This window comes from Mycobacteriales bacterium (genome assembly GCA_035504215.1).
GTDB lineage: Bacteria > Actinomycetota > Actinomycetes > JAFAQI01 > JAFAQI01 > DATAUK01.
In genome coordinates this window covers 1-57,671 of record DATJSI010000085.1, presented here as the reverse complement: position 1 = coordinate 57,671, position 57,671 = coordinate 1, and the positions used below count along the sequence as shown (strand labels likewise).

The following is a 57,671-nucleotide window of genomic DNA, read 5'->3' as shown; positions in this document are numbered from 1 at the left end:
CCGCTCAGCCACCTACCCACATCGGCTCGATCGATGCGGCGAGCAGCGCGGCGACGTCGCCCAGCCGGTGGGCGCCCCCTTCGACGACCGGACGGCCCGCGACGATGACTGTGTCGACGTCGGCGGCGGTGGCGGCGAGCAGTGCCTGCTCGGGAGCACAGCCTGCGGTGCGTACCGTGTCCAGCCGGACCGCGACGAGATCTGCCGCGGCGCCGACCTCGAGCCGGCCGGCCTCGGGCCAGCCGACGGCGGCGTGCCCGGTCATGGCGGTCAGAAGCTCGGCGGGGGTGAACCGTCCGCGCTCGCCGCTTGCCAGCCGCTCGTCCATCTCGAGCGCCCGGGCCTCTTCGAGCAGGTCGGTCATCGCATGCTGGTCGGTGCCGACCGTGATCGGGCAGCCGGCCGCACGCAGCCGAGTCGCCGGACCGATCCCGTCCGCCAGGTCGCGCTCGGTGGTCGGGCAGAAGCAGATCGTGGTTCGGGCGTGCCCGAGCAACTCGACGTCGCCGTCGGTGAGGTGGGTGGCGTGTACGGCCGTGGTCGTCGGGCCGAGCGCACCTTCGTCGTCGAGGAGCGTGGTGGCGGTCGCTCCGTAATAGGCCTGGCAGGCCGCGTTCTCGGCCGGTTGCTCCGACACATGTGCGTGTAACGGCCGGCCGGCGGCCACGAAGCTCACCGCACCCAGTGACGCTCTCGGCACCGCACGCACGGAGTGGATCGCGACCCCTACCCGCATCCCGTCCGACTCGGCCAGTTGCTCGACCCGCTCCGCCCAGCGCCCGACATCCCCGTCGCTGAATCGCAGTTGTGGCCCGGCGAGGGGCTTGTGCCCGCCGGCCTCGAGTCCGCCGGTGAGGTAACAGGTGTCGAGCAGGGTCATCCGGATGCCCGCGTCCGAGGCCGCCTGGCGCAGCGCCTCGGCCATCACGTTCTCTTCGGCGTACCGCTCGCCTCCGGGCGCGTGGTGCAGGTAGTGGAACTCCCCCACGCTGGTGATACCGGACAGCACCATCTCGGCGTACGTCGCGCGGGCGAGCGCCAGGTAGGAGTCGGGGTCCAACCGGCCGGCGACCGAGTACATCGCCTCGCGCCAGGTCCAGAAGGTGCCGCCGCCGGCTTGGGTTCGCCCGCGCAGCGCGCGGTGGAAGGCATGGCTGTGACCGTTGGCGAATCCAGGTACGACGATGCCCGGCAGCCGGCTCGCATCGCCGGGAGCACCCCCGGGCTCGATCGCCGTGAGGCGGCCCTGATCGGCTTCGATCAGCACGTCGCGGGCGACGCCGGTTGGCAGCCAGGCGCACTGCGCGAACCACTTCATCGGGCCAGATCCTCCACTACGGCCGCCAGTGCGTCGATGCCTGCCAGGCAGTCGGTGCGTTCGGCATGCTCGCTCGGTGAGTGCGAGACCCCGCTGGGGTTGCGCACGAACAGCATCGCGGACGGGATGCCGGCCGCAGCGAGGATGCCGGCGTCGTGTCCGGCCCCGGTAGCGAGGATGGGCGCATCCTGCAGATGCTGCGCGAGCCGCTCGGCAAGCGAGGGATCGAAGCGGGTCGCGGAGGTGAACGACTCCTCGGTGGCGCGCACACCTGCGGCCCGCCCGACGTGCTCGACCAGCGCGCGCACCTGGTCGACGTCCTCGCCCCTCGCATCCAGCCACGCCGTCACACGGGAGGGGATCGCATTGACACCGTTCGGGTCGACCACGACCTTGCCGACCGTCGCGAGACAACCGCGCTGCTCGGCCTCCCGCCGGGCAGTCGCGACGACTGCGGCGAGCGCGAGCATCGGGTCCTTGCGGTCTGCGAGCCGGGTCGTGCCGGCATGGTTTGCCTCGCCGACCAGGTCGAGCCGCCATCGCCCGTGGGGAAGGATCGCCGAGGCGACGCCGACGCTGCGGTCCCGGTCGACGAGATCCCGTCCTTGCTCGACGTGCAGCTCGACGAAGCAGCCGACCCGGGCCAGGGCTTCGTCGTCGCGCCCGACCGCGTCCGGCCGCTGGCCGGCTCGAGCCATCGCATCGGCCAGGCTGGTGCCGTCGTCATCCGCAAGCGCCCGGGCGCGGTCCGGCTCGAGCGCGCCGGTAACCAGCCGCGAACCGACACAGGCAACCCCGAATCGGGCGCCCTCCTCGTCGGAGAAGCACGCGACGCCGATCGGCCGCGTGGGCTCGAAGCGCTTGGCGCGCAAGGTGTCGATCGCCAGCAGACCGGAGACGACGCCCAGCGGTCCGTCGTAGGCACCGCCGTCCGGCACCGAGTCCAGGTGCGAGCCCGTGACGACTCCAGGCCGGCCGGCGCGGGCAGCCTGGTCGGGGTCGCCCCACCACGCCCATTGGTTGCCGGCCCGATCGACGGTCAGGTCGAGCCCTCTCGCGCCGCACTCGGCGGCGAACCATTCGCGAAGCTCCTGATCCTGGTCGGTCCACGCGTACCGCCGGTAGCCACCGGTTCGCGGATCCCTGCCGACCGGATCGAGCGCCGACCAGAGCTCGTCGAACCCCATCGGCTAGCGGCCCGAGCGTCCGATGTCGGGGGCGTCGCCGGTCACGCGGGATACCGTACGGCACCGCCGGGTTGGGCCCGGCGCGGGTCGACGGATTGTCCGGTCTGCCCTAGAACGGCCTGATCTGGCGCGCGGGCTCGGCACCGGCGAGGCGCCGGCGATGCTGCACCTCGTTGCGCGCCGTGCCGATGTTCTAGGGCATGAGCCGCGTCCTGTCCTCCGAGCGCGACCTGGTCGCCGTGCTGTCGGGGCTGGGCGCGCGGATCCACGCGGGCTCGCGCCTGGCGGACACCCTGGATGCGATCGCGAACGCAGTGGTGGAGTACCTCGGCTTCGGCGTCGCGGCGGTCAACCTGCGGCGCCCGGACGGCTCGTTCGAGGTCGTCGCGGTGGCCGGCTCGGAGGAGGCCGCGCGCGAGCTGCTGGGCACCTCGATGGGCAAGGAAGAGGTCTTCGCCGAGATGTCGCGGGCGGACGAATGGGGAACCCTGCGCTTCATCCCGCACCAGCGGGCGACCACGCCGCGCTCGAACGTCTGGATCCCAGACCTGCCGATCAGCGACGACCCCGACGCCTGGCACCCGCTCGACCTGCTGTTCGCACAGCTCACCGCTCCGGGCGGCGAGCTGGTCGGCCTGTTGAGCGTCGACGTGCCCGACAGCGGTCAGCTCCCGGACCTGATCCAGCGAGAGCTGCTCGAGGCCCTCGCGCTGCAGGCCGGAATCGCGATCTCCAGCGCGCGGCTCACCGAGCAGGTACACGCCGAGCGCGAGGACCTGCAACGCGAGCAGGCCCGGCTGGCGGCAAGCGAGGCGGCGTTCCGCTTCTCCTTCGACGGCTCGGCGACCGGCATGGCGCTGGTCAGCCTCAACCCGGCCGAGCTCGGCCGGTTCCAGCGCGCGAACGACGCCTTCGGCCGGGTGCTCGGCTACTCCAGCCCGGAGCTGATCCAGTGCCCGATCGACGCGCTGATCGCGGCCGAGGATGCCGGCGCCCTGCGCACCGCGCTCGAACAGGCAAGGGACGGAGCCCTCAGCGACTTCCGCCTCGAGTGCCGATTCCTTCGGGCCGACGACCAGCAGATCTGGGTGTGCCTCACGGCCACCGTGATCGACCCCGGCGATGCGCGCTCGCGCTTCCTGCTCATCCACAGTGAGGACATCAGCGACCGGCGCCAGCGCGAGGCCGACCTGCAACACCAAGCCAGCCACGATCCGCTGACCGGCCTGCCGAATCGCCGGTTGCTGCTCCAGCGCCTGGACGCCGCCGTCTCACGCGCCCAGCGTCATGGGCGTACGACGACAGTGCTGTTCTGCGACCTGGACGGGTTCAAGGCGGTCAATGACACCTTCGGGCATCTGGTGGGTGACTCGGTACTCCAGCAGGCAGCCGGCCGGCTGGTCGAGCAGGTGCGCTCGAGAGACACCGTCGCTCGCCTCGGCGGCGACGAGTTCGTGGTGCTCGCCGAGGACCTCACCCCTGAGAGCGCGAAGATGCTCAGCGCGCGAATCTCGGAGGCCTTCTCGCGTCCGTTCGACGTGATCGGCTACTCACTCGGTGTCAGCACCGGGCTCGAGGCGATCACGGCGTCCACCCCGAGCGGGCTCGCGGTGCTGCGAGCCGCGGACGAGGCGATGTACCGGGTGAAGTCCTCCGAGCGCAGCGCCGGCGACCAGGCGAACCCCTGCGCGTAGTCGCACCCGAGCTCGCACAGGATGTCCGCCTGCGCCGCACTCTCGACGCCCTCCGCGACGACGCTCATGCCGAGCTCGTGCGCGAGCTCGATCACCTTTGCAACGATCACGCGGTCATCCGCGCCGTCGACCAGGTCAGTGACGAGGGCACGGTCGATCTTGATGACGTCCGCCGCCATCCGCTTGAGGTAGAGCAGGCTGCTGTAGCCGCTGCCGAAGTCGTCGATCGCGATTCGTACGCCGAGTCGCTTCATCTCCGCGAGCACGCTGATGTTGTCGTTGTCGAGCAGATGGGTTTCGAGCACTTCCACACACAGCCGGCTGGGCTCGATCGAGTGCCGCATCAGGAGGTCCTCGACGGTGGGCAACAAGTTGGACGACGTCAGCTGCTGCGCCGAGAAGTTGATCGACACCGCCATCGCCCGCTCGGCGGGCCAATCGGCTGCGGCGGCCATCGCCGTACGCATCGTCCAGTCCCCGATCGGGACGACCAGACCGGTCGTCTCGGCAAGCGGAAGGAACCGCCCCGGATAGAGCAGTCCGCGGGTCGGGTGCCTCCAGCGCAGTAGCGCCTCTCCCCCGACGACATCCCGGTCGGCAAGGCGGACCACCGGCTGGTAGCAGAGCACGAGCTCGTCGCGGTCGAGGGCGACCCGCAACGCCTGCTCGGTCTCGAACCGCTCGAGGACGCTGGCACGCAACGACACGTCGAAGATCTCGAACCGGGACAGCCCCTCCTTCGCGCGGTACATCGCCATGTCGGCGTCCTGCAGGATCGACGCAGGGTCACCGCTCGGGTCGTCGACCAGCACCATGCCGACGCTCGCGCCGATGATCGCGTCCGCCGTACCGAAGCTGAAGGGCCGGGCCACCGCGGCCTGCAGCCGGTCCACGACCGCCACCGCACCGGCTTCGTCGACCTGCCTCATCAGTACGGCGAACTCGTCGCCGCCGAGCCGCGCCACGCGGTCTCCGGGGCGCAGCGCGTGCGCGATCCGTTCCGCGGTCGCCACGAGCAGCTCGTCACCGACGGCATGGCCGTGGGTGTCATTGACCTGCTTGAACCGGTCGAGGTCGATGAACAGTACGGCGAACTGTCCGCCGTGCGCCCTGATGTCCGCAAGGCCGTCGGCCAGCAGCTCGAGGAAGTAGGCGCGGTTCGGCAACCCGGTGAGGGAATCGTGCTTCGCCGCCGCCTTGAGCCGCTCGGTGGCGACGACCTCCTCGGTCACGTCCTCCACCGACGACACGAAGCCGGTGAGCACGCCGTCCTTCACCATCTGAGCGGTGGTGACCCGCACCCACCGGGAGCCGTCGTCGTCGCCGAGCCGTGCATCGACGCCGCCGGTGGGGCCCTCGACCGCTCCGGTGAGCTCAGCGAGCAACCGCTCCCGATCGCCAGGTGCGAACGCCGAGAGCCAGCCGAGGTCCGTCATGTCCTCTGCGCTGCGGCCGAGGATGCGCTCCAGGCGCCGGTTGGCGTAGCGGAACCGGCCATCGCCGTCGGTCTCGAGAATCCCCATGTACGACGCCGCCGCGAGCGAGCGGAACCGGCTCTCGGAGGTGCTCAGGTCAGCGGTCCGGGTCGCGACCAGGTCGAGGGCGCGCTGGCGGCCACGGACGAGCAGGCGGGCGAGAGCGAAAGCCATCAGCGTGAACAGGATGCCGATCACCAAGCCGAACAGCGCCTGCCGGTCCGCGGCGCGCAGGGCGGACGCGTCGGATCCCAACACCTGAATCGTCCAGAACCCGTCGGAGTCAAAGGTCACGTTGCGCGACACAACCGCGGTGCGGGGTTTCGTTCCTACCGATCCGACCGTCGCGCCTTTCGTGCGCCCGAGCGTCTTCGACAGTCCGGGCATTGCCGCGCCCGCGGTCGTCGGCACACCGACGTCGCGGCGGGACAAGGTCGCGCTCAACCCGGCATAACGCCCGACGGCGGATGCCAGCAGGGCGTGGACGTCGAACAGCCCGCCGACCACGCCGGAGAACTCGGCGCGCCGCAGCGGCACCGTCGGAGGGACGGTCCCGCTGCGATAGACCGGAGCGAAGATCGCCGCCACCGAGTCACCCGGGCCGACCTCGACCGGCGTGACCTGGAACTGCCCGGTGTCCCGCGGCTTCGTGAAGATCGAGCTGCCGCCGATCGCGCAGAGGTCCAGGCCGGGAGGGAGCTCGCTCAGCAGGCTCTTGCCGCTGCGCAGGCGGATGAAGCAGTAGCTGGCCCGGGTTCCCGGCGGCGTGATGACGAACCGCTTGACCGCTCCGGCGCCCGCCGGCGGGTCCGACTGCACGGTTCGCTCGTAGGCCGCCAGCCGGCCGGCCGGCACTACCTCCGCGTACGCCAGGCCGAGCGATCCCGGGTAGCGGTGCGTGACGCTCAGATCCCTCGACCACCGCGCCCACTCGCTGGTGGTCATCGTCGGGTCGGTCGAGATCGCGGCGCGCATGGTGGCGGTGAGGTCGTCGAGACGCGCGAGCGATGAGGACACCGAGGCGGCAACGTCCGCGGACCGTACGTCGAAGGCGTGCCGGGCGTCGTGATCCGCGTTGGAGCGCCAGGCCGATGCCGCGAGCGCCGAGCCGGCGACGCCGACGACGAGCAGCACCCAGGTCAGGGCGCGGAAGAGCCCCGCCAGCCGCGGGGCGAGCCCGAAATCGTGGCTGCGGCCGGCGGGCGATGACGGCGTTGCCCCGCGCCTCACCGGAACGGTGACCTCCATCCCGCTCGATCGACCGCCCAAGTCGGGCATTTCTTCCCTATCGGCACCAACCCGATAGGGCCGTAGGTCCGAACGCCCGCCGGGCGTCCTCCGCGCAGGTCAGACGCGGCCGTCTACGCTCGGGCGCATCGCCCGCAACCGGAGGCAGCCATGCGCCTGTCCGCTCGCAACCAGCTCACCGGCACGGTGTCGTCGATCGACGTCGGTGCCGTGATGACGATCGTCACGGTCGACCTCGATGGTGGCCAGCAGGTGACCGCCTCCGTGACCAAGCAGGCGGTTGAGGAGCTCGCGCTCGCGCCCGGCGGCCGGGTCACCGCAATCATCAAGTCGACCGAGGTTTTGCTCGGCGTCGACTGAGAAGGACCAGCACGGACGACCGCAGCCTTCGCCTGAGTGATCGCCGGATTCGCGGGTGGGTCACGGTCGCGGGTTTCACCGTCATGGCCGAGCCGTATCGAAGCGGGATGTGCTAGGCGAGTCCCCGGTTGCGCCATTGGCCCCGCCGAATGCGCCGGATGGGCGAGTGCGTTCGTAAGTAACCGTTGCGATTCTTGATAAACCAATCTCGCGCGGGGAGAGGGGGTGCTTTATCTGTGCGTAGCATGCTCACCCGGCTGGCCATCGCTGCTACCGCTGTCGTGACGGTTGTGACAGTGGGCGGTGCCGGCTGGAAGTTCTGACCGGCGGCTTCCTCATCACTCAGACCACGAGAAGGGGGTTAGCCGTGGACACGGTAACCACATCCAAGGGAACCGACAGCGTCGGTTCTCGTGGTTCGGCCATCCCGGCCGGCCACAAGTTCTAGACAGCACTGTCGGGTCGTCCGTCGCCCACGCGGACACCTGACTCCATCACTCTCACGGGCAGGAATGACGGTGACACCACCCCAGCGATCATGGCTTCGCGCCTACATGGCCGCGGTCTCTCTACTGGGCATCCCACTGCTGGCCGTGTCGTGCGCACGAGTCCCGTGGACCAATCTCGGCAGCCGGCTCCCCGCTCTGGTCGTTGCCTGTGCGTTCCTCGTGATCGGTGAGCTGCGCCCGATCCCCGTCTCCCGCGGCGCCGACGCCGGTGACGAGCTGTCGATTTCAAGCACCATCGCCGTAGCGCTGTTGTTCCTCACCGATCCAGGTGTCGCCTGCGCGGCCCAGGCCCTGGCGCTGTTCGTCGACGAGGCCCGCAAGCGCCGCGCATGGGACCGCTTGGTGTTCAACGTCGCGCAGTACACCCTCGCGCTGCTGGCGACCCGCACCGTCTTCACCGCGATGGTCGGCCAGTCGGCGTTCGGCCATCCGACGCCTTTCGCACCCACCCAGCTTCCGGCCGCCCTGCTGAGCTGTGCGGCCTTCTTCGTTCTGAACAACGGCCTGACCGGCATCGCGGTCGCGCTTGCGACCCGCATGCCGATCCGCCGGCTCGTCCTCGCCGACTTCCGGTCGCACATCCCGACCGACGGTGTCCTGCTTGCACTGGCACCGGTTGTCGCACAGTCACTCGCATGGTCGGTCGCCGCTCTGCCGTTGCTGATGGTGCCGCTGGTCGCCGTTCACCGCAGTGCGCGGTTGGCCTCCGAGCGCGAGCACGAGGCGCTGCACGACGCGCTGACCGAGCTGCCGAACCGCACCTCGTTGCTGATGCGGCTGAAGCAGGCCTGCGAGCACCTCGCCCAGGTGCCGGTTGCGGTCATGCTGGTCGACCTCGACCACTTCAAGGAGATCAACGACACGCTGGGCCACTACGCGGGTGACCGGCTGCTGGTCGAGGTCTCGAGCCGGCTGCGTGGCGCCCTGCGCGCGGGCGACTTCATCGCCCGGCTCGGCGGCGACGAGTTCGCCATCCTCGCCTACCACGTCGACAGCGAGGCGGCCGCGATCGACGTCGCGGCGCGGTTGCGGGACGCGTTCGACCAGACCTTCCCGCTCGCCGGCGCGGATCTCTCGGCGCAGTGCAGCGTCGGCATCGCGCTGGCTCCGCGCGACGGTGCGGACGAGGACCTGCTGCTCAAACGTGCCGACGTCGCGTTGTACGACGCGAAGTCCGCCCGCGGCAGCATCATGATCTACGACGGCTCACGGGACGATCACTCGGTCGAACGCCTGTCGCTCGTCGCGGACCTGCACCGCGGCATCGAGTCCGGCGAGGTCTTCCCGCTCTACCAGCCGATGTGTCACGCGATCACCGGGCAGGTCGTCGGCGTCGAGGCCCTCGCCCGTTGGCGGCATACGCACGCGGGCGTGCTGTCACCGGACGAGTTCATCGACATCGCCGAAGGCGCCGGCATGCTCGACACGCTCACCTACGCCCTGCTCGAGCAGTCTCTTGCCCATCTCTCCGCCTGGCATCGGGCCGGCCGCGAGATCGGCCTGTCGATGAACGTCTCGCCGCGCACGATGCACGACGTCCGTTTCGTCGAGCGGGTGCACAGCGCGCTGCAGCGCAGCGGCGTCGACCCGTCCTGGCTGACGCTCGAGCTCACCGAGTCCGACATGGTAAGCGAGCGCGAGCAGAACCTTCGACAGATGGCCAACCTGCGCCGGCTCGGATGCCGGATCGCGATCGACGACTTCGGAACCGGCTACTCGTCGATGGCCTACCTGAAGAGCCTGCCGGTCGACGAGATCAAGATCGACCGGTCCTTCGTGGCCGACCTCGGCGAGGACCCGAAGGACGAGATCCTGGTCCGCGCGATCGTCGACCTCGGTCACCGCTTCGGACTCGAGGTCACGGCCGAAGGCGTCGAGTCGGACGCCGCGTGGGCGTTGCTCGCATCGATCGACTGCGATTCGATCCAGGGATACCGGTTGGCCCGGCCATTGACGGCGGAGGCCTTCAACGCCTGGCTCAACCAGCGCGACGAGACCACCGTGGTCTCCACCCGGCCGAAGCTCCAGGTGTTGTGAGCGAGCGATGTTTCTCGGCTTCTGCGCGCTTCTGATCGTCGTCATGGTCCCGCTGACCGGCGGCAACCTGCGCCGGCTGGCCGAGATCCGGCTTCGATGGGTTCCGCTGGCGCTGGTCGCCCTCGCCGTCCAGGTCCTCATCATCACGATCTGGCCCGGGATGCCGCACGGCATCGCGGTGGGTGCGCACATCGCGTCGTACGGAATGCTCGCTGCCGTCGTCTGGGCGAACCGCCGGCTGCCGGGGATGCTGCTGATCGCACTGGGAGCCGGCGCCAACGCGCTCGCGATCACGGTCAACGACGGCACCCTGCCGGCGTCGGCAGGGGCACTGCACGCAGCGGGCATCCATCCGCGGGTCGGCTTCCAGAACTCCGGCGTCGTTGCCCATCCGCATCTGGCGTGGCTCGGCGACATCATGGTCACGCCGTCGTGGCTGCCGTTCCAGAACATGTTGAGCGTGGGCGATCTGGTGTTGCTCTCAGGGGCGCTGGTGCTCGTCATGCGAGTCACCCACCGACCCGCACCCGTTGCCGAGAAGACCGGCGAGTCAGCGATCGACGATGACGTTCGTGGCCTTGACGACAGCGGTTGCGAACACGCCGGGCTCGAGCTTGAGGTCGTCGGCCGCCTCCCGGCTCATCAGTGACACGATGCGGTAGTCGCCGCACGCCATCTCGACCTTCGCCATGACACCGTCGCGGTCGACCGACACGACGATGCCGCTCATCCGGTTGCGCGCGCTCGAGCGATTGGTCGCCCCCGCCTGCGAGCGCAGCAGCTTGCCGAGCTGGTTGGCCGGCAGCATGCGCTGGTTGCCCCGGCGCACGAACTTGACCCGCCCGTCCGCCTCCCACCGGCGCAACGTGTCGATGCTCACGCCGAGCGCCTTGGAAACCTCGCCGATGCGCAGCAGCTCGGGCACGTCCCCAACCCTATTCGCCGTCGGCGGGGAAACGTACTCCCCCGTTGACGCACACGCGCACGGAGGCACCCACACCCGGACCGGGTTCTGCGACGACCGTCCAGAGCTCACCCCCCTCGACGTCGAGCGCGAGCCGAACGCCGTCCTCGACCGGCACCTGGCGGCGTACGACGGCAGCGAACGGCCCGTCCGGTTGGACGGACACGTGGCTGGGCCGCGTGAGCAGCCAGCCGTCCCCCTGGCGGATCCGGCCGCTGAAGCCGAGAAAGCGAGCCACCGGCGCCGTTGGCGGCGCGTCGAGCACCTCCTTCGGGCGGCCCATCGCGGCGACTCTGCCGTCGAGCAGGACGACGAGCCGGTCGGCGAGCGCCCATGCCTCGGACCGGTCGTGCACGACGATCAGAGCGGCGCGGTCCGGGTCGCGAAGCACGGAGGCGGTGTCGTCGAGCAGCGCGCCGCGGCTCAGCGAGTCGAGCCCCGCGAACGGCTCGTCGAGAACGAGCAGATCGGGGCGCAGTGCGAGCGCGCGCGCGATGTGCACCCGCCGCCGCTCGCCACCTGACATCGCGGCGGCCGCCCGATCGGCCAGGTGCGTTGCCTGCATCGCGTCCAGCGCCGCGTGAGCGCGGCTCCTCCGCTCACGCCGCGGGACGCCCCACCACGCAAGGGCCAGCTCGACGTTGGCCAGCGCGGAGCGGCGGGCGAGGTCCGGGGACTGCATCGCGGTCGCGATCCGGCCGTTGCGCTGCACGTCGCCGGCCGCCGGTGCGAGCACTCCGGCGATCGCCGCGAGCAGCGTGCTCTTTCCCGCTCCGTTCGGCCCCAGCACCGCGACGACCTCGCCGGCACCGATGTCCAGGCTCACGTTGCGCACGACTTCGGCGCCCTGGCGGCGTACGGACAGGCCGCTGACCCGCAGCACCACCTGTGATCGGGTCATGACGGCGGCCGGATACGGACGCGTGCCGCCGAGCCCTGCTGGACGAAGGTCAGCGCCGCCGCGACCACCAGGATCAAGCCGAGCAGGATGATGCCGAGCGCCATCGCGTAAGCAAACTGAGCCTGGTCGACGGCAAAGATCGTTGCGCTGGCGAGGGTTTGGTCGTTGCCGTAGATGTTGCCACCGACGAGTACGACGGCGCCGACCTCGGACAACGCCGACCCGACTGCCGCGATCACGGCCGTGAGCACGCCGACCCGCGCCTCGCGCAGCGCGAGCACCCATAACTGTCGCCGGCTCGCATCGAACGCGCGCGCCTGGTCGAGCAGACCCTCCGGCACCGCCCTGAGCGCCGAGCAGCTGAGTGCCACGACGACTGGGAACGACAGGACCGACTGCGCGATGTAGACGCCGTGCAACGTGAACAGGAGATGGAAGCGCCCGAGTGGTGCCTCCGGGAACATCAGCAGCGCGAGCACGAGCCCGACCATGACCGGCGGGAGCCCGAGCCCCGCATTGGCAAGCACGATGCCGAGCCGGCGGCCGCGGAACCGGCCGAGGCCGAGGACAAGGCCGCACGGCAGCCCGAGCACGACTGCCACGACTGTGGCGACGATCGCGACCTCGAGCGTGACCCACGTGACGTGCCGAAGGTTCGGGTCGCCCGAGACGATGAGATGCCAGGCCTGCCGAAACCCGCGCCAGATGAACGTCACCGCGCACTGCCCGGCGGAGCGGTCACTTCGCCGGGCCGGTTACGTACACCAGCTTCCCGGACGGCAACCGGTACACCGTGCCGACCTTGACGCCCGGCCCGATCGTCTTGGCTCCAGGACTAGGAAGCGTGTGCACGGTCTGGCCCGGCGAGATGGTGATCGTATTCGGGCTGACCGGATGCAGGCCGTTCTTGGTGAACGCCTTGGTCAGATTGAGCGAGGCAAGTGCGGCCAACAGGAACGCGACCGCGAGCACGATTCCGAGGTCGAAGAGGTTGACCAACCCGTCGAGCGGGTCGCCGGCGCGGTCCTCGCGCAGCCGCGCACGCGGCGTGACCTTGATCATCGCCGCTCGTCCGTGAGAACGGCCGCGACGTACTCGAGGTCGGACAGGTCCTGCCCGTACATCCGGTCGCGGTACAGCGACAAGGCAAACGCGATCGCTCCGATGAGCAGGCCGAGCACCGTCACACTGAATGCCACCCGCAGGTTCTGGCTGAGTGCGGTGGTGTTGCCGTTGCGCAGTCCCTCCAGGGCGGGCGAGAGCGGGATCAGGGTGCCCATCAGGCCGAGTGCCGGGCCGGCCCTGACCAGCAGGCGGGTGCGCGCCAGCCGGCGCTGCGAGTCGAAGTCGAAGTCGGCAAGCGCCTTCGCGATTCGCGTGTCGGCTCCCGGCTCGCCGGCCTGGTCGGCGATCGTGTCGAAGGTCGCTGCCATCGCGCCGCTCCAGGCGACCGCGCCGAGCGCGGTCTTGGCGATGGACCGGTCGCCGTCCGCGATCGCCTTCTGCGCATCGGCCGCCGCCGTCGAGAGCCGCGGGAAGCGGCGCCGCTGGCGAGTGCGCAGCTCGACCGCGAAGCCGCCGAGCTCGACGATGACACCCGCGAGGGCGATCAGCGCGAGGATGAGAACCGGCACCTCGAGCGAGCGCGCGACGTCGAAGATGGCTTGCTCGATGGCATGGGTCACGGCGCCGGCCTCAATGCTGTCTCACCGCGCTTCTCCGCCGCCTCGCCCAGCGCAGCTCACGTGCCGCCCCCAGGCCGAACAGCAGCATTATCGCGGCGATCGCCGCCGCAGCGGAGCTCACGCGCCAACCCGACGAGAGCGGCGTGGCCGCCGATCCCTCGGCCTGGGTCCCGACGGCGGGAGCACTCGGGGCGCTGAGCAGCGCGACACCCTGGCCGATCAACCGGCCGCTCACGACCGGACGGCCGGCAAGGCTGCTAGGAGGCGGCGTTGATCGGCCGGACGCAACGCCCGATCCGCTCGTTCCAGGGCTCGGCGACCGCGTAGACCCACCGGACCGCCCGCCCAGAGCACTCGTGGACGGGCTCGGCGTACTGCTCGGATGCAACGACGGGCTCGGGGTCGGCGTGCGGCTCCCGCCCGGGCTCGGGGAGTGCGATGGCGACACCCGCGCGTGCCCTACCGTCACGAACAGCGGGTCGGCGAAGCCGCCGGAGTCATCCGCTCCCTGCGCGCTCAGCAAGACCTCGTAGGTGCCCGCGACGGCGAAGGCATGGGTGATCCGTGCCCCCACCCCGATCTTCTGGTCGCTCGGGAACAGCCGCCACGTGTACGTCGGCGTGACGCTGTCGCCGCTGCTGGACGCGTCGAGGGTGATCGACTGGCCTACCTTCGCCGTCATCGGATCGGCGGAGGCGGTCACCGTGAGGAGCGGGCCGGTGTGGACATATAGGTCGAGCGGGCCGCCCTGGGCGCTTTCGATCTCGTCGTCGGCCGCCGCGTTGTCCGAGGAGCTCCGAATCGGGCGCGCGTAGAGGATCTGCGGGCCGTCGACGTAGAAGACGGGCAGCAAGCCGCCGACAAAGCTCGAGGGTGCGGACAGGTCACCGGCGGATGCCTGCAGCAAGGAGTGGCTTCCGTCGTAGGGACGGGTCAGCTCGGTGAAGGTCACCCCCGAGGCGGACGAGCCGAGCAGGTCGGCCAGCAAGGCGTTCTCGGACAGGCCGAGTGCGACGTACGGCCCGGCGACCGTTGCCGTCTCCGGGTACTGGACGTCCTGAACCGCGTTGGCGGCATCTGCGTCTGCCGCCGCCGTGGCCTCGCTGGTGATCTGGGTCGCCGTCACGTACTTCGTGCCACCTTGCAGGTGGACCGCGATACACGGGTCACCGGTCGGGCAGGACTCCGCGGCCGCAGCAGGCATCGCAACGGCGACCACCCCGCCGAGCGCCAGCACCACCGCCAGTGCTCGGCGAAGCAAGGTACGCGGCATGCTCAGGTCACGTGCACCGACTTCGTCGCAGACGAACCTGCGACGATCACGCCGGCATTCACGTACTTGACCCTAACCTTCCAGGTCCTCCCGCGTGCGAGCTTGATCTTCACGGTGAAGCGCTTTGCCCCGTGCTTCAGCGCCACTGTCCTGACCACCCGCTCGCCGGACGCCGAGGCATGCCCTGCGTAAATGCGCAATTTCGCGCCAGAGCCACTGACCGCGGGCGACAGACCGCCCCTGATCGTGACAACGCCCTTGCGCGCCTTGGCCGAAGAGATCGCCACCGCGCCGACGACATGGATCGTGCCCTTAACCTTCGCCGAGGTCGGCTGCAGGATGTCGCCGTACAGCGGGCCGAAGGACGCCGACGCCGGGATCTCGACCTGGCTGATCTGCGGGCTGGAAACGGTGTACGACGCAGTCCCCGTCGGCACGTAGTGGAACGTGAACTTGCCGCTCGCACTGGTCGTTGTCGTGGCTGCGAGAGCTGCCTTGCCGCCGGTCGGAGTCGCGGACAGCGTCACCTGCACGCCGGCTAGCGGAGGCGTGCCCGGGACCTTGTTACTCAACGACCCGGTGATCGTCAGCTTGTGACCGCCCTTCACTGATGTCGAGGCGGCGGTTGCGGACAACGCGGGGGCCGCATCCTCCTTGAACGACCGTCCGCCCGGGTCGTTCGCCTGGTAGTTGTTGACGGCGGTCTGCCCGGTGGGCGAGGTGAGCCAGTCGAGGAAGGCCAGCGCGCCCTGCAGGTTGATGTGCACGTTCGGGTCGGAGCTGAACGCCGCGGGGTTGATCGCATATGCGTGGAACGAGTTCACCAACAGATTGGCGCCACCCGGCCCGGTGTTCGGGTCGTTGTCGACCACGTGCAGGTTGCTGAGCGCACCCTCCGACTCGAGGTACTGGAAGGTCGCACGGTCGGTCAGGACGTAGCAGTTCCCGCCGGTGTAGTTGCATGCGTCGGCGTTCACGACGTTCGGGCCCTGCGTGAGTCCGGTCGTGTGATACCACGACGGCAGCGTTGGTGACGCGCAGTTGCTGTCCGCGTTCGGAACCGCGCCGCCGCCGTTCGCCGTGCTGACCGGGCAGGTCGTGACGCCCGTGGTGAGACCCCAGATCGTGTGCTCCTCGACGGTCGTACCCGGGGTGCCGCCGCGCGAGACGTAGTTGACGTTTCCGTCCTGGCCGGCGGCCGCGATCCTCTGGAACGCGTCCACGATGTTGTGCGCAGGGTTGCCGCCGCTCATCACGCCGGCGGGATCCGATGCCGGCCCCAACAAGACGTAGTCGCCGTAGAAGATCGCCCGGCCGTACTGCTCGTAGGAGTAGCCCGACGCCACGAACTGGTTCTCCAGTGACGCAGCGTGGACGAGCAGCGCGCTCGCCGTACCGGCTTCGGCATAGCTGATGGCCGCACCGGTGCCCTGGCTGACGTAGTTCAACGTGTACTGCGGATACGCCTTCTCGAAGCCCGGCTTGATCACCTGCTGCATGAGATCGGAGTCGAAGACATCACTGGTCCCGACGACGGTGACCGTCGAGGAAGTGTCGGCGTGTGCAGCCGCCGGAACCAGCGCGGCGCCACCGAGCGCGACCAGCGAGGCGATCGACGCGAGGGCGGCGCGACGCCGGGATCGAGTGTTCATTGTTGGGACCCTTTCTTCGTTCCGGCCCCCCGTCATGCCGAGGCCAACGTTCCGTTGACCGCGCAAGCCGGGCTGTCCGCGGTGCTGAGCTCGACGTCGAGGGTTCCGGTGATCTGCTCACCGCTCTGGGCTGCGATGACGATCGTGACAATGTCGGACACCGACGACGTCGTGGTGAGCGTCGGCAGTGACGTGGTCGTCAGGGATGCGCTCGACCCTTGGTCGAGCACGGCGGCCGCCGGCGTCGTGCCGTCGTCCACCGGACTCGAGACGACGGATGCGGTGTAGCTGAGTGGATCCGTCCCGCCGTTCAGGGTCAGCACGAGTGACGTGGTCGTCGCCGCGGTCCCCTGACACGACGCGATCAGGGTCGCCGGCCCGGACGTGGCTAGTGCATGGGTGACGGTGCTGGCTTCGGGATCGGTCTGGCTGAAGTCGATCCGTACGGCGTCGCCGTCGGCACCGGCCGGTCCCCGGGGACCGCGCGGCCCGCGAGCACCGGCCGGGCCCCGGGAGTCGAGCGTGATCGCCTTCTCACCGGTCGCGCACTTGCCTCCGGATCGAAGCCGCAGCGCGCCACTCGACGTGACGCACGCCTTCGCGGACGACGAGTGGGAGGCGACCGCGGCGCCGGCCACCCCTCCGATCAGCGTGAGCGCGGCGGCCGCCGCAAGGACTACGGGAACCCGTCCACCGATTCGCACGACGCCTCCTCAGCGCAGGTGACGTGCCAACGTATTACATAGGCATGGTGCGCTGTCGAGAATGCCTCAGCCGAGCCACCCGGCGCCGGATCGCCTTCACCACGCGCATGAACGGCCCGACCTTGCCGAACCCGCCGGGTAGCGCCACGACCGCCGCGCGCTGCGCCGCGCTGAAGTCGGCCGCGACGATGCGGCCGATCCGGTTGATGTCGACGACGCCTACCAGCGATGGCTCGTCGCGGGCGCGCGACTGCATGGTCACCGAGTAGCGACCGGCGCCGTGCGAGAGCCGAGTACCGCCGGACGTCGGTTTCGGCACCCTCCCCATCCGCAGTCGGGCTCCGTCCGGCCCGGCGACGACGGCTGCCTCGCAGCGCCCCACCACGGCGTCGCCGCCACGGAGCTGGAGTCTCAAGGACCGCTGAGAGGCCTGCGGCGCGACGTCCACCTCGACGGGTGCCCACACCTCGTCCCGTGCGATGACCGCCGTGCCGATCGGCCGGGACAGGACCGACTCGACCAACGTGTGCACCCGCTGCCCGACATCGAAGGCGAGCGTGCTGCGACCCTCGGTCAGGTACGGGATGACGGTGACCGGCCTCGGCCCGATCACCGCCGCCGACGGCAGCGGGCGCTGGGTTTCGGCGTCCGACGCCAGCCGCGCCCTGAGCTCGACACCCAGGCTGACGAACCGGACGAGGACATCCCATACCCCGTTGGCGAGCGGTCGCCCGCCGGCCAGCGTCGAGGGGTCGAACTCGGCCGACCCGCGGATCACCACGTGGCGATTCGACCCCGGCTGGTCCGGAATCTCGCGGAGCTCGGCCTGCAGCTGCGCCGGAACGAACCACTCCTCGTGGGACGCACGCTCGACGACGACCACCTCAGCCTGCCCGGCGAGCACGCCGTGCTCGATCGCGACCGGGAACTTCGCACGCAGATCCGCGGGCAGCAACCGTGGATCGACGAGCAGCCGGCCGTCCTCGGTCGGGGCAAAGCTGATCGGCGTACCGTCCTCGAGGACCGCCGTCGCCTCGATCTCGGCTCGCCAGCGGTCGCTGTCCCAGCGCAGCGACCTGAGCACGGCCCGGCCGTGCAACCGCCGGAAGGCGGTGTTCACGTCCTTCAACCGGTCGTACCGGTCGTCCCGGACCAGCCCGGCTCGGACCCGGTACACCAGGGCGAGCCGGTCGGCGAAGCTGGGGGCGAACCGCTCGAGCATCAGGTTTCGGACCTCCCGGAACCGCCGCTCGTAGTAGTCCTGCGACACGGCCCCCACGCGTCTCGGATGGCTGAGCCAGTCGAGCATCTCGTGGGTGAAGGGACGCTCGAGCAGTACGTCGCGACCCGGTCCGGGCTCGGTGTGCGCCTCGATGATGTCGAGCACCTCGCGGAGATAGCCGTAGTAAGCGGCCGGATCGGGCACGCTGTAGGCAGCGTTGGCGTCCCCCGGTCGGCGGACATGGTGGTAGCACGGGTAGTCGGCGAGGATCGCGATGCGTTTGGCGAGAAAGTACGCGCGGACGACGAGCACGTGGTCCTCGAGCCGGCGCCTGCCCTCCGGGAACCGCAGGCCGTGCTCGTCGAGGAAGCTGCGGCGAAAGAGCTTGTGCGGCGACAGGCTCGACATCAACGGACGCGTCCATAACGTCGCGTTGGTGTCGTTCTCTCGGTAGAGACTTCGCGGCACCGCGCGGTGGTGGCCGATGGTCTTCGCGTTGAGAACGTCCGCGCCGGCGGAGTCCGCGAAGTCAGCCATGCGTGCCAATGCTTCGGGTGCGAGCCAGTCGTCCTGGTCGCAGAAGAAGACGTAGTCGCCCACCGCGTTGTCGATCCCGATGTTGCGCGGCCGACCCGGCCAGCCCGAAGGTGGCTCATGGAACACCCGCACGTTGGCAGCCTTATCCGCGACCTCGTCCAGGCGGCCCGGTGCAGCGTCCGTCGACCCGTCGTCGACGAAAACCACTTCGTACTGTTCAGGGGGCAGGCTCTGAGCCAGCAACGAGTCGATACAGACCTCGATCGACGAGCCTGGGTTGAATACGGGGACGATCACGCTGACAGCGACACGCCCGCCGACAGGCCGCGGGTCCACGACCCGAGGCTACCCAGCAGGCGTCAGCGGCAATCCGACGTGCAGCAGCCCCTCGGACCGGGCGACCCGCACGGCCGCTGCGACCGTGATACCCGTTCCGACGAGAATCATGGCAAGGACGGCGACTTCCTTCATCGCGACGAAGGTCACCAGCGGGAGCGACTCCAGCAGCCAGACCGTCACCACCGCCTTCGCGAGGCAGATGAACGCCCAGAACAGCGTCAGCTGCCAGAACAAGCGCTGGATCCGCGGCCGCGAGGCGACGTCCTCGCTCATCGGGAAGAAGTCACCGGCCAGCCGGCCGACGATCGGGCGGGCGGTCTTCAGCGAGAGCAGGAACATCGCCGCGACTGCCCAGTCGGTGATCGCCGGCTGCAGGAAGTAGAGGAACGTGCTGTGGCTGGCGAGCGCCAACGCGGTCTTCGCGGTCAGGCCGACGACGGTGAGCAGCAACAGGCCGGAGGCCCGGCGCCGGGTGCTCCATCGCCAGGCCATCGATCCGTAGCACCAGACCAGGGCGGCGATCAGTGCGGTCCACACATTTCCGGCCACCAGGCAGAGGTAGAACAGCGCGCTGGGGATGATGTTGGCCATCAGGATGCTGAGGCCGAGGTGGCGCATGATCGCGCCGAGGCGAGGCCGTTCGACGGCCGAGGTGTCGCTCGGGTGCTCGCTCATGGCTGAAGTGTCGGTGCTCAACCTGAAGGGCTTGAACTCCCGGACCGAACACTGAGAAATCTCTGAGCAAACGGTCTACGACCTGCGGCCGAACGGTCCAACCGGCCCGGACTTTCGGCTCAATACGGCAAACGGCGCCGACCGGAGACCGGTCGGCGCCGCCAGTGCCGTGACGGGTCAGACGACCCGGACGTTCTCCGCCTGCAGGCCCTTCTGGCCCTGCGTCGTGTCGAACTCCACGGTCGCGCCCTCGTCGAGCGTCTTGTAGCCGTCAGACTGGATCGCCGAGAAGTGAACGAAGACGTCCGGGCTGCCATCCGCCGGAGCGATGAAGCCGTAGCCCTTCTCGGAGTTGAACCACTTGACCGTGCCTTGTGCCATCGCACTTTCCTTGCTGGGACGCCCCGCGGAGCGGGACTCGGCCGCCGCGGGTGCTTTTCGGCGAAAAGCAAAATGCCCGCGGGGAGATCCCGCGAGCTAAGCACAACGAGAACTGCGACCTGCGGGATCAAGGCTAACAGGTTCGGCCGCCGAATCCCATCTCCCGCGCGGAATCTACACAGAGTTGGTTGACAATGCCCTGACGGGTGCTATTGTTCTACACAAAGTTGGTCAACAATAGTCTGCGAGGCGAGATGCACGTCGACCCGTACATCGTGCTGGGCAGTGCCATCGTCGGCCTGCTGGTGGGCATGACCGGCGCCGGCGGCGGCGCGCTCATGACGCCGATGCTGATCTTGCTGTTCAACGTCGAGCCGCTCAAGGCGATCTCGAGCGACCTGGTGGCTGCGGTCGTCATGCGACCGCTGGGTGCCGCGGTGCACTACCGCAAGGGCACCGTCAACATGAAGCTGGTCGCGCTGATGTCGAGCGGCTCGGTGCCGATGGCGTTTCTGGGCGCGTTCATCCTGCACGAGCTCGGCAACTCGTCCAACGCCCAGACGAACATCGAGCGCATCCTCGGAGCCGCGCTGCTCGTCGGCGCCGCCGCGATGGTGCTGCGCTTCGTGCTCGACCGGCGGTCGGGTCAGCAGCGCCAAGGCGTGGTGAGCGACATCATCGTCCACCCGGCGCGCACCGTCCTGATCGGCATGATCGGTGGGCTGGTCGTCGGCATGACCTCGGTCGGCTCGGGTTCGTTGATGATCGTGCTGCTGCTGTTCCTCTACCCGATGCTCGGCGCCAACCAGCTGGTGGGCACGGACCTCACCCAGGCGCTCCCGCTGACGACCGCCGCTGCGCTGGGCGCGCTCGCGTTCGGCCACGTCGAGTTCGCGGTCACGACCTCGCTGATCATCGGCAGCGTCCCCGCCGTACTGGTCGGCTCGGTGCTGTCCTCGCGGGCACCTGACCGCTACATCCGGCCGGCGATCACCTTCGTGATCTTCGCCTCGGGGCTGAAGTACGTCGGGCTCGGCACCGACGCGCTCGGCTGGACGCTGGTCTCGGTGTTGGGTGCGGTCTTCCTGGTCTGGCTGGCCGTGACGCAACCCTGGCAGCGCACCGGCAACGGCTCAACGGAAGTTGCGAGCAGCGGGCCGGACGCCGAGCTGGAGCGGCTCGATGCGCTCGGCCATGACGTTGACCACGCCTTCTGAGTGCTGAAGCATCCCGCGGACCACTAACGCGGCACTCCCACGGGCGACCTTTCGGTACTTTGCCCAGACCTGCATCGAACAGATGACGTTGACCATCCCGGTCTCGTCCTCGAGGTTGACGAAGGTCACCCCGCGGGCAGTGGCCGGCCGCTGGCGATGCGTGACCACTCCCCCGACCCGCACCCGGGTGTGGTCCGGGATCCCACGCAGACCGGCTGCGGTGATGATCCCCATCCGGTCCAGCCGGTCGCGGACCAGCGCGGTGGGGTACTGCTCGGTCGTGACGCCGGTGGCCCACAGGTCGGCGATCATCTGTTCCGGCTCGGTCATGTCAGGAAGGTCCGGTACGGCGGTCTCGTCGACCGCGACCAGGTCGAACTGACCGGGGCGTACCGCAGCCGCCGCGCCGGCGGTCCACAGCGCATCGCGACGCGCGACCCCGAAGCCGTCGAACGCTCCCGCTGTCGCGAGCGCCTCGACCTGGTCGCTCGACAGGCCGATCCGATGGGCCAGGTCGGCCATCGAGGTGAACGGCCCGGCTGCGTCGCGCTCGGCAACGATTCGCTCAGCCAGGTCGTCACCGATCGTCCGGACGCTGGACAGTCCGAGCCGGACCGCCGGCTGAGGCGCGTCGAGACACGCACACTGCGACCGGCCGTCGCCGGCCTCCAGCGTGGCGGTCGCCCGCGAGATGTTGATGTCCGGCTTGCGGGTCTCGACCCCGTGCCGGCGCGCGTCGGCGACCAGCGACTGCGGCGAGTAGAAGCCCATCGGCTGGGCGTTGAGCAACGCCGCGCAGAACGCCGCCGGGTAGTGCAGCTTCAGCCAGGACGAGGCGTAGACCAGCAGCGCGAAGGAGATCGCGTGGCTCTCCGCGAAACCGAAGGAGGCGAACGCACGGATCTTCTCGAAGATCTCATCCGCGGCGATCCCGGTGATGCCGTTGGCGGCCATCCCGTCGTACAACCGCTGGCGCAACGCGTCGATCCGCGCGTCCGACCGCTTCGACCCCATCGCGCGACGCAGCTGGTCGGCCTCGGCCGGGGTGAAGTCGGCGGCCGCGACCGCGACCTGCATGAGCTGCTCCTGGAACAGCGGGATGCCGAGCGTGCGCCCGAGCGCACCCTCGAGCGAGGGGTGCGGGTAGGTCACGGCTTCCTGGCCGTGCCGGCGACGGATATAGGGGTGCACCGAGTCGCCCTGGATCGGCCCGGGCCGGATCAGCGCGACCTCGATCACCAGGTCGTAGAAGCAGCGCGGGCGTAACCGCGGCAAGGTCGCCATCTGCGCCCGGGACTCGATCTGGAACACCCCGACCGTGTCGGCCTTGCACACCATGTCGTAGACGCACGGTGCTTCTTTGGGGATGGACGCGAGGTCGTACGACGTACCGTGCCAGTCCGCGATCAGCTCGAAGGAGTAACGCAGCGCGGAGAGCATGCCGAGGCCGAGCAGGTCGAACTTCACCAACCCGATCGCCGCGCAGTCGTCCTTGTCCCACTGCAGCACGGTGCGGTTCGGCATCCGGCCCCACTCGACCGGGCAGACCTCGATGATCGGCCGGTCGCAGATCACCATGCCGCCGGAGTGGATGCCCAGGTGCCGCGGTGCGTCACGCAGCTCCGCGGCCAGCTCGAGCACCGTCGCCGGCACCGGGGTGTCGTCCGGCGCGGTGATCCCCGCCATGTCAAAGCCGTGCTCGATCAGCTTGCTCCACGCGTCCTGCTGCCCGGTGGAGTAGCCCAGCGCCTTCGCAACGTCGCGCAGAGCCGAGCGCGGCCGGTAGGTGATGACGTTGGCGACCTGCGCGGCATGATCGCGGCCGTGCAGGTCGTAGACGTACTGGATGACCTCCTCGCGCCGGCCGGACTCGATGTCGACGTCGATGTCCGGCGGCTCGCCGCGCTCAGCGGCGAGGAAACGCTCGAACAGCAACTCATAGCGGACGGCGTCGACCGCGGTGATCCCGAGCGCGTAACAGACCGCGGAGCAGGCCGCCGAGCCCCTGCCCTGGCAGAGGATGCCGTTCTCGCGCGCGAACCGCACGATGTCCCACACGACCAGGAAGTAGCCGGGGAAGTTCAGCTCCCCGATCACCGTCAGCTCGTGCTCGATCTGGGCGTAGGCCTTCTCGGTGTCCGGGCCACGCGGGCCGTAGCGCGTGGTCGCGCCGCGCATCGTCAGCTCGCGCAGGTAGCTCATCTCGTCATATCCGGGTGGCACCGGGAACGGCGGTAGCTGCGGGGCGATCAGCTGGATCGGAAAGGCCAGCTCGGCACCGAGCCGCGCCGCCATCTCGACCGCGCCCGGCCACCGCGCGAACCGCTCGGCCATCTCGGCGCCGGTCCGCAGCATCTGGTCGGCCCAAGCGGGCAGCCAGCCGTCGAGCTCGGCAAGGCTGCGCCGGGCGCGGACCGCGGCCATTGCGGTCGCGAGCGGGCGGCGCGCCGGACCGTGGTAGTGCGCCGCGGTGGTCGCGACGATCGGTAGCTGCTCGGCCGCGGCGAGTTCGGCCAGTACGTCGTAGCGCTCGTCGGCCAGGGGATCTCGGGCGTAGCCGAGCTCGACCACGACGTTGTCGCGACCGAACCGCTCGACCAGCTCCGCTAACGCGGCGCGCGCCGCATCGACCGCGAGGCAGCCGGGCTCTCCCGCTTCCAGCGCGGCCCGCACCGGCCCCTTGCGGCAACCGGTCAGCACCAGCCAGTGCCCGCCGGCGAGCTCGGTGAGCTCGTCGAGGTCATAGACCGGATGACCCTTTGCCCCGCCACGACGCTGGGCCGCGCTGATTGCCCGGCACAGCCGGGCGTAGCCGATCGGTTCGCGGGCGAGCACGAGCAGGTGCCGGCCGGGTGGATCGGCCATCGACGACCGAGCCCCGACCGCCCGCTGCGTGGTCGTCCGTGGCATCGGCAGGTCCAAGGAGAGCTCGGCGCCATGGATGGTCGCCAGACCGAAGCTCTGTGCGGCCTCGGCGAAGCGGACCACGCCGTACATCCCGTTGTGGTCGGTCACGGCCAGCCCGGACAGCCCGAGCCGCACGGCTTCTTCGACCAGCTCTTCGGGCAGGCTCGCGCCGTCGAGGTGGCTGAACGAGGAGTGCGCGTGCAGCTCGGCATACGGCACGGGTTTGTCGGGGCGCACCAGCGGCACCGGTTCGTACGCCGGGCGGTGCCGTGACCAAGCCACCGAGTCGCCGCCGTCGCCGTGCAGCTCCCCTGACTTACCCGACTTTCCCTTCGGCGGCGGTCGGCCGGAAAGCTTGCGCTCGAGCTCCCGCCACGGCATCGGCGGGTTTTCCCAGCCCACTGCCTAGGGCCCTAACCGATAGTCGTGGGGTTCGATGCGGACGGTGAGTCCGGTGGGACTGGTCCAGGTGATGACGCCGTTCTCGTCCTTCGTATACGTCCAGTCGCCGTGGGTTTTCGCGTTGTGCCAGCGCCGGTCGACCGGGGTGTTGTTCCACGGGTCGGTCGGGCCGCGGGCATCGTGCGGGATGTTGTGTTCCATGTCGGTCAGGGACGCATCGACCGTGCTGTGCGGACCGGCGGAGTGGATGTAGCGGGCGATCAGCTGGTCGGCGAGCGCGGGCGGCACGGTGTAGGTGCTGGTGCCGTAGTCGAGCAGGTGCCCGGTGAGCGGGTCGGTGACCAGCCGGCGCAACGGCGCGCCGTCGGCGAGCAGCCACAGCGCTGCCTCGGCGGGTAGCGGCCCGATCCCGGGGATCTCGGCCGGGTGCGCGTTGAGCCCGAGCAGGGTGGGCAGCTCGATCACGACGTTCACGGTCGGAATCCGGCCGTGCCGGCGCGGCACGCCGGGTTCGCCCAGGTAGGTCTCCGCCATGTCGCGAAGTCCGGCGAGCTTGCGCTGATCAGCGGTCCCGCCGAGGGTGTCTGCGGTTTTCGCGGCGTAGGCAGTCAATGCCATGTGGATCTCGGTGGTGATTTCCAACGGGCCCCGCACATACAGCTCACCGGTCCCGTCGTCACCGAGCTCATGACAGACCCGCACCTCGGCCCGGGCCGCTTTCGCCCTGGCGGCGAAGGCAGGGTCCAGCGCCGCGACCGCCCGGCGCACACCTGCCCGGAACCGGGCGGTGGACTGGCCGTGCGCGCGCGGGAGCACCCGGGCCTCCACCTTGCGGGCAATCTCGGCCGGCAGCTGGTAGGTCGCGTCGTGCAACACCCGCGCCTGCGCAAGCGTGAGACGGCCCGCCCGCATCGCCTCCCGGGAAGCCCGCAACACCGTCGCCAGGTCCCGGGACAACCCGATCAGCCGATCCGCCGCATACACGCTGCTGGTGGTCGCGACCGCAACCTCGTGGGCGGCGAACGACTGCTCATCCACCTCCGCTTGCGTCGTTGGCAGCGGGCCGGCGATCACCGCGGTCAGCTCCGCCCGTGCCGCCTCGACGAACCCGCCCAGCGCGGTCAGCTCCCGCAACGCCACACTGCGCGCGGTCTCGGAAAGCACCTCGGCCGGGACCGCGGTCAACCATGCCAACGAGGCCGGACCCGGACCCGCCGCCACCGCCCGATCCACCAGCCGGTCACACGAGTCCACCCACTCCGCACTCACCCCGTCCGGCAACCCCTCCGCGGACGGCGGACCCAGCTCGGCCCAGACCTCGGCCGGGATCGGTTCCCAATCCGCCGGCGGCCCCGCCAACCCGAGTTCGAACACATGTTCGACTATAGCTCAGCCCAGAGACAGCCCTTCGCCGTTTCCACAGGGAGCCGGTGCGGTAGCCCGGTCCATTACCCGACCATGGCCTCCGTGCACTCGCTGAACTCGGGTCGAGGTCGGCGTTCTGGCGGATGCGTGAACGGTGTCGTCCGCTTCGTCTCGCCGATCACTCGATGCGACGCCGCGCACCTCAGTCGTAGACGCCTTCCAGCGTCCAGACCGGACGATCGGTACGGCGCATCTCGCCGGCGACGAGGTAGGCGCGGCCGCGAACGTCGACCAGCTGTAACCGGGCCACCCGGCTGGACTGCTCGGGGTCCCACCACCGCTCGTCGACCGGCCACGGACCGGCCCAGGACGTCACGGCCACTGCGGGCTGGCCGCCGAGACCGATCCGCGCCGGCGGGCGGACCAGCCCGCCGCGCTCGGTGACCACCACCGGCTGCCCCACCTCGTCGAGTACGGCGACCGACGCCGGTGGGTCGATCAGCACCGACGGTGCGGGAGCCGGCAGCCGTCCCGGCCACGGCCGGTCCGGCTCGCGGTCGGGCGGGCGGTCCTCGCCCCACGGCACCAGCCGGGTCCGGTCGATCGGGCCACGCCCACCCTCGACCGAGGGCACCACCACCGAGCCGAGCCCCAGCATGGTCTGCACCCGGGCGAGCGCCCGGTGCGCACGCTCGCCGGCCTCGCCCGGACCGCCCCACAGCGCCTGCTGATGGGCGCCGGTCGGCACGGTCTCGACCGGGACGAACCGCAGCCGGGTGATCCCCGCGGTCGGGCACTGCCCACCGGCGCCGGTCCCACCGTGCAGCCAGCCCTCGAGCTGCCAGCGGATCCGGTCGACGACGTCGGGCGCGGTGAGCACGCCGGGATGCCGCCATCGCCGCGCCATCGTCTCGCCGTTGTCGGTGAACGCCTCGAGCTCGAAGCACGCACATGACAGGCCACGGGCGCCGAGATCGGCGATGAACCGCTCGGCCGCACTGCGGGCGCTGAACGCGACCACGTCGACCCGGTCCACCGGGGTGTCGAGCTCCACCGTCACGGTGCACTCGGCCGGCGGCTCCCGCACGACGATCGGCCGGTCGTCCCGCCCGCCGGCCTGCCGGTGCGCCCACGCGCCGGCCGGCCCGAACCGCATCAGGACATCCCGCGCCGGCAGGGTGGCGAACTCACCGAGGGTGTGAATCCCCAGCCGTTGCAACAGATCCACCAGCTCGGCGTTGCCGAACGCGCTCAGTGTGGCGATCGGGAAATCGGCCAGGAACTCCGCCGACCCACCGGCCGGCACGATGACCCCGCGCCGGGCGGCCTGCTCGGCCGCGAACGCTCCGTCCGCGATGCCGATCCGGGCATCGTCCTCGGCCAGCCAGCCCACTGCCTGCCACAGCGAGTCGACCAGCTCCGGCTCGCCCGCGAAGCGCCGGATCGGCCCACGGACTCCGACCGAGACCAGGCCCGGCCGCATCACCTCGACCGCCGGCACCACCGCCTCCACCGCGGCGATCACCGGCTCGAAGCAGCGCGCCTCGGCCGGCTCGTCGCGCGCGACCACTACCAGCTCGGGGCAGCGGGCTTGGGCCTCACGCCGGCGCATCCCCCGTCGTACGCCGGATCCACGGGCGACCGCCGAGCAGGCGAGGACCTGGTTGGCCGTGACCACCGCGACCGCCGCGTCGCCGGGAACGTCGCCGGTCATCCGGGCCGTGGTCACCGGCCAGTCCGGGCACCACAGGGTGGCCAGGCGCGGCGGCGTACCGGTCATGGTGTCGCCACTTCAGCGAACCGCCACGAGCCGCGACCCGCGTTCGACCGGCGGCTCGGCCACGACGATCGGCGGGCCGGCGAACGGCACCGGCTCGACAACCGGCTCGACAACCGCAGCGACGACCGGCTCGGTCCCGCCGGTTGCGGCCGGCAACCACAGGCCGGTCGAGCGCGGACGACCTCGACCGTCCGCGCACACCGTCACCCGGCGCCGCCGCAGCCGGCCGTACCCGGTCCCGATCCCGTCCCAGTCCGCAGCCTCGGCCCGTAGTGACAGTTCGGCGTGCGGCCACACCGGTGCTCCGGCCGGACGCGCCGCTGCCCGGTAGGGAACGAAGACCGCGCCCTTGGCCCGGACCCGGGCGGCCAGTCGCCGGATGTCACCGTCGGTCAGCCGGTCCGGCACCCGCGCGACCACCACGTCGACCGCGTCGAGCAGCGCGCCCACCACCGCGACCCAGTCCGGACCGGGGCTCGGCACCATCGGCAGCCGGGCCAGCTCGATGCCGAAGCCACGGGCGGCCTCGGCACTGATCGTCGGCATGGCCACCAGCGCGCACCACGCCCCGTCGGCGGAAGCCGCTCCCACGGTGGCCAGCAGCAGTGACACCGAGCCACTGACCGCGATCGTGCTCCCTCGCCGCAACCCGTCCGGCAGCACCGGAGCCAGGGCCGGGCTGACCCGAAGTGCCGGGACCCGCGAACGGTCTGCCCCGACGATTTCGGTGAGTGGGGTCAGGGCGTCGATCACACCCCGAGTCTCGAACATACGTTCGATCCGGTCAAGCCCGCGTGTCGCGACTGCGCCCGCCGGGATCCTCGCCGCGCTCACCCTACGATCGCGCGATGGCGCTCGAGCTCCCCTGCCCCAACTGCGGTGAACAGATGTACGCCGAGCAGGCCCACAACCGCTGCCCGGCCTGCCTGTACTACGAGCCGTGCTGCGACGGCGCGCCGCAACCGATCTGCCTCAGCCGTGCCGATCCGGAGCCGGCGGCCTGCGAGCGCTGAGCCTCAGGGCACCCGCCTACGGCAGGCGGAACCACACGTCCTTGCCCGGGCTGCCGATCCGCGGCTTGACCCCCCACTCGCCGGCGAGGGACTCGACCAACCGCATGCCGCGACCGCCCAGCGCCATCAGCCGCTCGGGCTGAAGCAGCGGCTGGGTGGGCTCGTCGTCGCTCACCGTGACCGACAACTCCTCGTCGTCGCAAATGATCGACACCGTGATCGTCCCGGCACCGTGCGTGATCGCGTTCGTCACGAGCTCGGAGACCAGCAGCTCAGCGGTGTCGGTCACGTCCTCCGACACCAGCGGCAGCAGCATCTGGCGCACGACCCGGCGAGCCTCGCCCGGCGCGGTGCCGGTCGGCTCCAGATCGATCTGCTGATAGGACGGACTCATCGAAGTAGCTAGCTCCTGCAACAGCCGCCCCCCGAGTCGAGCGGCAGGTCCTTCGATCGTCCCGCGGCCGCCCGCCGTACGAACCGTCCCTGCAGCGCATTCGCCCGCCGGCCGGCGTTCGGCCATTCGGGCTATCGGCGACCGCCAGCGGGCTAACCCGGGCGCCTGCTCACCGGGTCAGACGTTGACCGTGGCCAGCCGGGTCCCGCCGTTGCCCAGCAGGATCAGCTGAGCGAGCTCGGAACGCGGCAACCGGGTCGAGCCGGTCTCCTGCGCCCAGCCCGAGTACGTCGCGTCCCAGCGACCCGCGACGTCACGGGTGCCGTCCTTCCCGACCGCGATCAGCTGGCAGTGCTCGTCACGGGGCAGCCCCGACACGGTGACGTTCAGCCCGGTCCCGGACGCCTGCGAGGCCAAGGTCACCCGCATCGTGACCCCGCTCTGGGTGGCCGTGAAGCTCGACCGCGGGTGCTGGTCGTGATGGGCGAGAGCGACCGCGCCCACGCTCGCACCGGCCACCAGTACGGCGGCGGCCGCGACCGCGGTGAGCCGGCGGTACGTCGTGCTCAGCAGGCCACGGCGGGTCCGCTGCTCGTCCTCTTCGCGCGCACGCGCGGCGACCCGGTCGAACAGGTCGGCGGGTGCCGCCATCAACTCGAGCGGGAAGTCCTCGATCGAGAGCCGGTCCAGCAACTCCGGCAACCCGGCGAGCGATGCCAGCTCGGCCCGGCAGGCCGCGCACTGCTCGAGGTGCGCGTCGACTTCTGCCCGCTCGGCCGGGTCGAGCGCTCCGACCACATAGACGCCGAGCGACACGACGGTCTCCTCGCAGGTCATGTCGTCACCCCCCGTTCGGCCAGCGCAAGCTTCAGCGCCCGCAGGGCGTAGAAGGTCCGCGACTTCACCGTGCCCGGCGGGACGCCGAGCGCGGTTGCCGCCGCGGCGACCGACTGCCCGCGGTAGTAAGTCTCGACGAGCACCGCCTGGTGCTCGGGTGAAAGCGCGGCCATGGCGTCGGCGATCAGCAGCCGGTCCAGGCGGACGTCGATCTCATCCGCGGCCGGCACGGTCGCGAGGACCGCGTCGCCGACCTCGTTCGGCCGGGCGGATCGGGCGCGGTGCGCGTCGATCGCGACGTGGTGCGCGACGGTGAACAGCCACGGCCGCACCGGGCCACGACTCTCGTCGAGCGACTCGCGATGCCGCCAGGCGCGCAGCATCGTCTCCTGTACGACGTCCTCGGCCCGGCCCCGGTCGCCGTTCGTGAGCCGCAGCGAGTACGCGAGCAGCGCGCCGGCATGCGCGTCGTACAGCTCGCGTAGCGCGGCTTCGTCGTCGGCGTCCACAGCGGTGATCACCTTTCACCCACGGATGAGCAGCCGGATCGGTTCACCCGGCGTTAACGGCGTCGCGGCGGGGCCCTGGCGTTATGGTGACGCCGGAGGCCGGTCTTGACCAGCGCCGGACAGGGTGCCCGTGAAGGATTCGGTGCTCGTCGCCGCGCTCGCCGTTGTCGTGATCGCGCTGATCCTGGCCGCCCAGTACTTCATCCGCGGCAGCAAGAAGCTCGGCACCTCGGCCCAGCGCACCACGTACGCGACCTTGCACACCGCGAGTACGGCGGCCGGCGGCCTGCGAGCCGGCCTGACCGCGGAGAGCGCGACGAAGTCGGCGCCGCCGCTGCGCAAGCTGCTAGGGACGCCGGCGCTGGTGATCGGCGACGCCGCCGGCGTACTCGCCAGCGACGGAGCCGATGAGACCCATGTCGGGCTCGTCGCACCGCTGCTCGCCCAGGTAGTCGCGGACGCGCGCGCCCGGTTGATCCAGTCGAGCGAGCTGGTCTGTGGCGCGGCCTACTGCCCACTGGCCTCGGGAGTCGTCGTCCCGCTGCAGGTGTCGGACCGGGTGGTCGGGGCCATTGCGGTGCTCGACGAGCGGGCCCGGCCGGACCTGCTTCGAGCCGCCGGCGAGGTTGCCGCCTTCGCCTCGTCGCAGCTCGAGCTCGCCGAGCTCGACCTGTCGAAGACCCGCGCGATGCAGGCCGAGCTGAAGTTTTTGCGCGCCCAGATCTCGCCGCACTTCGTCTACAACGCGCTCACGGCGATCGAGTCCTACATCCGCTCCGACCCGGAACGGGCGCGCGAGCTGCTGATCGGTTTCGCGGACTTCATCCGCTACACGTTCAGAACCCACGGCCCGTACGCGACCCTCGCCGAGGAGCTGCGCCTGGTCGAGACCTATCTCGAGCTCGAGCGGGCACGCTTCGGCGATCGACTCGACGTGACGCTGCGGGTGGCGCCCGAGGTGCTTCCGGTCGCCATGCCGTGCCTGACCCTTCAACCCCTGGTCGAGAACGCCGTACGGCATGGCATCGAGGCGGCGGGTGGTGACGGTCACATCTCGCTGATCGTGCAGGACGGTGACACGGAGGCCGTGATCGCGGTGGAGGACGATGGCGTGGGCATGGACCCGGGACGGCTGCGCGAGCAGCTGGCCGGCCGCACGGGTGATGGCGTCGGCCTGCGCAACGTCGACGAGCGGCTGCGCCGGGTCTTCGGCCCGGGGTTCGGGCTCAGGGTCGAGACCGAGGTCGGGCTCGGGACGAGAGTGGTGATGCGGGTGCCGAAGTTCAAGGTCGGGGTGCGCGCGACATGACCGCGGCCACGCAGCTATCCGTCCTCGCCGTCGACGACGAGGCGCCGGCGCTCGACGAGCTGGTCTTCCTGCTCCAGGCCGATGACCGCGTCGGCTCGGTCGACGTCGCGAGCGATGCGACCGCAGCGCTGCGCAAGCTGCGCGACCACGACTATGACGTGCTCATGCTCGACGTACGGATGCCCAGACTCGATGGCCTCGAGCTGGCTCGCTTGCTGCTGCGCTTTTCGGACCCGCCCTCGGTCGTCTTCGTCACGGCGTACGACGAGCACGCGCTCGAGGCCTTCGAGGTACGCGCCAGCGACTACCTTCTCAAGCCACCGTCCGCGGACCGCCTCGCGGAGACCCTTGACCGGATCTGCGAGTCGAAGGCCGCCAACCGCTCCGTGCCCGACGACCTGAGCATGATCCCGGTGGACACCGGCGGCACGACCCGGCTGATCGACCGCTCCGACATCGCCTGGGTAGAGGCACAAGGCGACTACGTCCGGCTGCACACGGTGAGCGGCGCCAACTACCTCGTCCGCCTGACGATCTCACTGCTCGCCGACCGCTGGGATGACCACGGCTTCGCCCGCATTCACCGCGGCTACCTCGTGTCGATCCGGCACATCACCGAGATCAGCACCGAAGCGGGCACGTCCACCGTGCGGATCGGCCGGACCGAGCTGCCGGTCGCTCGCCGGCACACCCGCGAGCTGCGGGACCGCTTGGTCCGGGCGGCGAGGCGCGGCGGCCTGCGGTGACCGCTCGGTGACCCTCGACCCGATCCGGCCGGGCCGCCAGGTCGTCCAGGCACCGTCGGTAGGCGCGGCCGGCGCGCGACCCCTGCCCGACGTCTCGGACCTGAGCACGGACAACCCGTACGGCGTTGTGCTCATCACAGGGCTGATCCGGGCCCAGCTCGGGCTGACGATCGGATTCGCCGCGTTGACGATCGCCGTGATCGGTTCGCTGCCAATCATTGCGGCGCTGTTCCCGAGCGTGGTGCATGCCACCGTGCACGGGCTTCCGGTGCCGCTTCTCGTGCTCGGCGGCGGCATCTACCCGGTGCTGGTCGTGTTGGGCTGGGGGTACGTGCACCTTGCCGAGCGGCTCGAGCGCCGCTTCGCCGAGCTGCTGAGCCGGCCGACGTGAACGGGTCCGGGATCGCGGCGGTCGTCGCGATCACCCTGATCACGGTCGCTCTCGGTGCCCGCGGGATGCGGGTGGCGCGAACGCCCGCCGACTTCCTGGTCGCTGCTCGCGCCGTGCCGTCACTGGTCAACGCCTCAGCGATCTCCGGCGAGTACCTGTCCGCGGCGTCGTTCCTCGGCGTCGCCGGGCTGGTCTACGTCAACGGAGTCGGCGCGCTCTGGTACCCGGTCGGTTATGCGACCGGGTACCTCGTGCTGCTGTTGTTCGTCGCGGCACCGCTGCGGCGCTTCGGTGCGTACACGATCCCCGACTTCGCCGAGGGCAGGCTCGAGTCGCCGTTGCTCCGGAAGGTCGGCACCGTCTTCGTGCTGGTCATCGGTTGGTTCTACCTGCTCCCCCAGCTCAAAGGCGCCGGCATCACGTTGCAGGTCGTGGTGGGTTCGCCGTACTGGGTAGGGGTCGTTGCCCTCGGTGCCATCGTCACCGCCAACATCGCGGCCGGTGGCATGAAGGGGATCACTGTCGTCCAGGCCTTCCAGTTCTGGTTGAAGATCGTCGCGATCGCCGTGCCCGCGATCGTGCTGCTGTCGCTGACGCACGCCCGCGCGGATGCGCTCGACCGGCCGGTGGGTGCGACCTTCCCCGTCGCGACGACGGTCTCGGTCACGGAACCGATCGACTTCACGGTGCGCAAGCCGGTGGTCGTGACTGCGTCCGGCACGTTGGACGGGCGCACGGTCGACGGCGCGGTCAGGTTGACCTCCGGGCGGCACAGCGCCGGGCGTGGTGCGAAGCTGCGCTTCCCGGCCGGCGCCGCCGCGCCCAGCGCGGTCGGCCTCGACGAGCTGACCGGACGGCAGTGGTCGATGCCGTTCGCGAGAGCGGGCTCCGGTGAACAACATCCGCTGGCGGCGACGTACGGCTTGATCCTCGCCACCTTCCTCGGCACGGTCGGCCTGCCGCACATCCTGGTTCGCTTCTACACCAACCGCGACGGCCGATCGGCGCGGCGCACGACCGCCATCGTCCTGCTGCTGGTCAGCTGCTTCTACCTGTTCCCGGTGGTATTCGGCGTGCTCGGGCGACTCGAGGCGCCCGGTCTCTACCTGACCGCCAACACCGACTCGGTGGTCCTGGTCCTGCCGAAGCTCGCGGTCGCGGGACCGGGTGGCGTCACCCTCGCGGCGCTGGTCGCGGCGGGAGCGTTTGCCGCCTTCCTGTCCACCTCGTCGGGCCTGCTGATCAGCGTCGCCGGGGCGCTCTCCCACGACCTGCTGGACGGGAGCGTGCGCACCTTCCGCTGGTGTTCCGTGGTCGCCGGCGCGCTGGCGATCGGCGCCGGGCTGCGGGTCGGTGGGTTCTCGCTCAACCTGCTGGTCGGCTGGGCGTTCGCGATCGCCGCGTCGACGTTCTGCCCGCTGCTGCTGCTCGGCATCTGGTGGCGGCGGCTCAGCCGGACCGGCTGCCTCGCAGGTCTGGTCGTGGGCGGGCTGACCTCCGCGACGGCGATCGCGATCACCATGCTCGGCGGCGGCCAGACGGGCTGGCCCGCGGTCCTGCTCGGCCTGCCCGCGATCTGGACAGTGCCGACGAGCTTCCTCGTCATGATCGTCGTCTCGCTGCTCACTCCGGGGTCGTTGCCGGAGGACGTCGCCGGCAAGATGCTCGTGCTCCATCTGCCCGAGGGACTGCGCGGCCCGATGCCACGGACCTGGCCGACCGCACCCCCTACTGCGGTAGCCCGGGAGACCGGCTGGGCATAGTGGCAGTGGCCACTACCTGTCCTGATGCCCGGGACACCGAATGCCGTTCGTCGCGGCCCACGTGCCGCTCGGCGCAGGCTTCGTGACGTTCGGCGTCTCGTGCCCGGCAGGTCGTTGCTACCTGCACGGGTGTCGTCAAAACTCCACACCGTTACCGAAGGGACGAACACATGACGCAGCGTCCGACCTCCGACCCGCTGCCCGACCTCGACGCACTGCATCACGAGTCCCGACGCTTCGACCCGCCAGAAGAACTCGCCAAGAACGCCAACGCGCAGCCCTCGATCTACGACGAGGCGGCCGCCGACCGGCTGGCCTTCTGGGAGGAGGCGGCGAAGTTCCTCACCTGGGACACCGGGTGGAGCGAGACGTTGGAGTGGAACCCTCCGTTCAGCAAGTGGTTCATCGGCGGAAAGCTCAACGCCGCCGTCAATGCGGTGGATCGCCACGTCGACGCCGGCTACGGCGACAAGGTTGCCTACCACTGGGTCAGCGACGGTGACACCGAGCGGCGGGACATCACGTACGCCGATCTCCAGCGCGGCGTGTCGAAGGCCGCGAACGCGCTGACCGAGCTGGGCCTCAAAGCCGGTGACCGGGTCACGATCTACATGCCGATGATTCCTGAGACGGTCATGGCGATCCTCGCCTGCGCGCGGATCGGCGCCCCGCACAACGTGGTGTTCTGCGGCTTCTCCGCCGACGCGCTGCGTGGGCGCATCCTCGACTCCGACTCCCGCGCGGTCATCACCACCGACGGGCAGTTCCGCCGCGGCGCACCGACTCCGGTCAAGCCAGCCGTCGACGAGGCCCTGGAGGAGTGCCCGGACGTCGCGAAGGTCCTCGTCGTACGCCGTACCGGTGGCGACGTCGAGTGGCACGACGGCCGCGATGTCTGGTGGCACGACGTCGTGGATTCGGCGAGCGACCAGCACGAAGCGCAGGCCTTCGACGCCGAGCACCCGCTGTTCATGATGTACACGTCCGGCACGACGGCGAAGCCGAAGGGCATCCTGCACACGACGGGTGGCTACCTCACCCAGGTGTCCTTCACCCACCGGATGGTCTTCGACCTCAAGCCCGACACCGACGTCTACTGGTGCGCCGCCGACATCGGCTGGATCACCGGGCACAGCTACATCGTGTACGGACCCCTGATCAACCGGGCGACATCGGTGATGTATGAAGGCACCCCGCACCCGGGCGACAAGGACCGCTGGTGGAAGCTGATCGAGTCGCTCAAGGTCTCGATCCTCTACACCGCACCCACCACCATCCGGACCCTGATGAAGTGGGGCGCCCAGGAGGTCGAACCCTACGACCTCACCTCGTTGCGGCTGCTGGGTTCGGTCGGTGAGCCGATCAACCCGGAAGCGTGGATCTGGTACCGCGACACCGTTGGCGGCGGTCGTACCCCCGTGGTCGACACCTGGTGGCAGACCGAGACCGGGGCGATCATGATCAGCCCGCTACCCGGCATCACGTCGACGAAGCCTGGTGCCGCGATGCGCGCGCTGCCCGGGATCAGTGCCGATGTCTTCGACAACGCCGGCCACCCCGTCGGCAACGGCGGCGGCGGACTGCTCGTTCTCACCGAGCCGTGGCCGTCGATGCTGCGCGGCATCTGGGGTGATGACGAGCGCTACAAGCAGACCTACTGGTCGCGGTTCGACGACGTCTACTTCGCCGGTGACGGCGCGAAGAAGGACGAGGACGGCGACCTGTGGCTGCTCGGCCGGGTCGACGACGTGATGAACGTTTCAGGCCACCGGATCTCGACCACCGAGGTCGAGCACGCCCTGGTGAGTCACCCGTCCGTCGCCGAGGCCGCGGTCGTCGGCGCCTCTGACCCGACAACCGGTCAGGCGATCGTCGCGTTCGTCACCCCGCGTGGAAGCGTCGCCGAGGACGAGACGTCCGGTGACGCGTTCGTCCAGTCGCTTCGCGACCACGTCGCGAAGGTCATCGGTCCGATCGCCAAACCCCGCCAGGTTTTGGTGACACCGGAACTTCCCAAGACTCGCAGCGGAAAGATCATGCGTCGGCTGCTGCGGGACATCGCAGAGAACCGAGAGTTGGGAGACGTCACCACGTTGCTCGACCCGACGGTCACCGACGCGATCCGCAAGAACATGGCAGGGGACGCCGACAAGGAGGAGTAACGCATGGCCGAAACGACTGCCGTTCAACCTGCGGCTCAACCCGTGGCCTTACCCACGGTGGCGGATCCCGCTCCGCTCGGGCTCGCGGGCTTCGCGATGACCACTCTCATCCTCAGCTTGCACAACACCAACACTTGGGCGGCCGGCGCGTTCTCCGCGATCTCGCTGGCACTCGCCTATGGCGGTGGTGCGCAGCTGCTCGCCGGGATGTGGGAGTTCAAGCGCAACAACACGTTCGGTGCGACCGCGTTCTCGTCGTACGGTGCGTTCTGGATCGCCTTCTGGTATCTGAACGTGCACGGTGGGTTCACGGCGGCCGATGGACCGGTTGTCGTCGGCACCTTCCTGCTCGGCTGGTGCATCTTCACCTTCTACATGACGATCGCCTCCCTTCGGACCAACGGCGCCGTTTTCGTGGTCTTCGCACTGCTGACAATCACGTTCGTGCTGCTGACCATCGGGGCGTTCCACTCCAGCCCAACCGCCACGGTGCCGGACGGGATGACGAAGGCGGGTGGCTGGTTCGGTGTCGCTACGGCGGCGGCGGCCTGGTACGCGTCGTTCGCCGGGGTAACGAACACCACCTTCGGCCGGCCACTCATTCCGGTCTGGCCGCTCACGCGGCCCTAGACCGCGGCCGTGCGGAACGGGTCCCCGGGCCCGGACCGCCACGTTTCGGCCGGGGCGCCTTCGGACGCAGGTGCCCCGGCCGAACCATGTCCGGAGTGGCCCGGCGCGAACGCGGGTCAGCGCAACGGTGGGAAGTCGGGTGCGCGCTTCTCGAGAAAGCTGACGACACCTTCCGCGAGGTCCGGCCTGGAGAACGAGGCCAGCATCAGGCCGGCCGAGCGGTCGAGTGCCTCGCGGAAGGTTGCCTCGGCATCCGCCCATAGCTGCTGCTTGATGTCACGCAGCGCCGCCGGTGAGCAGCACCGGACGATCTCCCGCGCGTAGTCCAGCGCCGCGCCGAGGGCGTCGTCGGCGATCCGGTCGACCAGTCCGATCGCCAGCGCCTCGTCGGAGCCGACTGACCGACCTGACATCAGCAGATCCACCGCCCGCGACCACCCGACGAGGCGCGGCAGCATCCAGGACATCCCGTGCTCGGCGACCAGCCCGCGTCTGGCGAAGGCAGTCGACAGCTCGGTGCCGGCAGCGAGGAACCGCAGGTCGCAGTACATCGCCCGGGTCAGGCCTAGACCGACGCACGGCCCGTTGATCGCGGCGATCACCGGCTTGGGAACGGTGGGCTCGACCTGGTCCTCGGGCCGCAGACCGTCCTGCGGCGGCGCGGCGCCGGCCACCAGCTCGGTCAACAGCGACAGGTCTGCGCCCGCACAGAAGCCGCGCCCTGCCCCGGTCACGACGACGACGCGCACGTCCGGGTCGGTCGCGGCCTGCTCCATGCGGGCCAAGTAGTCGCGACCCATGTCGAGGGTCCACGCATTGAGCTTGTCGGGACGGTTCAGAGTGAGAAGCGCGACCCCGCCGTCGACGTCGTACAGAACCAGATCGCTCATCAGCGCATCCTCATCAACGCGGCGCAAGGTCGGCCGCGGCCTGCGTGGGCGAGACACCGACGGGAAGCAGGGCAATCACCGGGGTCGTGATGCCGGCCTCGACGTAGGCCTGGATCCGCTCGCGGCACGCCGCGGGCTCGCCGTGCACGACGAGGGTGTCGACCAGCTCGTCCGGGATTGCGGTCAGCGCGCCCTTGCGGTCCCCCGCCGCCCACGCGTCCTGCATGCCCGCCATCAGCTCGGTGCGGCCGAGCCACTCGTGGAAGGCCCGATAGACCGGCACGGTGAGGTACGCCGCGATGGCGAACCGTGCGATCGTCCGAGCGGGTTCGACGTCGGCGGTCGGCGCGACGAAGATCCGCGCGGCGATCTCCTTGTCGGGGTTGTCCTCCCGAACGTACGGCGCGACGGTGCTGACGTCCTCCGGCGAGAGCCAGTTGACGATCGCTCCATCGGCCTCCCGCCCGGCCAGCCGTAACATCCCGCTGCGCAACGCGGCGATCAAGATCCTGGGCGGCACCTCGGGAGGCGTGTTGAGCCGGAACCCCTTCACCGAGAACGTCTCGTAGTTCTCGGTGACCTTCTCCCCCGAGAGCGCGGCACGTAGGAAACGCAACATGTCGCGCACCTTCTGGTACGGCGACTCGAACGGAACGTCGTTCCACTGCTCGACGATCACATTCGAGGACGAACCGATCCCCAGCACGAATCGACCCGGAGCCGCGGCTGCCATGGTCGCCGCCGACATCGCCAACGTCGCGGGCCCGCGGGTGTAGACGGGGATGATCGCCGTACCCAGCCGCAGTCGTGGCGCCCAGACGCTTGCCAGCGCCAGTGGGGTGAAGCCGTCGGTCGCGTGCGACTCGGCCGACCACAGGTCGGTGTAGCCGAGATCGGGCAGCCGCTCGACCAGGTCCCGCTGCTCGATCAGCGGAACGCCCTCGAACGGGAAGGTGATCCCGTAGCCGGTCATAGCCCGAGAGAGCGACCGATGATCTCCTTCATGATCTCGGTCGTCCCGCCGTAAATGGTCTGCACCCTGCTGTCGAGATAAGCCTTCGCGATCGGGAACTCGGTCATGTAGCCGTAGCCGCCGTGTAGCTGCAGGCAGCCGTCGATGACGCGCTTCTGCAGCTCCGTCGTCCACCACTTCGCCATCGCGGCGTCGGTGACACTCAGCCGGCCCGCGTTGAGCTCGAGGATCGCCTTGTCGAGATAGACCCGCGCGATCTCCACCTCGGTCGCCAGCTCGGCGAGGACGAACCGAGAGTTCTGGAAGGAGCCGATCGGCCGGCCGAAGGCGGTGCGGGTCTTGCAGTACTCGACGGTTGCGGCAAGCACGTTCTCGGACGCAGCGACCGCACCGACCGCGATCGACAACCGCTCCTGCGGCAGGTTGTCCATCAGGTGGACGAAGCCGCGGTTCTCCTCACCGAGCAGGTTGGTCACCGGCACGCGGACGTCGCTGAAGAAGAGTTCGGCGGTGTCCTGCGCCTTCAGCCCGATCTTGTCGAGATTGCGGCCGCGCTCGAACCCCGGCATGCCGCGCTCGACCATCAGCAGCGAGATGCCATGCGCGCCCTTGTCCGCGTCGGTCTTGACCACGACGACCACCAGGTCGGAGTTGATGCCGTTGGTGATGAACGTCTTCGATCCGTTCACGACCCACGAGTCGCCGTCGCGGACTGCTGTGGTCTGGATGCCCTGCAGGTCCGAGCCGGCAGCCGGCTCGCTCATCGCGATCGCTGTGATCAGCTCACCGGAACAGAACCCGGGAAGCCAGCGTGCCTTCTGCTCGTCGGTCGCCAGCTTGATCAGGTACGGCGCAACGACGTCGTTGTGCAGGCCGAAGCCGATACCGGAGGCGTGCGCGCGAGTGACTTCCTCGACGAGGACCGCGTTGTAGCGGAAGTCCGAGACGCCGCCACCGCCGTACTCCTCCGGCACGTCGAAACCGAGCAGGCCGTGCTTGCCGGCTTCGAGCCAGACGCCGCGATCGACGATGCCCGCCTGCTCCCACTCGGCGTGGTGCGGCACGACATACCGCTCGAGGAACCCGCGGACAGTGGCTCGGAACGCCTCGTGGTCAGCCTCGTAGAGATCCCTGCGCACGCGAACAGAATACGGTTCGGAGTCAGGACGTCGCGCGCCGCACGCCGCGGTAGCCGAGAGTTGCGATCCCGGCCAGCACCGCGAGCACGAGGACCACCAGCAGCAGCGGCCCGAGTGCGCCGACGATCGCATCGAAACCGCGGGCGAACCGGCTCACCGAGTCGTGCCAGGCCTTGCCGATCCCGCCCTTGTGGTGAACCTGGTGACGGGGCGCAATCAGGGTGGGTTGGTCGACCGAGACGGTCAACGTCCCGTCGGCGCTCTGGTTGCGGAGCACGTTCAGCTCGCCCTGGAGCTCGTCGATCTGCGACTGCACGTCCTCGACCCGCTGCTGCACCTCAAGCGTCGCGCCGATGGTTCGGGCCCGGCCGAGGATCGTCAGGTAGGTCGCACGGGTCTGCCGCAACGCAGTGATGCGCGCACCGAGATCGACGACCTTGCCGGTGACATCGTGCGCGTTGGTCGTCAACGACTCGACATGACCGAGCTTTTCTGCAGCGATGACGGCGTTGTCGAAGCTGGCAACCGGGATCCGCAAGGTCAGCTGTCCGGCGGGTTCACCGGCGATCGTCTCGGTGCTGCTCTGCGACACGTATCCACCAAGCGACGTGGTCAGGCTCACCAGCTTCGTGACGGTCGACTGGACCTGCCCGCGGGACACGCGCAGGTCGAGCCGTCCGGTCTTCACGACCCGGGTGGCGGTGACCGCATCGGCCGCCGTCTGCACCGTCAGGCCTTCCTGCGTCGACCCCTGGACACCCGTCGCACCCGAAGGGGCCGCCGTCGCCGCCGGAACCGGCACCGCGGGAGCGCCCGCACCCACGCCGAACGTGGACGTCCGGCTCGGTGCGTTGTGCGATCCGGCAGTGGAGGTCGACCCAGCACCCCCGGCCGACTCGTTGCTCCCGTGGTTGCCGCCCAACGCGAGGGCGCTCACGATCACTGCCAGTACGGCGGCAAATATGCCGTACCCGATGATGCGGGCCCTGCGGTGCTCTGCCATGTCGCGCCTCCCGGAGTGATCTCGCGGGTTGGACGCACCGGGGAACCGAGGCGTTCCCGGCCTCAGGCGGCCGGTTCGCCGCCGGTGTCGACGACGGCCAGAATCGCGCCCGCGTCGACCTGGTGGCCCGCCGTGACGCGCATCTCCACGACGGTGCCATCGGCCGGGCTCGCCACCGTGTGCTCCATCTTCATGGCGTCGAGCACGACCAGCGGCTGATCGCGAGCCACCTTCGCGCCGGGCTCGACGAGCACTCGTACGACGGTGCCCGGCATGGGCGCGACCAGCGAACCCGCAGTCGGTGCGGCAACGGTCGCCCCGAACCGCGGGACGACGGCGAACTCTGAGCTGCCCACGTCGGAGTCGACGTCGATCGTTGCCTCATCGGCCGGTACGACGACGTGATAGCGGCGACGGACGCCCGCGACCGTTGCGTCGATCACGTGGTAGGCGGCCGAGTGCAGCTCGACGTCGACCGGTTGCCCGTCGACGGTCACCTCCAGCCCGCCGGTGCGGTCGAAGCGGTAGTCGACGGCGACCTCGGCCCCTGCCTCGGTCAACACGACGGGTAGGGATCCGGACGGGTTGTTGCGCCACCCGCTGGGAATCCCGCGAAGCACCGAGGCTCGGCCCCGGCGCACCACCTGCAGCGCGAGGACCGCCGCGATCGCGTTGGCCGGCGAGGGTCCTTGCGTCGGTGCCAGGTCGGCCGGATCGTGGCGGTCGAGGTATCCGGTGTCGACCGCGCCGGCAAGGAAGTCCGGCTCGGCCAGGATCCCCGCCAGCAGGTCGCGGTTGGTCGTGACGCCGTGAATCCTGGCCCGCCGCAACGCGCGGCAGAGGACTGCCGCCGCTTCCGCGCGGGTGGGTGCGTGCGCGACGACCTTCGCAAGCAGGGAGTCGTAGTGAGGCGACACCGCGTCGCCCCGCTCGAACCCGCTGTCGACGCGGACATCACCGGGAAAGTCGAACTCCCGAAGCACGCCGGTGACCGGTAGGTAACCCTTCTTCGGGTCCTCGGCGCACACCCGGACCTCGATCGCGTGGCCGTCGATGGTCGGCTCGAGTGCCTTCGCCGGCAACGGCTCGCCGTCCGCGATCAGCAGCTGGAGGCGGACCAGGTCCAGCCCGGTGATCGCCTCGGTGACCGGGTGCTCGACCTGCAGTCGGGTGTTCATCTCGAGGAAGAAGTACGAGCCATCGGGTGCAAGGACGAACTCAACAGTGCCGGCGCCGACGTAGCCGACCGCCTTCGCGGCGGTGACCGCGGCGGCACCGAGCTCGCGCCGCAGCGCGGCGTCGACGGCCGGGGACGGTGCCTCCTCGACGATCTTCTGGTGCCGCCGTTGGATCGAGCACTCGCGTTCGAACAGCGCCACGACATTGCCGGACCGGTCGGCCAGGACCTGCACCTCGATGTGGCGCGAGGCCTCCAGATAGCGCTCGAGAAAGACCGTGCCGTCGCCGAACGCGGTTTCGGCCTCGCGACGTGCCGACTCGATCGCCTCGGCCAGCGACTCGGACGAACGGACCACCCTCATGCCGCGCCCGCCGCCGCCGGCGGATGCCTTCACGAGCAAGGGGAATCCGATGCCATCCCCCGCCGCGGGATCCGTGGTCCAGGGCAGAGTCGGCACGCCGGCCGCCTCCATCAGCCGCTTCGCCTCGGTCTTCTCGCCCATCGCCGCGATCGCCTCGGGCGGCGGCCCGACCCACGTCAGGCCGGCCGCCACGACTGCAGTCGCGAAATCTGCGTTCTCGGCGAGGAAGCCGTAGCCGGGATGGACGGCATCCGCCGCCGCGACGCGAGCCGCTTCGACCAGGAGATCGCCGCGCAGGTAGGTGTCGGATGCGCGCTCGCCCGGCAGCCGCAGCGCGACATCCGCCTCGCGAGCGAAAGGAGCATCCGAGTCCCCGTCGCTGAACACGGCAACGGTCTCGATCCCCATCGACCGCGCGGTCCGGAAGATCCGGCGCGCGATCTCGCCGCGGTTGGCGACCAAGAGCCGTCTCATGGCCGCGCGCCTACATCCTGAAGACGCCGTAGCCGCGGCGTCCCTGAACCGGCTGGTTGTGCACCACGGACAGCGCGATCCCGAGAACGGTCCGCGTGTCACGCGGGTCGATGATCCCGTCGTCGTAGAGCCGGGCGGTGAGGAACAGCGCCTTCGACTCCGCTTCGATCTGGGTTTCGACCAGCTCGCGCATCGCACGATCGGCGTCCTCGTCGAACGGCTCGCCTTTCGCGTCCGCCGACGCACGGGCCACGATCGAGAGCACACCGGCCAGCTGAGCCGGACCCATCACCGCCGACTTCGCGTTGGGCCAGGTGAACAGGAACCGCGGGTCATAGGCCCGTCCGCACATGCCGTAGTTCCCGGCGCCGTACGACGCACCCATCGTGATCGTGAGGTGAGGCACGTCGCTGTTGGACACCGCGTTGATCATCTGAGCGCCGGCTTTGATGATGCCGCGTTGCTCGTAGTCCTTGCCGACCATGTAGCCGGTCGTGTTCTGCAGGAACAGCAGCGGAGTGTCGACCTGGTTGGCAAGCTGGATGAACTGCGCGGCCTTCTCGCTCTCCTCGGCGAAGAGCACGCCGCGGGCATTGGCCAGGACTCCGATCGGATAGCCGTGCAGCTGGCCGAAGCCGGTCACGAGCGACGAGCCGTAGAGCGGCTTGAACTCGTCGAACTCACTGCCGTCGAGGACGCGGGCGAGGACATCTCGCGGGTCGAACGGCTCGCGCAGGTCGGTCGGCACCATGCCGAGCAGGTCCTCCGCGTCGTACAACGGCTCGGCGTAGAGCGCGGCCGGGGACGGCCCGAGCTTGCGCCGGTTGAGCCGGCGCACGATCTGGCGGCCGAGCCGGATCGCATCCCGCTCGTCGACGGCGAGGTAGTCGGCCAGCCCGCTGATCCTCGCGTGCATCGCCGCGCCGCCGAGCTCCTCGTCGTCGGACACCTCGCCGGTGGCCATCTTCACCAACGGCGGCCCGCCGAGGAAGACCTTCGCGCGGTCCTCGACCATGACGACGTAGTCACTCATCCCGGGGACGTACGCGCCGCCGGCGGTTGAGTTGCCGAACACCAGGGCGACCGTCGGGATCGCCGCGGCGGACTTGCGGGTCAGGTCACGGAAGCCGGCACCGCCGGGGATGAAGATCTCGCTCTGGGTGGGGAGATCTGCCCCGCCGGACTCGACCAGGTTGATCAGGGGAAGCCGGTTCTCATCGGCGATCTGCATCGCCCGGCGCTGGCGGCGAGCGGTGAACGGGTTGACGGCGCCGCCACGGACGGTCGGGTCGTTGGCCACCACCATGACCTCGGTGCCTTCGACGACGCCGATACCGGTCACGATGCTGGCCCCGACGGCGTACGGCGTCCCCCATCCCGCGAGCGGCGAGAGCTCCAGGAACGGCGAGTCGGGATCGACGAGGAGCTCGATCCGCTCCCGGGCGAGCAGCTTGCCGCGGGCCCGGTGCCGCTCGACGTACTTCTCGCCGCCGCCGAGGTTCGCGATCGCGAGCTGCTGGTCGTGCTCCGCGAGCAGCTCGAGCAGCGAGTGGCGGCGAGCCGCGAAGTCTGGCGCTTCGCGGTCCACACGATCGGGCAGCACCGGCACGCCTCGGAGCGTAACGGCCGGAGCGGCTCACATTGCGGCGGTGAGCTCGGTGCCCTCCTCGTCGGTGAGCTCGATCCGAGCGGCCGCGCAGTTCTCCTCGAGGTGCGCGACCGACGACGTACCCGGAATCGGGAGCATCGCCGGCGAGCGGTGGAGCAGCCACGCGAGCGCGAGCTGCGACGGCGTCGCGTCGTGCCGGCCGGCCGCAGCGGCCAACGGGCCGCCCTGCTCCGCCAGCCGCCCGGTCGCGAGCGGGAACCACGGGATGAAGCCCAGGTTCTCCCGCTCGCAGTAGTCCAGGACCGTCTCATCGGACCGGTTGGCCAGGTTGAACAGGTTCTGCACGCTCACGACGCCGGCCACCTTGCGGACAGCCTCGATCGTCGGGACGTCCACCTGAGAGAGACCGATATGGCGGATCTTGCCCTCGTCCTGCATCGCGACCAGCTCGCCGAGGGAGTCCTCGAGCGGCGTCTCCGGATCGACCCGATGTAGCTGGTAGAGGTCGATGCGTTCGAGCCGGAGCCGGCGCAGGGACATCTCCACGCACTGCCGCAGGTACGCCGGGCGGCCGACCGCGTGCCAGTCCCCCGGGCCGGTCCGCACGAACCCGCCCTTGGTCGCTATCACCAGGCCATCCGGATAAGGGTGCAGCGCCGTACGGATCAGGTCCTCGGACACATACGGGCCGTAGGCGTCCGCCGTGTCGATCAGGTCGACCCCGAGCTCGACCGCACGGCGGAGCACGTGCACGCACTCCTCGGGGTCGGCCGGGTCGCCCCACACACCCGGCCCGGTCAGCTGCATCGCGCCGAAACCGAGCCGGTGCACCGTGAGGTCGCCGCCGAGTGTGAACGTTCCGGCGGACTCGATCGGGCGTTGGAGATCAGGCCTGGTCATGTCCTCGTTCTACCCCGCTTCGGTCGCCGAACGACCAGAACGCGACCGCGGCGGCCGCGGCGACGTTCAGCGAGTCGATCCCGGCCGCCATCGGGATCCGGACGCGTTCGTCCGCGAGCGCGGTCGCCGGTGCCGACAACCCTTCGCCCTCCGTGCCGAGCAGGACCGCGATCCGCTCGTCGCGGTGGACGGCCAGCCGGTCGAGTCCGACCGCATCGGCCGCAGGAGTCAGCGCAAGCACGCGAAAGCCACGCCCGCGCAGCCGCTCGATCGCGCCGGGCCACTCGGGCGCCCGGGCATACGGGACCGCGAAGACCGCCCCCATGGACACGCGAACCGAACGCCGGTACAACGGGTCGGCGGATCGCGGCGACAGGACGACGCCGTCCATGCCGAGCGCGGCCGCGGCGCGGAAGATCGCGCCGAGGTTGGTGTGGCTGACGATGTCCTCGACCACCACGAGCCGCCGTACCCGGTCGGCGACCCGGTCGAAGTCGAGCACCGGCCGCCGATGCACCGAGGCCAGCGCGCCACGGTGGACGTGGAAGCCGGTCACCGAGTACAGCAGATCGTCGGATCCCAGATAGACCGGTGCGTCCGAGCCCGCGAGCACCGCAGCGGTGCGGTCCAGCCATTGCGGGGTCATGAGCGCCGAGCGCAGCCGGTAGCCGGCGGCGAGGGCGCGTTCGATCACGAGCGCGCCCTCGGCGATGAACAGCCCACCGGCCGGCTCGCTGCGCCTGCGCAGCGCCACATCGGTCAAGGACCGGTAGTCCTCGAGCCGAGGGTCCCCGACGTCGTCGACCTCGACGACCGGACCCACGACCTGCTCGGAGGCGACGCTCAGTCGAACAGGTCGGGCTGCTCGCGGGTGATCTTCGCCCACAGCGGCTGGAAGGAGAACCATCCGGCGAACTCGCTACCGACGTAGTCGTGGGTCTGCTTCGCCTGCTCGGGATCGATGTGAACGACCTCGCCGGCCGCCTTGGCGAGCAGCTGGGCCTGGCAGCACCGCTCCATCGACGCGAACCAGAACACCGCCGAGTCAACGGTCTCGCCGACCGTCAGCAGGCCGTGGTTACGGAGGATGACCGCCTTGTTGTCCCCCAGCGCGACGGCGATCCGCTTCCCTTCCTCGATGTCGGTGACCACCCCTGTGTAGTCGTCGAACAGCGAGTGGTCGTCGTAGAACGCGCACACGTCCTGGGTGATCGGTTCGAGCAACGTGCCGAGCGCCGAGAGCGCGCGGCCGTGGATGGAGTGGCTGTGCGCGGCCGCCATCACGTCCGGGCGAGCCTGATGCACCTGCGAGTGGATGCAGAACGCGGCCTCGTTGACGTGGTAGTTGCCCTCGACCACCTCGCCGGAGTGGTTGACCCGGATCAGCGAGCTGACCGAGACGTGCGCGAACGGTACGCCGAAGGGGTTGACCCAGAAGGTGTCCGGCTCGATCGGGTCACGCACGGTGATGTGGCCCGCGACACCCTCCTCGAAGCCGAACTTCGCGAACAAGCGGAAGCCGGCGGCCAGCCGCTCCTTGCGGTAGCGCTGCTCCTCCTCGAGCGAGTCGAACTGCGGGAGCGGAGGGAACCACTTCTCAACGGCCATGGGTCGAGTATGCGCCCTGCCCTGCAGCGCCGCCAGCCGCCGCCCGGCGCCGCGCTAGCTCTGGCCGGCGCGCTCCTGCCACTCGTTCATACGACCTTCGGGGCCGAGTTCGTACAACCGCTTGCACTCCGGGCAGACCGGATAGCGGGATGGGTCGCGGGTCGGCACCCAGACCTTCCCGCAGAGCGCGACGATCGGCGTACCGGTAACCATCGCCTCGGTGATCTTGTCCCGGTCCGCGTAGTGCGCGAACCGGTCGTGGTCACCCTCGTCGGACAGCCGCGGGTCGACCCGTTCCTCGACGGTCGTGCCGGTCTCGGTGTCGGTCGACGTCACGGCGTCGAGGATAGGCGCCCGATCGGCCGACTCGGATTCGGCACGGAATGCCCTATTCCTCCGGACCAAGGACCCCTGCAGATCCGGGTCTACCGGTTCGATCCAGACCTCGGACGGGGACGGAGTACCCCGCAAGACCGGCATCGGAGACCTGCTCGTGGACCTGACCGAGACCCTGCTCACCCAGGCGTACGACGACGGAGACGTCACCGAGGTGATCCGACCTGCGGCGATCATCCCGGAACAGAGCGCCCGCCACGTCCTCGTCGAGCTGGCCCTGCACGACGTACGCACCGGCGGACTGTGGTGGTCGGAGCCGACCATGTGGCGCCGCTACGACAAGCCGTGGGACTCCTTCGACGGCGGCCCCGGCAGCGCGGTTCTGCTCGGCACCATGCAGATCGCCTACGGGGTGCCCACCCGCTTCGACATCACACTGTTCCGCGCGACCATCACCAGGGTCGGCCAGGAGAACGGGCTGACCGTCGAGATGCTCTGCGACGAGGCGCTCACGTTCGGCGGGCTCTCGCTCGCGAGCTGCCCGCGGGCGGACCTCAAGCCGCCGCCGCGGCCGTTCCGGATGCGGTAGTCGACCCGCACGGCCGACCGTCCGCGGCCGATAGGGTCGCTGGATGCGCGCCATCCAGATCACCGAGTTCGGTGGTCCCGAGGTCCTTGAGCTGGTCGACCTCCCCGACCCTGAACCGGCCGAGGGGTTCCATCTCGTCGACGTGACCGCCGCCGGCGTCAACTACGCGGACACCCACCAGGTCGAGAACACCTACCTGTCCGAGTCCCAGCTCCCGATGGTGCCCGGCAGCGAGGTGGTCGGCACGACCCAGGAGGGTCGCCGGATCGCCTCCCTGGTCGGCACCGGCGGGTACGCCGAAAAGGCGCTCGCCTTCCCCGATCTGAGCTTCGACCTGCCCGAGGGCGTGAGCGACGCGCAGGCGCTGGCCCTCATGGTGCAAGGGCTGTCCGCGTGGCACCTGCTGCGGACGTCCTCGCACCTGGCGCCCGGCGAGACCGTCGTCGTCCACGCCGCCGCCGGCGGCGTCGGGACGCTCGCGATCCAGCTCGCGAAGGTGTGGGGCGCGGGACGCATCATCGGCGTCGCGTCGTCACCGGACAAGCGCGAGCTCGCCGCATCGCTCGGCGCCGACGCGACCGTCGATGCCGGCGCCGAGGACCTCAAGTCGGCAATGCTCGAGGCAAACGGTGGTGCGCCGGTCGACATCGTGCTCGAAATGGTGGGCGGCCCGACGTTCGACGCGAGCCTCGGCGCGCTCGCACCGTTCGGCCGGCTGGTCACCTTCGGCATGGCCGGCCGAACACCGCCGTCGCCGATCGACGCCGGCTCGTTGCTCCAGCGCAGTCGTGGCGTGATCGGCTTTTGGCTGGTGCACTGCCTGGGCAAGCCGGCCATGGTGAAGGAGCCGATGGCCGAGATGCTCTCGATGGTCGCCGCCGGCACCCTCACCCCGATCGTCGGTGCGACCTACCCGCTCGCCGATGCCCGCAAGGCCCACGAGGACCTTCGGTCGCGGCGCAGCACCGGCAAGCTCGTCCTCGACCCCAGGAGCTGACCGACGCATGGTCCACGAGATCGACCCGGAGTTCACCGCACTTCCCCTGCGGGAGATCGCGGCCGCCGCGCTCGAGCGGGCGCAGGACCTCGGCGTCGAACACGCCGATGTGCGGATCGAGCGCATCCGCACCGCCAACCTCGCGCTGCACGACGCGCGGCTCGAGACCAGCCACGACGACGACGAGCGAGGGCTCGCGGTCCGCGTCGTACACGAGGGCACCTGGGGCTTCGCCGGCGGGCTGGTCGTGGACGCCGCAACGGCGCGGGCGCTCGTCGACCAGGCGGTCGAGGTCGCGACCGTCTCGAAGCCGGTGACCGGGGAGCGGATCGAGCTGGCGGCCGAGCCGAGTCACGGCGACCAGACCTGGGTCTCGGCGTACGACGTCGACCCGTTCACCGTCAGTGAGGCGGACCGGATCGAGCTGCTCGCGGACTGGTCCAACCGGTTGCTGTCCGCCGAGATCGTCCGGCACGTCGACGCGCACATCAAGCAGGTGCGCGAGGCCAAGTTCTTCGCTGACCTGGCTGGCACCACCACGACCCAGCAGCGGGTCCGGTTGCAGTGCCAGCTGACCGCGTTGTGGGTCGACGAGAGCACCGGCCGGTTCGAGACCATGCGGACGATCGCGCCGCCCGTGGGGCGTGGCTGGGAGTTCCTGACCGAGACCTACGACTGGGGCCACGACCTCTCCACGCTCCCCGAGTACCTCGCCGAGAAGGCGAAGTCGCCGACCGTCGAGCCGGGCCGCTACGACCTCGTCGTCGACCCGTCCAACCTCTGGCTCACGATCCACGAGTCGATCGGTCACGCGACCGAGCTCGACCGGGCACTCGGGTACGAGGCGAACTACGCCGGCACGTCGTTCGCCACCCCGGACAAGCTCGGGACGCTCCGCTACGGCAGCGAGCTCATGAACATCACCGGCGACCGTCAGGTCGAGCACGGCCTGTCCACGATCGGGTACGACGACGAAGGCGTCGAAGGGCAGACCTGGGACCTGATCCGCGACGGCATCCTCGTCGGCTACCAGCTCGACCGGCGGACGGCGGCGTTGAGCGGGATCGCGCGATCCAACGGCTGCGCGTTCGCTGACTCGCCGCTGCACGTGCCGATCCAGCGCATGGCGAACGTCTCCCTGAAGGCAGCACCCGACGGGCCGACGACCGAGGAGCTGATCGCGGGCGTCGAGGACGGCTTGTACGTCGTCGGCGACAAGTCATGGTCGATCGACATGCAGCGCTACAACTTCCAGTTCACCGGCCAGCGGTTCTTCCGGATCAGGAACGGCGAGATCGTCGGCCAGGTCCGAGACGCGGCGTACCAGGCAACCACCACCGACTTCTGGGGGTCGATGTCGGCGGTCGGCGGCCCAGGGACCTACGTGCTGGGTGGCGCGTTCAACTGCGGCAAGGGCCAGCCGGGACAGGTGGCGGCGGTGAGCCACGGCTGCCCGGTCGCGCGGTTCGACGGCGTACGAATCCTCAACGCGACCCAGGAGGCCGCACAGTGAGCACGAGCATCAGCCCGCAGGAACTGGTCGAACGCGCGCTCGCGGCTTCGACCGCCGACGGCTGTGTGGTGATCGCGGAGCACGACGCCGCGGCGAACCTGCGCTGGGCCAACAACACGCTGACGACCAACGGCGTCACCCAAACGGTCGGGCTGACCGTGGTCGCCAACGTCGAGACCGCCGACGGCACGCAGTCGGCCTCCGTGAGCCGCAATGTCATCGACGCGGACGGTGCGGCGAAACTCGTCGAGGCGGCCGAGGCCGCGGCCCGCTCGTCGTCGGTCGCCGACGATGCGGCCCCGCTGGTCGCGGGTGGCACGGACGGCGATTGGGACCAGCCCGGCATCGAGGCGCCGGTCGGCGAGCTGGCCGGGCTGGCGGCGTGGTTGGGCGAGATCTTCGGCGCTGCCCGCGATGCCGGCCAGGGCCGGTACGGGTACGCCGAGCACTCGGTCTCGACGACGTACCTGGGATCGTCAACCGGGCTGAGGCGCCGGCACGTGCAGCCGAAGGTGCGGGTCGAGCTGACCGGCCGCTCGTCGGACGGCTCGCGGTCGGCGTGGAGCGGGCAGGGCGCCAGCGAGATCGGGACGATCGATCTCGCCGGCCTGGAGGCCGACGTCGCGAAACGGCTCGCGTGGGGCGAGCGCCGGCAGGCTCTTGATGCCGGGCGCTACGACACCGTCCTTCCCCCGAGCGCCATTGCCGACCTGCTGATCTACGCCTACTGGAGCTCGGGCGCACTCGACGCGCACGAAGGGCAGTCGGTGTACTCGAAACCCGGCGGAGGCACCCGGGTCGGTGAGCGACTCACGGATCGGCCGATCACGCTGCGTTCCGACCCCGCGATGCCCGGACAGGAGGCGGCGCCGTTTGTCGTCTGCCCGGCATCGAGCCGGATGTCATCGACCTTCGACAACGGCGCACCGGTCGAACCCACCGACTGGATCCGCGACGGCGAGCTCAGCGCGCTGATCCAGACCCGGCACTCGGCGGAGGTGACCGGGCTCGCCTTCACACCGTTCGGTGACAATCTCGAGCTGGTCAGCCCGGAGGGGAGCGGCTCGATCGACGACCTCGTCGCGCGCACCGAGCGCGGCCTGCTGCTGACCTGCCTGTGGTACATCCGCGAGGTCGACCCGCAGACCTTGCTGCTCACCGGGCTGACCCGCGACGGCGTGTTCCTGATCGAGGGCGGCGAGGTGACCGGCGCCGTGAACAACTTCCGCTTCAACGAGAGCCCGATCGGGATGCTGAAACGGATCTCCGAGGTCGCACGGACGACGGACACGTTGGCGCGTGAGTTCGGCGACTACTTCACCCGGACCCGCATGCCGGCCCTGAAGATCGCCGACTTCAACATGAGCTCGGTCAGCCAGGCCTCGTAAGGCGCCTAACCGAGCAGATCCGAGGCGGAGTCGAGGCCGGTAATGGTGCAGAGGCGGACGACGTCAGGATCGCTGCAGGCGATGACGAGGTTTCCGCCGTTCCTGCGGAGCTCCCGAGACGTGCGCAGCAGTACCCTGAAGGCCGCGCCGTCGACGAAGTCCACGTCGTCCAGATCCACCGTGATCGGACCGGTGCTGTCGTCCTCGAGCATCGCCATCAGGACGAGACGGAGCGCACGGATTGACGCCGTATCAAGTCGCCCGGAGACCGTGACCCGCGTGTCGCGGACGTCCACGCTAAGCACAGCTGGCCGGCTTGCGGGGGTCACGGGTCAACCGGATCCGCGGGAGATGAAGGTCCAACACGGCGCACCCACTTCGTGCCCTTGGCGGGAGTGGAGTGCTCGCTGCTGAACACGGAACGCTCGATGCTGAACGTTCAACAGATAGTGCGCACACTACAGCCGACGAACGAGGCGCGTCCGGGCTTTGCCGGAACCGTCCGTGGTTACTCGATGCGGAAGCCGACCTTCATCTGGACCTGGAAGTGGGCGACGGCACCGTCGGTGAGCTGGCCGCGGATCGACGTGACCTCGAACCAGTCGAGGTTGCGTACCGTCCGGGACGCTTTCGCGATCCCGTTGCGGATCGCGCGATCCACGCCGTCCGGGCTGGTGCCAACAACCTCACTGATGCCGTAGGTCTGATCCGCCATGCCGGCTCCCTCTCCTGACGCTCGTGGTCGTGCTTCGGACACTAACGCCCGGAGCGGTGAGGATCGGACCGGCCTCGTGAAGCCACGGTCTGGACGGCCCGTGACCGACCTGTCAGGCTGCGTTCAGCGCTGAGCGGATCGAGGATCGGAACCGGGGACCCGCCGCCCGACGCTCCCGGACGCGGTGCCGGGCGGCTGCCCCCGTGGTCGCTCGGCACCGCCCCGTGTAGCGTCGCCGCCGGCAGAGCGGAGCAGGACATGGCATCGACGCGCCCAGTCGCGCTGGTCACCGGAGCATCGAGCGGCATCGGCCGGGAGCTCGCCCGGGTGCTCGCCCGCGAGGGCCACGATCTGGTTCTCGTCGCCCGCCGGGAACCCGAGCTTCGTGCGCTCGCCGACGAGCTGTCGAAGCGCTACGGCGCGGACTCGACCGTCATCACGGCCGACCTGTCGGATCCCGGCGGCGCTCAGCGCGTGTACGACGAAGTACACAAGGCAGGCCTGGCCATCGACGTACTCGTCAACAACGCCGGGTTCGGCGGTCAGGGCCGGTTCACCGAGACCGATGCCGCCGAAGAGCAGCGGATGCTCGCGGTCAACGTCGTCGCACTCACCGACCTCACCAAGCTCTTCGTGCCGGAGATGACCAAGCGAGGACACGGTCGCCTGCTCAACGTCGCGTCGACGGCAGCCTTCCAGCCCGGCCCGTTCATGGCGATCTACTACGCCAGCAAGGCGTACGTGCTGTCCTTCACCGAAGCGCTCGCGGAGGAGCTGGCCGGCACCGGTGTGACCGCAACGGCGCTCTGCCCCGGCGTCGTGCCCTCCGGCTTCCAGGACACGGCACATCTCAGCAAGGACTCGCCGATGCTTCGATCGCCCGGAACCAAGTCCGCCGACTACGTCGCCGAGGCTGCGATCGACGGGATGATGCGCGGCAAGCGGATCGTCATCCCGGGCGCGCTGAACAAGATCGGCGTGCAGGCACTGCGGGTCTCCCCACGGCGGGCGGTCGTCGCGACGGTCCGGCGGCTGCACCCACCGCACTGAGCCGCTCAGCGGCGCGACCGGACCACCTCGCCCACGACGACGATCGCGGGCGGCACGACCTGGCCGCGTTCGGCGGTCGCGCCGAGCTCCGCCAGCGTGCTGAGCAGGACGCGCTGGCTCGCCAACGAAGCGTTCTCGACGATCGCCACCGGAGTCGACGGCTTGCGACCGCCGGCGACCAGCGCTTCGGCGATCGCCGCGAGGTTCGCCACCGCCATCATGAGCACGATCGTTCCGTCGCCGCGTGCGAGCTGGTCCCAGTCGACGGTCGAGCCCGGGTCACCCGGTGGCAGATGGCCGCTCACCACCGTGAAGTGCTGGGTGATGCCACGTTCGGTGAGCGGCACCCCGGCCAGGGTCGGACCTGCGACCGCACTGGTCAGACCCGGCACGACGTCGACGTCGACGCCGGCCGCGAGACACGCCTCGACTTCTTCGCCACCCCGCCCGAGCACGAAGGGGTCGCCGCCCTTGAGCCGGACGACGATCTCGCCGGCCTTCGCTCGGGTGACGATCAGCTCGTTGATCTGTTCCTGTGTCGCCGCGGCGTGGCCGGGCGCCTTGCCGACGTCCACCACCTCGACGCCGGCCGGCAGCAGGTCGAGCAGCCGGGTCGGAGCCAGCCGATCCGTGACCACGACATCGGCGTCCAGCAGCGCGCGGAAGCCGCGCAGTGTCAGCAGGTCGGGCTCACCCGGTCCGCCGCCGACCAGCACGACCCGGCCGCCGGTCAGCCGGCGTGACGGCGGCCGGCTGCGCCGGGCGCCGAGCGAGCCGGTCCGTAGCTGCGCCTCGACCTCGTTGCGCACGGCGACGGCCCGGGCGGGATCGGCGTTGGCGCTCACCGCGACGGTCAGGTCACCGACCGAGGTCGATGCCGGTCGCCACGCCGGCGAGGCGGCTGCGTCGTCCGCGCGGACGCACCAGACGCCGCGTTCCTCGGCCGCCGCGGCGACCGTGGCATTGACGTCGTGGTCATCGGTGCACGCCAGCACCAGCCGGCAGCTGTCGAGATCGGCGGGCGCGAACCTCCGCCGTACGATTCCGACGCCGAGCGCCTCGAGCGCAGGGTCGATCTCCGGCGCGACGACGGTGACGTCGGCACCCGCATCGAGCAGGTCGCGCACCCGCCGGCTCGCCACGCGCCCGCCGCCGACGACGACGACGCGCCGCCGGGCGAGGTCGAGGAAGATCGGATACCGCACCGGACCAGTGTGGAACACTCGCGACCGGTGCCGATCCGGTTCGGTCGGGGCGGACAACCGCCGGCGCTCTTCGCGCGTCCATGCGGAGGAACATCCACGCTGGTCACCGCACCATCAGAAAGGCACCTCATGTCCGTCTCTCGGCTTGCCGCCGGCGTCGTGCTCTGCACCACGGTCGGCATGTCCATCGCTCCAGCGGCCGCCGCCACGACCGGCGCTCGGCCGGCGGGAGCGGTTCACACCCAGGTGTACTCGTCCTGCCAGAAGCCGACCTACCGGCCGCACTCCTACATCCTGACCTGCGCCGACGCCTACACGCAGATCCACAATGCTCGGTATTCGGCCTGGGGCAGGCAGCGTGCCACAGGACACGGCCGGTACGTCTACAACACCTGCGAGCCGAGCTGCGCAGCGGGCACGATGAAGCACCATCCGGTGACCTTCACGCTCTACCGGGCCCGCGCGATCAAGGGCGTCCGGCTGTTCACGCGAATGGCCGTAAGCTACGCCGGCCTCACGGAGACCTTCACCCTGCCGACCTCGCAGGACTGAACGACCGTTCGACAACACACCGGTCGACCGGTGAAGATGCCATCGGTCGACCGGTGACGGCGGGTTGCCGGCGAGGCAGGGATTGCGAGGACTCGTGACCGAGAGCCCGAAGCCGGCCGGGTTGCCCGACCGCGCCCAGGTCGTCGTCATCGGCGGGGGCGTGATCGGCTGCAGCGTCGCCTACCACCTGGCGCACCTCGGCTGGACGGACGTCGTTCTGATCGAGCGGGACGCCTTGACCGCGGGTACGACGTGGCACGCCGCCGGTCTGATCACCTGCGCGGGCATGACCGACGAGACGGCGCTGTTCATGTCGCGCTACTCCCGCGATCTTTATGCACGGCTGGAGCAGGAGACCGGTCACTCGACCGGGTTCCGCCCGGTCGGGCACGTGAGCATTGCCACCAACCCGCGCCGGCTCGAGGCGCTGCGGCGCGAGTCCGAGTTCGTCCGCGGGTTCGGCGTACCCGACGAGGAGATCTCCCCCACCGAGCTGGCACAGATGTGGCCGCTGCTCGACGTCTCGGACGTGCTCGCCGGCTTCCTCGTGCCGGACGAAGGGCGCGCGGACCCGGTCGGCGTCGCGACGTCGCTGTCCAAGGGCGCGTCGGCGCTCGGTGTACGCATCGTCACCGGCGTCAGCGTCGAGCGGGTCGAGACCAAGGGGACCCGGGTGACGGGCGTACTCACCAGCCAGGGCCGGATCGAGACGGAGACGGTCGTCAACGCGGCGGGGATGTGGGCCCGCCAGCTCGGCGCGCGCAACGGCGTGACGATTCCGCTGCAAGCCGCGGAGCACTACTACCTGATCACCGACGCAGTGCCCGGCATGGACAGGGACCTCGCGGTCATCGAGGACCCCGACCGGTACGGCTACTACCGGCCCGAGGGCGACGGGATGCTGGTCGGGCTGTTCGAGCCGATCGCCGCCCCCTGGTCGCTCGACGGTGTTCCCGGCGACGCGTCCTTCACGACACTGCCGCCGGACTGGGACCGGGTCGGCCCGTTCCTCGGCCCCGCGCTCGACCGCATCCCGTCGCTCGCCGATATCGGCGTGCGCACCTTCTTCTGCGGCCCCGAGTCGTTCACACCCGACGTCCACCCGATGCTCGGGCCGGCGCCGGAGCTCGACGGCTACTTCGTCGCAGCCGGTCTGAACTCACTCGGCATCCTGCTCGGCGGCGGGGTCGGCAACGTGGTCGCGCAGTGGATCGTCGACGGAGTGCCGCCGGTCGACATCACCGGGTATGCCGTGGACCGCGCGAACCTGCACGAGACCTCGCGTCGGTTCCGCGCCGAGCGGACGGTCGAGCAGCTCGGCGTACTGTTCGGCGACGCCGTCTACCCGACCTGGAAACCGTCGAGCGCCCGCGACGTCCGCCGCTCCGTCCTGCACGAGCGGCTGCTCGACCGGGGCGGGCACTTCAACCAGTCAATGGGCTGGGAGTTCGCCGAGTGGTACGACGTCGACGGCCGGCACCCCGAGACCCGCCACGACTACTCCCGGCAGGATTCGTTCGGCATCGTCGCCGACGAGCATCGCGCGGTGCGGGAGGCCGTCGGCATGCTCGACATGACCTTGATGGCCAAGCTGATGGTGCAG

52 protein-coding genes and 1 pseudogene are annotated in these 57,671 nt (G+C 70.0%); 19 read left to right on the top strand and 34 right to left on the bottom strand.

The window, feature by feature from the left end; genetic code table 11:
- Positions 1-4: 4 nt before the first annotated feature.
- Together VME70_10345 and VME70_10340 are read right to left on the bottom strand one after the other, a co-directional pair.
- Positions 5-1,318 carry a formimidoylglutamate deiminase gene (locus VME70_10345; protein ID HTW20596.1) on the bottom strand — a complete coding sequence of 438 codons (1,314 nt, stop codon included), beginning with the start codon at positions 1,316-1,318 and terminating at the stop codon, positions 5-7.
- Positions 1,315-2,505: an allantoate amidohydrolase gene (locus tag VME70_10340; protein ID HTW20595.1), complete on the bottom strand. Its 1,191-nt coding sequence runs from the start codon at positions 2,503-2,505 to the stop codon at positions 1,315-1,317. Before VME70_10340 ends, VME70_10345 begins: the two co-directional genes overlap by 4 nt.
- Positions 2,506-2,705: 200 nt before the next feature.
- On the opposite strand from VME70_10340, the gene VME70_10335 reads away from it, so the two are divergent.
- Positions 2,706-4,199, top strand: a complete 1,494-nt coding sequence (locus VME70_10335) for a diguanylate cyclase (protein ID HTW20594.1) — start codon at positions 2,706-2,708, stop codon at positions 4,197-4,199.
- A gap of 32 nt (positions 4,200-4,231) precedes the next feature.
- Here VME70_10335 and VME70_10330 read toward each other — a convergent pair.
- Positions 4,232-6,619 (bottom strand): annotated as a pseudogene (locus tag VME70_10330) (EAL domain-containing protein).
- Between the two features lie 453 nt (positions 6,620-7,072).
- On the opposite strand from VME70_10330, the gene VME70_10325 reads away from it, so the two are divergent.
- From VME70_10325 to VME70_10315, 3 genes are all read left to right on the top strand, one after another.
- A complete protein-coding gene (locus tag VME70_10325) occupies positions 7,073-7,282 on the top strand; it encodes a TOBE domain-containing protein (protein ID HTW20593.1) in 210 nt (69 codons plus the stop codon).
- 518 nt (positions 7,283-7,800) lie between these two features.
- Positions 7,801-9,828, top strand: coding sequence for a bifunctional diguanylate cyclase/phosphodiesterase (locus VME70_10320; protein ID HTW20592.1), 2,028 nt, complete (start codon positions 7,801-7,803; stop codon positions 9,826-9,828).
- 7 nt (positions 9,829-9,835) lie between these two features.
- Entirely contained in the window at positions 9,836-10,477 is a 642-nt protein-coding gene (locus tag VME70_10315) for a DUF5317 family protein (protein HTW20591.1), read from the top strand.
- Here the strand turns inward: VME70_10315 and VME70_10310 are convergent.
- The 11 genes from VME70_10310 to VME70_10260 form a co-directional block, all read right to left on the bottom strand.
- Positions 10,379-10,753 (bottom strand): TOBE domain-containing protein, encoded by a 375-nt coding sequence (locus tag VME70_10310; protein ID HTW20590.1) that lies wholly within the window; start codon positions 10,751-10,753, stop codon positions 10,379-10,381. The two genes, VME70_10315 and VME70_10310, sit on opposite strands and share 99 nt — an antisense overlap.
- A 10-nt stretch (positions 10,754-10,763) precedes the next feature.
- Positions 10,764-11,693: an ABC transporter ATP-binding protein gene (locus VME70_10305; GenBank protein HTW20589.1), complete on the bottom strand. Its 930-nt coding sequence runs from the start codon at positions 11,691-11,693 to the stop codon at positions 10,764-10,766.
- A complete protein-coding gene (locus VME70_10300; GenBank protein HTW20588.1) occupies positions 11,690-12,409 on the bottom strand; it encodes an ABC transporter permease in 720 nt (239 codons plus the stop codon). The genes VME70_10305 and VME70_10300 overlap by 4 nt, the downstream gene beginning before the upstream one ends.
- A 22-nt stretch (positions 12,410-12,431) precedes the next feature.
- Positions 12,432-12,755 (bottom strand): DUF2149 domain-containing protein, encoded by a 324-nt coding sequence (locus VME70_10295; GenBank protein ID HTW20587.1) that lies wholly within the window; start codon positions 12,753-12,755, stop codon positions 12,432-12,434.
- The gene (locus VME70_10290) at positions 12,752-13,378 is read right to left on the bottom strand and encodes a MotA/TolQ/ExbB proton channel family protein (protein HTW20586.1); all 627 of its coding nucleotides are present in this window, start codon (positions 13,376-13,378) and stop codon (positions 12,752-12,754) included. Before VME70_10290 ends, VME70_10295 begins: the two co-directional genes overlap by 4 nt.
- 10 nt (positions 13,379-13,388) lie before the next feature.
- Positions 13,389-14,651 (bottom strand): PKD domain-containing protein, encoded by a 1,263-nt coding sequence (locus VME70_10285; protein HTW20585.1) that lies wholly within the window; start codon positions 14,649-14,651, stop codon positions 13,389-13,391.
- Between the two features lie 2 nt (positions 14,652-14,653).
- Positions 14,654-16,303: a substrate-binding domain-containing protein gene (locus VME70_10280; GenBank protein ID HTW20584.1), complete on the bottom strand. Its 1,650-nt coding sequence runs from the start codon at positions 16,301-16,303 to the stop codon at positions 14,654-14,656.
- 32 nt (positions 16,304-16,335) lie between these two features.
- Positions 16,336-17,007 (bottom strand): hypothetical protein, encoded by a 672-nt coding sequence (locus VME70_10275; GenBank protein HTW20583.1) that lies wholly within the window; start codon positions 17,005-17,007, stop codon positions 16,336-16,338.
- A 34-nt stretch (positions 17,008-17,041) separates the two neighbouring features.
- Positions 17,042-19,102, bottom strand: a complete 2,061-nt coding sequence (locus tag VME70_10270; GenBank protein ID HTW20582.1) for a glycosyltransferase family A protein — start codon at positions 19,100-19,102, stop codon at positions 17,042-17,044.
- Between the two features lie 9 nt (positions 19,103-19,111).
- Positions 19,112-19,780: a VC0807 family protein gene (locus VME70_10265; protein ID HTW20581.1), complete on the bottom strand. Its 669-nt coding sequence runs from the start codon at positions 19,778-19,780 to the stop codon at positions 19,112-19,114.
- A 177-nt stretch (positions 19,781-19,957) separates the two neighbouring features.
- On the bottom strand, positions 19,958-20,161 hold the full coding sequence (locus VME70_10260) for a cold-shock protein (GenBank protein HTW20580.1): 204 nt from the start codon (positions 20,159-20,161) through the stop codon (positions 19,958-19,960).
- 254 nt (positions 20,162-20,415) lie between these two features.
- On the opposite strand from VME70_10260, the gene VME70_10255 reads away from it, so the two are divergent.
- A complete protein-coding gene (locus tag VME70_10255; GenBank protein HTW20579.1) occupies positions 20,416-21,378 on the top strand; it encodes a sulfite exporter TauE/SafE family protein in 963 nt (320 codons plus the stop codon).
- Here the strand turns inward: VME70_10255 and VME70_10250 are convergent.
- The 4 genes from VME70_10250 to VME70_10235 all read right to left on the bottom strand — a co-directional run bounded on the left by VME70_10250 (position 21,295) and on the right by VME70_10235 (position 28,585).
- Positions 21,295-24,687, bottom strand: a complete 3,393-nt coding sequence (locus VME70_10250; GenBank protein ID HTW20578.1) for an error-prone DNA polymerase — start codon at positions 24,685-24,687, stop codon at positions 21,295-21,297. The two genes, VME70_10255 and VME70_10250, sit on opposite strands and share 84 nt — an antisense overlap.
- A gap of 3 nt (positions 24,688-24,690) precedes the next feature.
- A complete protein-coding gene (locus VME70_10245; GenBank protein HTW20577.1) occupies positions 24,691-26,061 on the bottom strand; it encodes a DUF222 domain-containing protein in 1,371 nt (456 codons plus the stop codon).
- Positions 26,062-26,254: 193 nt separating this feature from the next.
- A complete protein-coding gene (locus VME70_10240) occupies positions 26,255-27,832 on the bottom strand; it encodes a DNA polymerase Y family protein (protein ID HTW20576.1) in 1,578 nt (525 codons plus the stop codon).
- A gap of 12 nt (positions 27,833-27,844) precedes the next feature.
- Positions 27,845-28,585, bottom strand: a complete 741-nt coding sequence (locus VME70_10235; protein HTW20575.1) for a hypothetical protein — start codon at positions 28,583-28,585, stop codon at positions 27,845-27,847.
- A 95-nt stretch (positions 28,586-28,680) separates the two neighbouring features.
- Here VME70_10235 and VME70_10230 point away from each other — a divergent pair, with 95 nt between their 5' ends.
- Positions 28,681-28,845 carry a hypothetical protein gene (locus tag VME70_10230; protein ID HTW20574.1) on the top strand — a complete coding sequence of 55 codons (165 nt, stop codon included), beginning with the start codon at positions 28,681-28,683 and terminating at the stop codon, positions 28,843-28,845.
- A 16-nt stretch (positions 28,846-28,861) separates the two neighbouring features.
- Here the strand turns inward: VME70_10230 and VME70_10225 are convergent, their stop codons facing one another.
- The 3 genes from VME70_10225 to VME70_10215 form a co-directional block, all read right to left on the bottom strand.
- Positions 28,862-29,239, bottom strand: a complete 378-nt coding sequence (locus VME70_10225; GenBank protein HTW20573.1) for an ATP-binding protein — start codon at positions 29,237-29,239, stop codon at positions 28,862-28,864.
- Between the two features lie 177 nt (positions 29,240-29,416).
- On the bottom strand, positions 29,417-30,076 hold the full coding sequence (locus tag VME70_10220) for a zf-HC2 domain-containing protein (GenBank protein HTW20572.1): 660 nt from the start codon (positions 30,074-30,076) through the stop codon (positions 29,417-29,419).
- Entirely contained in the window at positions 30,073-30,597 is a 525-nt protein-coding gene (locus VME70_10215; GenBank protein HTW20571.1) for a sigma-70 family RNA polymerase sigma factor, read from the bottom strand. Before VME70_10215 ends, VME70_10220 begins: the two co-directional genes overlap by 4 nt.
- Before the next feature lie 118 nt (positions 30,598-30,715).
- Between VME70_10215 and VME70_10210 the strand changes: the two genes are divergently transcribed.
- From VME70_10210 to VME70_10185, 6 genes are all read left to right on the top strand, one after another.
- Entirely contained in the window at positions 30,716-31,894 is a 1,179-nt protein-coding gene (locus VME70_10210; protein HTW20570.1) for a histidine kinase, read from the top strand.
- The gene (locus VME70_10205) at positions 31,891-32,640 is read left to right on the top strand and encodes a LytTR family DNA-binding domain-containing protein (protein ID HTW20569.1); all 750 of its coding nucleotides are present in this window, start codon (positions 31,891-31,893) and stop codon (positions 32,638-32,640) included. The genes VME70_10210 and VME70_10205 overlap by 4 nt, the downstream gene beginning before the upstream one ends.
- A gap of 7 nt (positions 32,641-32,647) precedes the next feature.
- Positions 32,648-33,031: a hypothetical protein gene (locus tag VME70_10200; GenBank protein ID HTW20568.1), complete on the top strand. Its 384-nt coding sequence runs from the start codon at positions 32,648-32,650 to the stop codon at positions 33,029-33,031.
- Entirely contained in the window at positions 33,028-34,794 is a 1,767-nt protein-coding gene (locus VME70_10195) for a cation acetate symporter (GenBank protein ID HTW20567.1), read from the top strand. The genes VME70_10200 and VME70_10195 overlap by 4 nt, the downstream gene beginning before the upstream one ends.
- Before the next feature lie 170 nt (positions 34,795-34,964).
- A complete protein-coding gene (gene acs / locus VME70_10190) occupies positions 34,965-36,956 on the top strand; it encodes an acetate--CoA ligase (GenBank protein HTW20566.1) in 1,992 nt (663 codons plus the stop codon).
- A gap of 3 nt (positions 36,957-36,959) precedes the next feature.
- Positions 36,960-37,586: an acetate uptake transporter gene (locus VME70_10185; protein HTW20565.1), complete on the top strand. Its 627-nt coding sequence runs from the start codon at positions 36,960-36,962 to the stop codon at positions 37,584-37,586.
- 116 nt (positions 37,587-37,702) lie between these two features.
- Here VME70_10185 and VME70_10180 read toward each other — a convergent pair whose 3' ends face one another.
- From VME70_10180 to VME70_10135, 10 genes are all read right to left on the bottom strand, one after another.
- A complete protein-coding gene (locus tag VME70_10180; protein ID HTW20564.1) occupies positions 37,703-38,476 on the bottom strand; it encodes an enoyl-CoA hydratase-related protein in 774 nt (257 codons plus the stop codon).
- 13 nt (positions 38,477-38,489) lie between these two features.
- Positions 38,490-39,449, bottom strand: a complete 960-nt coding sequence (locus VME70_10175; protein ID HTW20563.1) for an LLM class F420-dependent oxidoreductase — start codon at positions 39,447-39,449, stop codon at positions 38,490-38,492.
- Complete coding sequence (locus tag VME70_10170) at positions 39,446-40,588, bottom strand: acyl-CoA dehydrogenase family protein (protein HTW20562.1); 1,143 nt, start codon at positions 40,586-40,588, stop codon at positions 39,446-39,448. Before VME70_10170 ends, VME70_10175 begins: the two co-directional genes overlap by 4 nt.
- A 22-nt stretch (positions 40,589-40,610) precedes the next feature.
- Positions 40,611-41,591, bottom strand: a complete 981-nt coding sequence (locus tag VME70_10165; GenBank protein ID HTW20561.1) for a DUF4349 domain-containing protein — start codon at positions 41,589-41,591, stop codon at positions 40,611-40,613.
- A 62-nt stretch (positions 41,592-41,653) separates the two neighbouring features.
- Positions 41,654-43,606, bottom strand: coding sequence for a biotin carboxylase N-terminal domain-containing protein (locus tag VME70_10160; GenBank protein ID HTW20560.1), 1,953 nt, complete (start codon positions 43,604-43,606; stop codon positions 41,654-41,656).
- 10 nt (positions 43,607-43,616) lie between these two features.
- Positions 43,617-45,215, bottom strand: a complete 1,599-nt coding sequence (locus tag VME70_10155) for a carboxyl transferase domain-containing protein (protein HTW20559.1) — start codon at positions 45,213-45,215, stop codon at positions 43,617-43,619.
- 27 nt (positions 45,216-45,242) lie between these two features.
- Positions 45,243-46,115: an aldo/keto reductase gene (locus tag VME70_10150; GenBank protein ID HTW20558.1), complete on the bottom strand. Its 873-nt coding sequence runs from the start codon at positions 46,113-46,115 to the stop codon at positions 45,243-45,245.
- Positions 46,102-46,938 (bottom strand): RNA methyltransferase, encoded by an 837-nt coding sequence (locus VME70_10145; GenBank protein HTW20557.1) that lies wholly within the window; start codon positions 46,936-46,938, stop codon positions 46,102-46,104. Before VME70_10145 ends, VME70_10150 begins: the two co-directional genes overlap by 14 nt.
- Positions 46,939-46,958: 20 nt before the next feature.
- Positions 46,959-47,723: a class II aldolase/adducin family protein gene (locus VME70_10140; GenBank protein ID HTW20556.1), complete on the bottom strand. Its 765-nt coding sequence runs from the start codon at positions 47,721-47,723 to the stop codon at positions 46,959-46,961.
- 54 nt (positions 47,724-47,777) lie between these two features.
- Positions 47,778-48,059, bottom strand: a complete 282-nt coding sequence (locus VME70_10135; protein HTW20555.1) for a DUF3039 domain-containing protein — start codon at positions 48,057-48,059, stop codon at positions 47,778-47,780.
- A gap of 157 nt (positions 48,060-48,216) precedes the next feature.
- On the opposite strand from VME70_10135, the gene VME70_10130 reads away from it, so the two are divergent.
- The 4 genes from VME70_10130 to VME70_10115 are packed head-to-tail and all read left to right on the top strand — an operon-like array spanning position 48,217 to position 52,546.
- On the top strand, positions 48,217-48,648 hold the full coding sequence (locus VME70_10130) for a hypothetical protein (protein ID HTW20554.1): 432 nt from the start codon (positions 48,217-48,219) through the stop codon (positions 48,646-48,648).
- A gap of 43 nt (positions 48,649-48,691) precedes the next feature.
- Positions 48,692-49,645: an NADPH:quinone oxidoreductase family protein gene (locus VME70_10125; protein ID HTW20553.1), complete on the top strand. Its 954-nt coding sequence runs from the start codon at positions 48,692-48,694 to the stop codon at positions 49,643-49,645.
- Positions 49,646-49,652: 7 nt separating this feature from the next.
- The gene (locus VME70_10120; GenBank protein HTW20552.1) at positions 49,653-51,158 is read left to right on the top strand and encodes a TldD/PmbA family protein; all 1,506 of its coding nucleotides are present in this window, start codon (positions 49,653-49,655) and stop codon (positions 51,156-51,158) included.
- A complete protein-coding gene (locus VME70_10115; protein HTW20551.1) occupies positions 51,155-52,546 on the top strand; it encodes a metallopeptidase TldD-related protein in 1,392 nt (463 codons plus the stop codon). Before VME70_10120 ends, VME70_10115 begins: the two co-directional genes overlap by 4 nt.
- A gap of 5 nt (positions 52,547-52,551) precedes the next feature.
- On the opposite strand, the gene VME70_10110 is transcribed toward VME70_10115, so the two are convergent.
- Together VME70_10110 and VME70_10105 are read right to left on the bottom strand one after the other, a co-directional pair.
- A complete protein-coding gene (locus VME70_10110; protein ID HTW20550.1) occupies positions 52,552-52,842 on the bottom strand; it encodes an anti-sigma factor antagonist in 291 nt (96 codons plus the stop codon).
- A gap of 212 nt (positions 52,843-53,054) precedes the next feature.
- Positions 53,055-53,261, bottom strand: a complete 207-nt coding sequence (locus VME70_10105) for a dodecin (GenBank protein ID HTW20549.1) — start codon at positions 53,259-53,261, stop codon at positions 53,055-53,057.
- A gap of 258 nt (positions 53,262-53,519) precedes the next feature.
- On the opposite strand from VME70_10105, the gene VME70_10100 reads away from it, so the two are divergent.
- Complete coding sequence (locus VME70_10100; GenBank protein HTW20548.1) at positions 53,520-54,311, top strand: SDR family oxidoreductase; 792 nt, start codon at positions 53,520-53,522, stop codon at positions 54,309-54,311.
- A 5-nt stretch (positions 54,312-54,316) separates the two neighbouring features.
- Here VME70_10100 and cobA read toward each other — a convergent pair whose 3' ends face one another.
- A complete protein-coding gene (gene cobA, locus VME70_10095) occupies positions 54,317-55,516 on the bottom strand; it encodes a uroporphyrinogen-III C-methyltransferase (protein ID HTW20547.1) in 1,200 nt (399 codons plus the stop codon).
- Positions 55,517-55,645: 129 nt separating this feature from the next.
- Here cobA and VME70_10090 point away from each other — a divergent pair, with 129 nt between their 5' ends.
- Positions 55,646-56,068 (top strand): hypothetical protein, encoded by a 423-nt coding sequence (locus tag VME70_10090; protein ID HTW20546.1) that lies wholly within the window; start codon positions 55,646-55,648, stop codon positions 56,066-56,068.
- A 94-nt stretch (positions 56,069-56,162) separates the two neighbouring features.
- Positions 56,163-57,671: FAD-dependent oxidoreductase (locus tag VME70_10085; protein HTW20545.1), on the top strand; the 1,509-nt coding region annotated here is incomplete at its 3' end.

What these genes read in the sequence shown, in the direction of transcription:
- VME70_10345 (HTW20596.1), bottom strand. Translation starts at nt 1,318, where the DNA reads ATGAAGTGGTTCGCGCAGTGCGCCTGGCTGCCAACCGGCGTCGCCCGC.
- VME70_10340 (HTW20595.1), bottom strand. Translation starts at nt 2,505, where the DNA reads ATGGGGTTCGACGAGCTCTGGTCGGCGCTCGATCCGGTCGGCAGGGAT.
- VME70_10335 (HTW20594.1), top strand. Translation starts at nt 2,706, where the DNA reads ATGAGCCGCGTCCTGTCCTCCGAGCGCGACCTGGTCGCCGTGCTGTCG.
- VME70_10325 (HTW20593.1), top strand. Translation starts at nt 7,073, where the DNA reads ATGCGCCTGTCCGCTCGCAACCAGCTCACCGGCACGGTGTCGTCGATC.
- VME70_10315 (HTW20591.1), top strand. Translation starts at nt 9,836, where the DNA reads ATGTTTCTCGGCTTCTGCGCGCTTCTGATCGTCGTCATGGTCCCGCTG.
- VME70_10305 (HTW20589.1), bottom strand. Translation starts at nt 11,693, where the DNA reads ATGACCCGATCACAGGTGGTGCTGCGGGTCAGCGGCCTGTCCGTACGC.
- VME70_10295 (HTW20587.1), bottom strand. Translation starts at nt 12,755, where the DNA reads ATGATCAAGGTCACGCCGCGTGCGCGGCTGCGCGAGGACCGCGCCGGC.
- VME70_10285 (HTW20585.1), bottom strand. Translation starts at nt 14,651, where the DNA reads ATGCCGCGTACCTTGCTTCGCCGAGCACTGGCGGTGGTGCTGGCGCTC.
- VME70_10280 (HTW20584.1), bottom strand. Translation starts at nt 16,303, where the DNA reads ATGAACACTCGATCCCGGCGTCGCGCCGCCCTCGCGTCGATCGCCTCG.
- VME70_10265 (HTW20581.1), bottom strand. Translation starts at nt 19,780, where the DNA reads ATGAGCGAGCACCCGAGCGACACCTCGGCCGTCGAACGGCCTCGCCTC.
- VME70_10260 (HTW20580.1), bottom strand. Translation starts at nt 20,161, where the DNA reads ATGGCACAAGGCACGGTCAAGTGGTTCAACTCCGAGAAGGGCTACGGC.
- VME70_10255 (HTW20579.1), top strand. Translation starts at nt 20,416, where the DNA reads ATGCACGTCGACCCGTACATCGTGCTGGGCAGTGCCATCGTCGGCCTG.
- VME70_10240 (HTW20576.1), bottom strand. Translation starts at nt 27,832, where the DNA reads ATGACCGGTACGCCGCCGCGCCTGGCCACCCTGTGGTGCCCGGACTGG.
- VME70_10230 (HTW20574.1), top strand. Translation starts at nt 28,681, where the DNA reads ATGGCGCTCGAGCTCCCCTGCCCCAACTGCGGTGAACAGATGTACGCC.
- VME70_10225 (HTW20573.1), bottom strand. Translation starts at nt 29,239, where the DNA reads ATGAGTCCGTCCTATCAGCAGATCGATCTGGAGCCGACCGGCACCGCG.
- VME70_10220 (HTW20572.1), bottom strand. Translation starts at nt 30,076, where the DNA reads ATGACCTGCGAGGAGACCGTCGTGTCGCTCGGCGTCTATGTGGTCGGA.
- VME70_10205 (HTW20569.1), top strand. Translation starts at nt 31,891, where the DNA reads ATGACCGCGGCCACGCAGCTATCCGTCCTCGCCGTCGACGACGAGGCG.
- acs (HTW20566.1), top strand. Translation starts at nt 34,965, where the DNA reads ATGACGCAGCGTCCGACCTCCGACCCGCTGCCCGACCTCGACGCACTG.
- VME70_10185 (HTW20565.1), top strand. Translation starts at nt 36,960, where the DNA reads ATGGCCGAAACGACTGCCGTTCAACCTGCGGCTCAACCCGTGGCCTTA.
- VME70_10180 (HTW20564.1), bottom strand. Translation starts at nt 38,476, where the DNA reads ATGAGCGATCTGGTTCTGTACGACGTCGACGGCGGGGTCGCGCTTCTC.
- VME70_10175 (HTW20563.1), bottom strand. Translation starts at nt 39,449, where the DNA reads ATGACCGGCTACGGGATCACCTTCCCGTTCGAGGGCGTTCCGCTGATC.
- VME70_10165 (HTW20561.1), bottom strand. Translation starts at nt 41,591, where the DNA reads ATGGCAGAGCACCGCAGGGCCCGCATCATCGGGTACGGCATATTTGCC.
- VME70_10160 (HTW20560.1), bottom strand. Translation starts at nt 43,606, where the DNA reads ATGAGACGGCTCTTGGTCGCCAACCGCGGCGAGATCGCGCGCCGGATC.
- VME70_10150 (HTW20558.1), bottom strand. Translation starts at nt 46,115, where the DNA reads ATGACCAGGCCTGATCTCCAACGCCCGATCGAGTCCGCCGGAACGTTC.
- VME70_10140 (HTW20556.1), bottom strand. Translation starts at nt 47,723, where the DNA reads ATGGCCGTTGAGAAGTGGTTCCCTCCGCTCCCGCAGTTCGACTCGCTC.
- VME70_10125 (HTW20553.1), top strand. Translation starts at nt 48,692, where the DNA reads ATGCGCGCCATCCAGATCACCGAGTTCGGTGGTCCCGAGGTCCTTGAG.
- VME70_10120 (HTW20552.1), top strand. Translation starts at nt 49,653, where the DNA reads ATGGTCCACGAGATCGACCCGGAGTTCACCGCACTTCCCCTGCGGGAG.
- VME70_10105 (HTW20549.1), bottom strand. Translation starts at nt 53,261, where the DNA reads ATGGCGGATCAGACCTACGGCATCAGTGAGGTTGTTGGCACCAGCCCG.
- VME70_10100 (HTW20548.1), top strand. Translation starts at nt 53,520, where the DNA reads ATGGCATCGACGCGCCCAGTCGCGCTGGTCACCGGAGCATCGAGCGGC.
- VME70_10090 (HTW20546.1), top strand. Translation starts at nt 55,646, where the DNA reads ATGTCCGTCTCTCGGCTTGCCGCCGGCGTCGTGCTCTGCACCACGGTC.